The organism is [Clostridium] polysaccharolyticum (assembly GCF_900111595.1).
GTDB classification, from domain to species: Bacteria; Bacillota; Clostridia; order Lachnospirales; family Lachnospiraceae; genus Clostridium_AI; species Clostridium_AI polysaccharolyticum.
In genome coordinates this window covers 1-57,671 of sequence record NZ_FOHN01000017.1, presented here as the reverse complement: position 1 = coordinate 57,671, position 57,671 = coordinate 1, and the positions used below count along the sequence as shown (strand labels likewise).

At 36.3% G+C, this 57,671-nt stretch carries 54 protein-coding genes, 2 tRNA genes and 1 pseudogene (1 of these 57 running past the window's edge); 10 read left to right on the top strand and 47 right to left on the bottom strand.

The genetic code is table 11. From position 1 onward, the window contains the following. From BMY85_RS10970 to BMY85_RS10895, 21 genes are all read right to left on the bottom strand, one after another. Nucleotides 1–334, bottom strand: the 5' end (the start) of a protein-coding gene (locus tag BMY85_RS10970; protein WP_092478316.1) for an aminotransferase family protein. Its footprint begins 944 nt before the window's first position; 334 of the gene's 1,278 nt are visible here — the first part of the coding sequence; the start codon lies at nucleotides 332–334; its stop codon lies beyond the left edge, outside the window. Between the two features lie 142 nt (nucleotides 335–476). After that, a complete protein-coding gene (locus tag BMY85_RS10965) occupies nucleotides 477–2,717 on the bottom strand; it encodes a hypothetical protein (RefSeq protein ID WP_092478315.1) in 2,241 nt (746 codons plus the stop codon). 20 nt (nucleotides 2,718–2,737) lie between these two features. Beyond that, on the bottom strand, nucleotides 2,738–3,547 hold the full coding sequence (locus tag BMY85_RS10960; RefSeq protein WP_177180757.1) for a class I SAM-dependent DNA methyltransferase: 810 nt from the start codon (nucleotides 3,545–3,547) through the stop codon (nucleotides 2,738–2,740). A gap of 136 nt (nucleotides 3,548–3,683) precedes the next feature. Then, complete coding sequence (locus BMY85_RS16095; RefSeq protein WP_278280413.1) at nucleotides 3,684–3,812, bottom strand: hypothetical protein; 129 nt, start codon at nucleotides 3,810–3,812, stop codon at nucleotides 3,684–3,686. Nucleotides 3,813–3,927: 115 nt separating this feature from the next. Beyond that, nucleotides 3,928–4,062, bottom strand: coding sequence for a hypothetical protein (locus BMY85_RS16090; RefSeq protein ID WP_278280412.1), 135 nt, complete (start codon nucleotides 4,060–4,062; stop codon nucleotides 3,928–3,930). A 37-nt stretch (nucleotides 4,063–4,099) separates the two neighbouring features. Beyond that, on the bottom strand, nucleotides 4,100–4,228 hold the full coding sequence (locus BMY85_RS16085; protein WP_278280411.1) for a hypothetical protein: 129 nt from the start codon (nucleotides 4,226–4,228) through the stop codon (nucleotides 4,100–4,102). Nucleotides 4,229–5,161: 933 nt separating this feature from the next. Further along, complete coding sequence (locus tag BMY85_RS15690) at nucleotides 5,162–5,302, bottom strand: hypothetical protein (protein ID WP_177180756.1); 141 nt, start codon at nucleotides 5,300–5,302, stop codon at nucleotides 5,162–5,164. 53 nt (nucleotides 5,303–5,355) lie between these two features. Beyond that, nucleotides 5,356–5,523, bottom strand: coding sequence for a helix-turn-helix domain-containing protein (locus BMY85_RS16370; RefSeq protein WP_408643216.1), 168 nt, complete (start codon nucleotides 5,521–5,523; stop codon nucleotides 5,356–5,358). 143 nt (nucleotides 5,524–5,666) lie between these two features. Beyond that, the gene (gene carB / locus BMY85_RS10950) at nucleotides 5,667–8,867 is read right to left on the bottom strand and encodes a carbamoyl-phosphate synthase large subunit (protein ID WP_092478313.1); all 3,201 of its coding nucleotides are present in this window, start codon (nucleotides 8,865–8,867) and stop codon (nucleotides 5,667–5,669) included. Further along, nucleotides 8,860–9,966, bottom strand: a complete 1,107-nt coding sequence (locus tag BMY85_RS10945; RefSeq protein WP_092478335.1) for a carbamoyl phosphate synthase small subunit — start codon at nucleotides 9,964–9,966, stop codon at nucleotides 8,860–8,862. Before BMY85_RS10945 ends, carB begins: the two co-directional genes overlap by 8 nt. A gap of 701 nt (nucleotides 9,967–10,667) precedes the next feature. Continuing rightward, nucleotides 10,668–11,522: a carboxylating nicotinate-nucleotide diphosphorylase gene (gene nadC / locus BMY85_RS10940; RefSeq protein ID WP_092478312.1), complete on the bottom strand. Its 855-nt coding sequence runs from the start codon at nucleotides 11,520–11,522 to the stop codon at nucleotides 10,668–10,670. Further along, complete coding sequence (locus BMY85_RS10935) at nucleotides 11,485–12,810, bottom strand: L-aspartate oxidase (RefSeq protein ID WP_092478311.1); 1,326 nt, start codon at nucleotides 12,808–12,810, stop codon at nucleotides 11,485–11,487. Before BMY85_RS10935 ends, nadC begins: the two co-directional genes overlap by 38 nt. A gap of 13 nt (nucleotides 12,811–12,823) precedes the next feature. After that, nucleotides 12,824–13,732 carry a quinolinate synthase NadA gene (gene nadA / locus BMY85_RS10930; RefSeq protein ID WP_092478310.1) on the bottom strand — a complete coding sequence of 303 codons (909 nt, stop codon included), beginning with the start codon at nucleotides 13,730–13,732 and terminating at the stop codon, nucleotides 12,824–12,826. Nucleotides 13,733–13,962: 230 nt separating this feature from the next. Further along, a complete protein-coding gene (locus tag BMY85_RS15685) occupies nucleotides 13,963–14,127 on the bottom strand; it encodes a hypothetical protein (RefSeq protein WP_177180755.1) in 165 nt (54 codons plus the stop codon). Between the two features lie 28 nt (nucleotides 14,128–14,155). Continuing rightward, nucleotides 14,156–14,359 carry a hypothetical protein gene (locus BMY85_RS10925; RefSeq protein ID WP_092478309.1) on the bottom strand — a complete coding sequence of 68 codons (204 nt, stop codon included), beginning with the start codon at nucleotides 14,357–14,359 and terminating at the stop codon, nucleotides 14,156–14,158. A 93-nt stretch (nucleotides 14,360–14,452) separates the two neighbouring features. Next, nucleotides 14,453–15,499 carry a hypothetical protein gene (locus BMY85_RS10920; protein WP_143066368.1) on the bottom strand — a complete coding sequence of 349 codons (1,047 nt, stop codon included), beginning with the start codon at nucleotides 15,497–15,499 and terminating at the stop codon, nucleotides 14,453–14,455. 239 nt (nucleotides 15,500–15,738) lie between these two features. Continuing rightward, nucleotides 15,739–16,995, bottom strand: coding sequence for a peptidoglycan-binding protein (locus BMY85_RS16285; protein ID WP_242939730.1), 1,257 nt, complete (start codon nucleotides 16,993–16,995; stop codon nucleotides 15,739–15,741). Between the two features lie 858 nt (nucleotides 16,996–17,853). Continuing rightward, nucleotides 17,854–18,675, bottom strand: coding sequence for a polysaccharide deacetylase family protein (locus tag BMY85_RS10910; protein WP_092478307.1), 822 nt, complete (start codon nucleotides 18,673–18,675; stop codon nucleotides 17,854–17,856). Between the two features lie 79 nt (nucleotides 18,676–18,754). Beyond that, nucleotides 18,755–19,345, bottom strand: a complete 591-nt coding sequence (locus BMY85_RS10905; RefSeq protein WP_092478306.1) for a DUF1653 domain-containing protein — start codon at nucleotides 19,343–19,345, stop codon at nucleotides 18,755–18,757. A 65-nt stretch (nucleotides 19,346–19,410) separates the two neighbouring features. Continuing rightward, complete coding sequence (locus BMY85_RS10900; protein ID WP_092478333.1) at nucleotides 19,411–20,481, bottom strand: branched-chain amino acid aminotransferase; 1,071 nt, start codon at nucleotides 20,479–20,481, stop codon at nucleotides 19,411–19,413. A 160-nt stretch (nucleotides 20,482–20,641) separates the two neighbouring features. Next, nucleotides 20,642–21,148, bottom strand: coding sequence for a dihydrofolate reductase (locus tag BMY85_RS10895; RefSeq protein WP_092478305.1), 507 nt, complete (start codon nucleotides 21,146–21,148; stop codon nucleotides 20,642–20,644). A gap of 124 nt (nucleotides 21,149–21,272) precedes the next feature. Between BMY85_RS10895 and BMY85_RS10890 the strand changes: the two genes are divergently transcribed. Next, nucleotides 21,273–21,704: a putative ABC transporter permease gene (locus tag BMY85_RS10890; RefSeq protein ID WP_330387270.1), complete on the top strand. Its 432-nt coding sequence runs from the start codon at nucleotides 21,273–21,275 to the stop codon at nucleotides 21,702–21,704. A gap of 65 nt (nucleotides 21,705–21,769) precedes the next feature. After that, the gene (locus BMY85_RS10885) at nucleotides 21,770–22,723 is read left to right on the top strand and encodes a GNAT family N-acetyltransferase (protein WP_092478304.1); all 954 of its coding nucleotides are present in this window, start codon (nucleotides 21,770–21,772) and stop codon (nucleotides 22,721–22,723) included. 208 nt (nucleotides 22,724–22,931) lie between these two features. Here BMY85_RS10885 and BMY85_RS10880 read toward each other — a convergent pair whose 3' ends face one another. The 6 genes from BMY85_RS10880 to BMY85_RS10855 form a co-directional block, all read right to left on the bottom strand. Continuing rightward, nucleotides 22,932–23,303, bottom strand: a complete 372-nt coding sequence (locus BMY85_RS10880) for a hypothetical protein (RefSeq protein WP_092478303.1) — start codon at nucleotides 23,301–23,303, stop codon at nucleotides 22,932–22,934. Nucleotides 23,304–23,381: 78 nt separating this feature from the next. Next, a complete protein-coding gene (locus tag BMY85_RS10875; protein WP_092478302.1) occupies nucleotides 23,382–24,164 on the bottom strand; it encodes a TIGR03915 family putative DNA repair protein in 783 nt (260 codons plus the stop codon). Between the two features lie 9 nt (nucleotides 24,165–24,173). After that, the gene (locus BMY85_RS10870; protein ID WP_092478301.1) at nucleotides 24,174–25,622 is read right to left on the bottom strand and encodes a putative DNA modification/repair radical SAM protein; all 1,449 of its coding nucleotides are present in this window, start codon (nucleotides 25,620–25,622) and stop codon (nucleotides 24,174–24,176) included. Nucleotides 25,623–25,680: 58 nt separating this feature from the next. Next, complete coding sequence (locus BMY85_RS10865) at nucleotides 25,681–26,823, bottom strand: ABC transporter permease (protein WP_092478300.1); 1,143 nt, start codon at nucleotides 26,821–26,823, stop codon at nucleotides 25,681–25,683. Then, nucleotides 26,810–27,892 carry an ABC transporter permease gene (locus tag BMY85_RS10860; RefSeq protein WP_092478299.1) on the bottom strand — a complete coding sequence of 361 codons (1,083 nt, stop codon included), beginning with the start codon at nucleotides 27,890–27,892 and terminating at the stop codon, nucleotides 26,810–26,812. Before BMY85_RS10860 ends, BMY85_RS10865 begins: the two co-directional genes overlap by 14 nt. 16 nt (nucleotides 27,893–27,908) lie before the next feature. Then, entirely contained in the window at nucleotides 27,909–28,865 is a 957-nt protein-coding gene (locus tag BMY85_RS10855) for an ABC transporter ATP-binding protein (protein ID WP_177180754.1), read from the bottom strand. A 482-nt stretch (nucleotides 28,866–29,347) separates the two neighbouring features. On the opposite strand from BMY85_RS10855, the gene BMY85_RS10850 reads away from it, so the two are divergent. The 5 genes from BMY85_RS10850 to BMY85_RS10830 all read left to right on the top strand — a co-directional run bounded on the left by BMY85_RS10850 (nucleotide 29,348) and on the right by BMY85_RS10830 (nucleotide 33,392). After that, a complete protein-coding gene (locus BMY85_RS10850) occupies nucleotides 29,348–30,175 on the top strand; it encodes a sensor histidine kinase (RefSeq protein WP_177180753.1) in 828 nt (275 codons plus the stop codon). Next, entirely contained in the window at nucleotides 30,156–30,779 is a 624-nt protein-coding gene (locus BMY85_RS10845) for a response regulator (RefSeq protein ID WP_092478331.1), read from the top strand. The genes BMY85_RS10850 and BMY85_RS10845 overlap by 20 nt, the downstream gene beginning before the upstream one ends. Nucleotides 30,780–30,851: 72 nt before the next feature. After that, nucleotides 30,852–30,922 (top strand) — tRNA-Gly (locus tag BMY85_RS10840). A gap of 1,537 nt (nucleotides 30,923–32,459) precedes the next feature. Then, a complete protein-coding gene (locus tag BMY85_RS10835; protein WP_092478296.1) occupies nucleotides 32,460–33,167 on the top strand; it encodes a response regulator transcription factor in 708 nt (235 codons plus the stop codon). 152 nt (nucleotides 33,168–33,319) lie between these two features. Next, a tRNA-Thr gene (locus tag BMY85_RS10830) sits at nucleotides 33,320–33,392 on the top strand. A gap of 126 nt (nucleotides 33,393–33,518) precedes the next feature. Here the strand turns inward: BMY85_RS10830 and BMY85_RS10825 are convergent. From BMY85_RS10825 to BMY85_RS10760, 14 genes are all read right to left on the bottom strand, one after another. Next, entirely contained in the window at nucleotides 33,519–35,063 is a 1,545-nt protein-coding gene (locus BMY85_RS10825; protein WP_092478295.1) for a Na+/H+ antiporter NhaC family protein, read from the bottom strand. 185 nt (nucleotides 35,064–35,248) lie between these two features. Further along, on the bottom strand, nucleotides 35,249–36,088 hold the full coding sequence (locus tag BMY85_RS10820; protein WP_242939727.1) for an ABC transporter permease: 840 nt from the start codon (nucleotides 36,086–36,088) through the stop codon (nucleotides 35,249–35,251). Further along, nucleotides 36,072–36,851: an ABC transporter ATP-binding protein gene (locus BMY85_RS10815; RefSeq protein WP_092478294.1), complete on the bottom strand. Its 780-nt coding sequence runs from the start codon at nucleotides 36,849–36,851 to the stop codon at nucleotides 36,072–36,074. The genes BMY85_RS10820 and BMY85_RS10815 overlap by 17 nt, the downstream gene beginning before the upstream one ends. A 100-nt stretch (nucleotides 36,852–36,951) precedes the next feature. Continuing rightward, complete coding sequence (locus tag BMY85_RS10810; RefSeq protein ID WP_092478293.1) at nucleotides 36,952–37,785, bottom strand: DegV family protein; 834 nt, start codon at nucleotides 37,783–37,785, stop codon at nucleotides 36,952–36,954. Between the two features lie 218 nt (nucleotides 37,786–38,003). Further along, complete coding sequence (locus tag BMY85_RS10805; protein WP_092478292.1) at nucleotides 38,004–38,588, bottom strand: hypothetical protein; 585 nt, start codon at nucleotides 38,586–38,588, stop codon at nucleotides 38,004–38,006. Next, entirely contained in the window at nucleotides 38,588–39,949 is a 1,362-nt protein-coding gene (locus tag BMY85_RS10800) for an AAA family ATPase (RefSeq protein WP_143066367.1), read from the bottom strand. Before BMY85_RS10800 ends, BMY85_RS10805 begins: the two co-directional genes overlap by 1 nt. Before the next feature lie 103 nt (nucleotides 39,950–40,052). Next, nucleotides 40,053–40,337 carry a DUF1294 domain-containing protein gene (locus tag BMY85_RS10795; protein ID WP_278280410.1) on the bottom strand — a complete coding sequence of 95 codons (285 nt, stop codon included), beginning with the start codon at nucleotides 40,335–40,337 and terminating at the stop codon, nucleotides 40,053–40,055. 122 nt (nucleotides 40,338–40,459) lie between these two features. Beyond that, entirely contained in the window at nucleotides 40,460–41,707 is a 1,248-nt protein-coding gene (gene hisS, locus BMY85_RS10790; protein ID WP_092478290.1) for a histidine--tRNA ligase, read from the bottom strand. A gap of 11 nt (nucleotides 41,708–41,718) precedes the next feature. Then, nucleotides 41,719–42,351, bottom strand: coding sequence for an HD-GYP domain-containing protein (locus BMY85_RS10785; protein WP_242939726.1), 633 nt, complete (start codon nucleotides 42,349–42,351; stop codon nucleotides 41,719–41,721). After that, nucleotides 42,338–43,807: a coproporphyrinogen dehydrogenase HemZ gene (gene hemZ / locus BMY85_RS10780; RefSeq protein ID WP_092478289.1), complete on the bottom strand. Its 1,470-nt coding sequence runs from the start codon at nucleotides 43,805–43,807 to the stop codon at nucleotides 42,338–42,340. The genes BMY85_RS10785 and hemZ overlap by 14 nt, the downstream gene beginning before the upstream one ends. Before the next feature lie 36 nt (nucleotides 43,808–43,843). Then, nucleotides 43,844–44,500 (bottom strand): MBL fold metallo-hydrolase, encoded by a 657-nt coding sequence (locus tag BMY85_RS10775; protein ID WP_092478288.1) that lies wholly within the window; start codon nucleotides 44,498–44,500, stop codon nucleotides 43,844–43,846. Between the two features lie 29 nt (nucleotides 44,501–44,529). Then, nucleotides 44,530–46,809, bottom strand: coding sequence for a RelA/SpoT family protein (locus tag BMY85_RS10770; RefSeq protein ID WP_242939729.1), 2,280 nt, complete (start codon nucleotides 46,807–46,809; stop codon nucleotides 44,530–44,532). Between the two features lie 263 nt (nucleotides 46,810–47,072). Beyond that, the gene (locus tag BMY85_RS10765) at nucleotides 47,073–48,308 is read right to left on the bottom strand and encodes a DUF1015 domain-containing protein (RefSeq protein WP_092478286.1); all 1,236 of its coding nucleotides are present in this window, start codon (nucleotides 48,306–48,308) and stop codon (nucleotides 47,073–47,075) included. A gap of 91 nt (nucleotides 48,309–48,399) precedes the next feature. After that, the gene (locus BMY85_RS10760) at nucleotides 48,400–50,391 is read right to left on the bottom strand and encodes a glycoside hydrolase family 31 protein (RefSeq protein WP_092478285.1); all 1,992 of its coding nucleotides are present in this window, start codon (nucleotides 50,389–50,391) and stop codon (nucleotides 48,400–48,402) included. Between the two features lie 196 nt (nucleotides 50,392–50,587). Between BMY85_RS10760 and BMY85_RS10755 the strand changes: the two genes are divergently transcribed. The 3 genes from BMY85_RS10755 to BMY85_RS10745 are packed head-to-tail and all read left to right on the top strand — an operon-like array spanning nucleotide 50,588 to nucleotide 53,112. Continuing rightward, nucleotides 50,588–50,971 carry an ArsR/SmtB family transcription factor gene (locus BMY85_RS10755; protein WP_092478284.1) on the top strand — a complete coding sequence of 128 codons (384 nt, stop codon included), beginning with the start codon at nucleotides 50,588–50,590 and terminating at the stop codon, nucleotides 50,969–50,971. A 30-nt stretch (nucleotides 50,972–51,001) separates the two neighbouring features. Next, on the top strand, nucleotides 51,002–51,220 hold the full coding sequence (locus tag BMY85_RS10750; protein WP_092478283.1) for a cation transporter: 219 nt from the start codon (nucleotides 51,002–51,004) through the stop codon (nucleotides 51,218–51,220). A 41-nt stretch (nucleotides 51,221–51,261) separates the two neighbouring features. Then, nucleotides 51,262–53,112: a heavy metal translocating P-type ATPase gene (locus tag BMY85_RS10745; protein WP_092478282.1), complete on the top strand. Its 1,851-nt coding sequence runs from the start codon at nucleotides 51,262–51,264 to the stop codon at nucleotides 53,110–53,112. A 112-nt stretch (nucleotides 53,113–53,224) separates the two neighbouring features. Here the strand turns inward: BMY85_RS10745 and BMY85_RS10740 are convergent, their stop codons facing one another. The 6 genes and pseudogenes from BMY85_RS10740 to BMY85_RS15680 all read right to left on the bottom strand — a co-directional run. Beyond that, the gene (locus BMY85_RS10740; RefSeq protein ID WP_177180752.1) at nucleotides 53,225–54,736 is read right to left on the bottom strand and encodes a carboxylesterase/lipase family protein; all 1,512 of its coding nucleotides are present in this window, start codon (nucleotides 54,734–54,736) and stop codon (nucleotides 53,225–53,227) included. A 495-nt stretch (nucleotides 54,737–55,231) separates the two neighbouring features. Continuing rightward, on the bottom strand, nucleotides 55,232–55,675 hold the full coding sequence (locus BMY85_RS10735; protein ID WP_092478280.1) for a hypothetical protein: 444 nt from the start codon (nucleotides 55,673–55,675) through the stop codon (nucleotides 55,232–55,234). A 399-nt stretch (nucleotides 55,676–56,074) separates the two neighbouring features. Next, nucleotides 56,075–56,512 carry a hypothetical protein gene (locus BMY85_RS10730; RefSeq protein ID WP_092478279.1) on the bottom strand — a complete coding sequence of 146 codons (438 nt, stop codon included), beginning with the start codon at nucleotides 56,510–56,512 and terminating at the stop codon, nucleotides 56,075–56,077. Between the two features lie 11 nt (nucleotides 56,513–56,523). Continuing rightward, nucleotides 56,524–56,766, bottom strand: a pseudogene (locus BMY85_RS10725) (endonuclease toxin domain-containing protein); the annotation flags it as partial. An 18-nt stretch (nucleotides 56,767–56,784) separates the two neighbouring features. Continuing rightward, a complete protein-coding gene (locus BMY85_RS10720) occupies nucleotides 56,785–57,222 on the bottom strand; it encodes a hypothetical protein (protein ID WP_092478277.1) in 438 nt (145 codons plus the stop codon). Nucleotides 57,223–57,235: 13 nt separating this feature from the next. Then, the coding region (locus BMY85_RS15680) for an endonuclease toxin domain-containing protein (protein ID WP_092478276.1) at nucleotides 57,236–57,671 on the bottom strand (436 nt) is incomplete at its 5' end.

The following is a 57,671-nucleotide window of genomic DNA, read 5'->3' as shown; positions in this document are numbered from 1 at the left end:
TTACCGCTGCCTCTAAACTCTCTGAACCAGAACACGTATACAACACAGCTGATGTACCAAGCATTTTGCAAAGACTTTCTGCGTAAGTATATTGAACTTCTGCAACATTTGAAATCAAATTACAAAAGGGAATCTTGGTTGTCTGTTCTATTATTTTCTGGTTAATATATTCATTTGAATACCCAAATGGTGTATTCCAAATTCCACCACACAAATCAATATATTCTTTCCCATTACTATCCTTGATATAGCAATCCTCAGCAGATACGATTAAACTATCTTTGCTTTCTTCATCGAACTGCTGATTGATACGAACAACTAAATTAAACGACATAATTTCTGTTCCTCTCTGTATATTTTAAATGAAGAATCCAGATTACTCTTAATAGTGCCTTCTAGATTCTTCATTTAATATCATATTAACCATTCAATTGTAATCATAAAATGATATACTCCTTCTGTCACACCATTTGACGTTATTTTGTTTCAAATGGAATATCTCTGTACAAAACACCAACTTTCTTTAGCGTTGCAAATATTTTCTTGGTCATTTCATAACTTTCATCCTTACTAAGATTCAATATATCTGCTAGTAATTCTGGTACACTATCTGCTTCCACACGTTTTAGTAGAAGTTCAATAACAATTGCAAACTGCTTACTTACATTATAATATTTTGTTGAAACAGGAGTCCATAGCAAGTAGGAATCTCTGCAGATAAATAATGTAGTAAATTTAGGGAAATATGGCGCAACTTTGGATTCTATTGCAGAAGGAATTAAATTGAACATAAATTCATTTGAAACTACTATTTCATCTGGTAACAAGTCAGAAAACTTTGGATTCCTTTCATGCAATCCGCTATATATATAGGATGACGTTACATAATCTAAAATATATGCTTTCTTTTTAATAATATCGCAATACTGATCGCTTACAAAATACGGAAGTTCCATACATTTTGCACACCAGCCCGAAGATGGACAATTATAACAGCCTTTTGACTGCATACCGTTTTCCTTCTTCACCAGACAGTCGTGACTTATTTCAAATAAAGAAGTACCTTCTTTGCCAGAATCCTTAATATTTAAATCACAATAGTGAATTCCTTCATTGTTATCTAGTTTCAGTCTTGGCAGTTTTTCAACACAACATCTGTTTTGTGTTACAAATCGGCAACTATTTTCCATAAATGCATATATTAATGGTAAATTTCCAAATGTATGATGTTCACAATAATATTTTGCATCTTCAAGAAAAATTTCAAAATCTTCTTGATCATCTATTCGAATTAGATAGGTGATCTTATTATTTTGAATATATCCTTCCCTTATTTCTTTAATTTTTTGCTTAGCTTCTTTATAAGAATATGTTCTAAAGTCAGCATCAGCTACGTATGCATAGTTATTAACATAAATTCTGTTGTCACAACAAATAATAGCATTACTAGGATTAATACTTTCTTCTTTCATATATGTAATGTATTCGTTGTAACCCTCGTCTTCTACGTATGCAATGCCATTCTCATCAAAATACCATAATGGGGTTGTAATATTATTCTTTTCATTGCGCAGGTAAATTGAAGAATTGATCGACAATGCCTCATTCAGTAATTGTGCATTAGAAAGACTATCCTTATTACTTACTTCAAGGTGATGCACATATCCATCGACCTTAACGCCTGCATATAGTCCAGTCCTGCTTTTCAGATATCCATTATAGAATGTATAGTAGACTCTCATGGTGTTAATTAAAACAGCCTGTTTTATTTCTTCAGAAATCTTACTACTGTCCACTTCACCATAAGGTTTTATTTCGACAAGTCCTGTTGTATGTGCTTTTAACAGCAGTTCTATTAAAGGTGTCTGACTAGTTAGCCAATCAGCAGGAATTTTTATAGCACATACCTTATTTGATTCGATAAGTTCAGATAAAATTTTCAATTCATCAGAACTCATTTCGTATTCCAGCTGTATGTCCAAAGATACTTGATTCAGCTGCAATGAAGAATCCGCAATACAGCTTAGAACGTTTTGCCCAACTGGAATTTTTAAAACAATACCTGATATATCTGCATTTTCCAAATGCAATATTAATTCTTTAAAGTAATCAATGTCACAAATAAAACATCCCTTCATAGGGATTGTCTTCTTCTGTTCATTAGAAGTGCTGCTATGTAACTGAACTACCTCATTAATCTCTCTCTTTACAACATCAATATTTCTGAAACCTGATTTGCCAGAACCAAGCCAGATTCCATATTTCATATAATCTCTAGTCAGTAGTATGCCATCTTCATATGGGGACAGCTCCTGCACGGACACTTCATTTGCTTTACCCTCATCACCATACATACTCACTAGCTTCTCTTCAACATCTTCATAAATGACAACTACATCATCATCAAATCCTAATTGCTGGCTGTCACTTATTACACATACTTCTACATCTTCAATATCTAAAAGATAATTAACTGCAACTGTAGCTAATGCTTCACATTCTTTATGCACAACAAATATAATAATGTCGTCTGATAATGATAAGATATCCTCAGCCATATCATTAACGGACGGAACAGAATCCTCTATATAAACCGATGATTTCATATCACACTTCATTAAGTAATCTCTTAAATATGCTGTTTCAAGCGATTGCACAGCATTAATTAATCCGAACTCATTTCTTTCTAATTCTACAAAACAAACATTTCTTTTCACTTGTAATCCCCCACATTCCATTAGTTCTTTTTAATGAGTCTGCAAAAATATTCATCCGTTTCATATGTAGATTCCTTAATTATTTCACACTCTCCAAACAAACTCTCTTTTGCTGCTTTTTTGATATCTTCAATTCCAAAAATCCTATAATCTGTATAACTGAGAAGTACCTTTTTCTCTGGATCTGTTGACATACTAATAAAATTGACAAAAGCTCTCTTTTCTGTATAGCGAATCAGTCTCTGCATTGCGATAAGATTCATGTTATCTGTATCATCTTGCAAGTCTCCCATACTTAATGGCTCAAGTTTTTCTTCCTGATCTGTACATACTGGTATATTCTCAAAATTAAAGAGAAATACTCCGCCCTCATTCAATAATTCATACATATCATTAAAAAACTCTGCAAAATCCTTTTCCATTAACCGAATGCTTGTTGCTCCAATCATAATCAGATTATATTTTTCATTCAAATTTAAATTAAGCATGTCTTCGTTTACAATTGTTAAGTTATCCTTTAACCTTGCATATTTTTTCTTACTTTCAATTGTCCTTTTCATATTGCCTAACATATCCTCAGATAAATCCACCGCCGTAATCTTAAATCCTGTTTTTAATAAAGGCAATGTCAAACGTCCACTTCCACAACACAGCTCTAATATTGGACCATTAGTAAGCATGGCTTGTCTCAAAAACATCGGATAATCATTATAATTCACAGCAATTGCATCGTACAAATCAGCAGCTTTTTTATAGTAAAGTGGGCACTCAAATATTTTGTCGGGATATGTATTGCTAATTCGTTCAAATATTTGGAAATACTTCTTCACTGTAATCATCCCTCATTAAACAAACTTCAACATTTCCTTTTGTTATATAAACATAAGGAAATGTTGAATGTATCAATTAAACCAGTCTTTTTATTCCACTCTCATTGTCTGACTCAAAAGGCTTTGATTAAATAAATCAAGTAAATGCGATTGCAACTGCCGCAGTTAATCCCATTCCAATCCAAGGCTGTGCACCTGAGAAGAAATCACTAACATCGCCTAATGATTCAACATTTTCTAACTCTTCAAAAAATAATTCCTTCATTACAATCTGCTCCTTTCAAAATAACGCATTCCCTCAATTTTTCAAGTCCTAACAAGTTACGTGTATTTTGAAAAACCAAGGTCTATGTAGTCATATATAAATCCATATAGTAACATCAAGTAGCAGCCGCAATAGCAACATATGCAACTACTCCACAAGCAGCTCCTCCTACTCCAGCTAATGCATATTGCCACCATTCTGCTAAACATTCTTCGCTTTCTAATTCTTCAAAATATAATGTTTCCTGCATACCTTTCACCTTCTTTCGCATAAAATCAAATACCACATCAGGTTAATGCTGCATAACCAACATATGCAACTACTCCCACTAAAAAGCCCACTCCAAATACTGTTCCAACATCTTTTGCATCTAAGCTTTCTACTGATTCAAGTTCTTCAAAATATAAGTTTTCCATATGATTTCCTCCTCTCTAAGCTTTCTATTCAATACTATATCCGTATAACAGTTACACAAACACAGTAAATGAATCAATTCTCGAAAAGTTTTCATGCATACTAGTACCTTATGCCTTAAAGACTTCTAGCTTTTTTATTGTCTTTCTTCCTTCTCAGCTTTTTTTGTTCTTGCATCGAAATACACAACTGCCACTGCCACTGCTAATCCCATCCCAATCCAAGGAAAAGCTCCTGTAAAAAACTCTGCCATAAAATTACCTCCTAGCATAATAATGATGTAGTCAATCAAGACTACTTGGTTAATAAGTTTCTATAAATCAGGTAACAAAAGAAGGTGTTCTTCCTTCATGAGATGTTACCATAAAATTATATTGCCTGACAGTTCCTGATAGACACCAGATAAAACATACGGCATTATTTTCAGGGATAAGTGTGCCCTTTTCTAACCCCAAAACAAATGCGGTATTTTAACAATTACCAATTAACATTTATTCACTGGACTTTTATAGATTTTAGTACATAATTAAATAATATGAATAAATGAATCCTATATTAATTATACCTAGTGTCAAATAAATCATACCTTTCATTTACTATATATATTTTTTCTTCAATATCGTTTATTTGTATATTGACATCCTATCACAAGATTTGCATGACTGTCAAGCCCCACCAACAATATTCCTTACAAATTATAGAACTTCACTATAAAAAATAGCATCATTAAAACTAATAAAATAAAGCCACTTACTTATTAAATTCTATAATCATGACCACCTGTCAAGTAGACAGGTGAACTATCTAAAAATAAGTGCAGGTGAATGGGGCTGTCGCACTAAGTATGAACTGCTCCCCGTCAAGTAGACAATTGAAAAAATAAAATATTTCCTGCCATCAGTTGCAAATCTGATGGCAGTTTTTCTACGCTGCCATTAGATAGTTTCTGTAAGCCATTTCTGATTAGGAGCTTCTGCATGGAATTCACGATTTAGTATATTTTCTGCTACATATTGTAGATTGGCTGCCTGTCGTGTGCAGCCTTTGTTAGCATACTTAATGAATGATGCCTCCATTTCAGCATGCCTTTTCTGGGCTTTAAGAATCTTAACTTCAGCACGTAGTCTTTCTAATTCATTTCCGTGATATTTTTTCGTTTTCCACGATTATCGTTTAATGCCTGGACACCACCAGTCTCGTACTTTACAGTGTAGTTACGTGCTTGTTGATAGGATACCTGATATTTTTCAGCTGTTTCATTATAATTATGATTATGGGCGATACAATACTGAACGATTTCAACACGTTCATCAAAGTTTGCAATAATATATCTTATCAGCAGCTGAAATTTTCTTCATAAAAATGCTCCCTTCTAGACAGCAACAAGTTTTTATTATTTCACTTATCTACCTAGAAGGGAGCATATCAGTTTTTTCTCTGCTATTTAATCTTCGCAATATCAATAACTTCCAATGCCTTTTCCTTCTCAGACTCTAAACTAGTAAGCAGTGCATTGGCTGTATCCAGGGAAGTTAAACAGGTAACTCCCGTCTCAATGGACACACGGCGAATCAAAAATCCGTCCTTAGACTTCTCAAGTCCGTTACTTGGTGTATCGATAACCAAATCAATCTGATGCTCTAATAGCAGATCCATAAGTGTCGGAGCTTCCTGTTCAATCTTGTTAATTGGAATTGCAAGAACTCCATTCTGATTCAGTACTCTTGCTGTACTCTTGGTAGCGAAAATTTCATAACCAAGTGCTTTGAATCTTCTGCCAACTTCTACCGCATCCATTTTATCCGAATCCTTAACGGTAAGAATCATTTTCTTATGTTTTGGAAGCTGGATGCCAGCTCCAACAAAGGCCTTATAAAGTGCTGCGTTAAAGTCTTCTGCAATGCCAAGACACTCACCCGTGGATTTCATTTCAGGTCCAAGGCTGATATCTGCACCACGAATCTTCTCAAAGGAGAATACTGGCATCTTAATCGCAATATAGTTAGACTTAGGCTGTAAACCCGGTTCGTAACCCAGCTCACGAATTTTAGCACCAAGAATCACTTTTGAGGCAAGGTCAACGATTGGAATCCCCGTAACCTTACTAATATAAGGAACCGTCCTTGAGGAACGAGGGTTTACTTCGATTACATACACTTCCTCATTACATACAATAAACTGGATATTAATCAGGCCAATAACATGTAAGGATTTTGCTAGTTTCTTTGTGTAATCCACGATAACACGGATGGACTTATCACTGATATTCTGTGTTGGATATACGGAAATACTGTCTCCAGAGTGGATACCAGCCCTTTCCACATGCTCCATAATGCCAGGAATCAGAATGTCTTCGCCGTCGCATACTGCATCGACTTCGACTTCCTTACCAACTAAATATTTATCTACTAATACGGGATGTTCCTGCACCTGACGGTTGATGATATTCATATAAGCAGTAACATCTTCATCGTTAATCGCAATCTGCATGCCCTGACCGCCTAATACATAAGAAGGTCTTACTAATACGGGATACCCTAATTCGTTGGCTGCTTTTAAAGCTTCTTCTGCTGTAAATACGGTATGGCCTGCTGGTCTTGGAATACAGCATTCTTCTAAGATTTCATCGAATAATTCTCTATCTTCCGCTGCATCTACATTTTCAGCACTTGTACCAAGAATGGTAACCCCCATCTTCAAAAGGGCTTCTGTTAATTTAATGGCAGTCTGTCCACCAAACTGTACCACCGCACCATCTGGTTTTTCCAGACGAACGATATTTTCTACATCTTCTGGCGTTAATGGTTCAAAATACAATTTATCGGCAATATCAAAGTCTGTACTTACCGTCTCTGGATTGTTATTTACAATGATGGTTTCAAAACCGCTCTTGTGTAAAGACCATGTACTATGAACGGAACAGAAATCGAACTCGATACCCTGACCGATACGGATTGGACCAGAACCAAGTACAAGAACTTTCTTCTTTTCCCTCTTTTCTTCTACTTCATTGACACTTCCAAAACATCCATAATAATACGGAGTGGATGCCGCAAACTCAGCGGCACAAGTATCTACCATTTTAAATGCTTTGGTAATATTGTGGCTATAACGTATCTCCTTTACTTCTTCTTCGCTCTTGCCTGTATATCCAGCAATTAACTTATCGGTAAATTCAAGACGTTTTGCTTCTTGTAATAACTCGACCGTTAAATCTTCTGATTTTAAACGTTGTTCCATTTCTACTAAGATTGCAATTTTGTCAATGAACCACATATCAATCTTCGTGATTTCATGCATCTGCTCAAAGGAAATGCCACGGCGGATACCTTCGGCAAGCAGATAGATACGTTTGTCATCTACTTTGTGTAAATGCTCCATAATCTGATCCTTTGTCAGGCTTGTAAATTCTCCTGTATCCAAGCTGTCTACGTGCTGTTCCAGGGAACGGATAGCTTTCATCAAAGCACCTTCAAAGTTAGTACAGATACTCATAACCTCTCCAGTTGCTTTCATCTGTGTTGTAAGCGTTCTAGATGCCTGAATGAATTTATCAAATGGAAGCCTTGGAATTTTTACTACCACATAATCCAGTGCTGGCTCGAAGCTTGCATATGTTTTTCCTGTAATGGCATTTTTAATTTCATCCAAGGTGTAACCTAATGCGATTTTCGCAGCTACTTTCGCAATGGGATAGCCAGTTGCTTTGGATGCTAATGCAGAAGAACGGCTAACACGAGGATTTACTTCGATTACACAATATTCAAATGTATCTGGATGCAAGGCAAATTGTACGTTACATCCACCTGTGATTTTCAATTCGGAAATGATGTTTAAAGCAGAACTTCTTAACATCTGGTATTCTTTATCCGCTAATGTCTGTGATGGGGCAACTACGATACTGTCCCCTGTATGAACTCCAACTGGGTCTAAGTTTTCCATGTTACATACTGTGATGCAGTTACCAGCACTATCACGCATGACTTCGTATTCAATTTCTTTCCATCCTGCGATACAGCGTTCAATTAAACACTGGCCTACACGGCTAAGACGTAAACCATTTTCACAGATTTCTCTTAACTCTTCTTCAGAATGGGCAATACCACCACCGCTTCCGCCTAGTGTATACGCTGGACGGATAACCACTGGATAATTAATTTCATTAGCAAAATCAACGGCATCTTCTACTGTCGTAACCACAATACTTGGAGCGATTGGCTCGTTGATTTTTTCCATGGTATTTTTAAATTCCAGACGGTCTTCTGCTTTTTTAATAGTAAGAGAAGTTGTACCGATTAACTTTACCTTCTGTTCTCTTAGGAAACCAGATTCTTCAAGTTCCATAGCCAAGTTTAAAGCAGCCTGGCCACCAAGTGTTGGCAAAATACTGTCTGGTTTTTCTTTTTTGATTACCTGCTGTACAAATTCTATGGTTAATGGTTCTATGTAAACCATATCTGCGATATCTTTATCTGTCATAATAGTAGCAGGATTTGAATTGATTAAAACGACCTCAACGCCTTCTTCTTTCAAAGAACGGCAAGCTTGTGTTCCTGCGTAGTCAAATTCTGCTGCCTGTCCGATTACAATAGGACCGGAACCAATTACTAATACTTTTTGAATGTCTTTCCTCTTAGGCATGTTTCGCCACCTCCATCATGTTGATAAACTCATCAAATAAGAAATCAGAATCCACTGGACCGGCACACGCCTCTGGATGGAACTGCACCGTAAAAATGTTTTTATTCAAATAGTGAAGTCCTTCTACTGTACCATCGTTTACATTAAGAAAGGAAGTCTCTGCGATACGTTCCTCGATACTTCCATCTACCACTACATAACCGTGGTTCTGGGAAGAGATGTATACTTTTCCAGTTGCCAGATCTTTTACTGGATGATTGGCACCACGATGACCATATTTCATTTTTTCTGTTTTTGCACCATTCGCAAGTGCCATTAACTGATGTCCTAAGCAAATTGCAAAGATTGGTATATCGGATTGGTAAAGTTTCTTGATTTCTTCAATAATGCCTACACATTCAGATGGATCACCAGGACCGTTCGTCAGCATGATTCCATCCATATCTGCTGCTAAAATAGTCTCTGCCTTTGTATTTGCTGGATAAACGGTTACTTCACATCCACGTTTTACTAAAGAACGGATAATGTTATTCTTGCATCCAAAGTCCATCATGGCAACTTTCTTCTGAATCTCACCAGCTTCTGTTCCTAAATCACCTGGTTTGTACACTTTTACTTCTTTTGTTGTAACTTTTTCCACAACACCAGTTACTTTATATGTTTTTATCTGCTCTAATACGGTTTCTAAATCATAATTCTCGTTTGTGGTAATCATGCCATTCATGGTACCTTTTTCCCTAAGAATTTTAGTCAACGCACGAGTATCCACTCCTGATATTCCTGGAATGTCCTGAGCTCTTAAAAATGCCTCAATAGAATCTTCTGAACGGAAATTGCTTGGTCTTCTTGCAATCTCTCTAACGATATAACCATCTGGCCATGCCTTTGCCGATTCCATATCTTCATAACAAACTCCATAGTTACCGATAAGTGGGTATGTCATAACAACTGCCTGTCCTGCATAGCTTGGATCTGTTAATACTTCCAGATATCCTGTCATGGATGTATTAAAGACGATTTCACTTATCACATCATGAGTAGCCCCTACACTTTTACCTGTAAAAACTGTCCCGTCTTCGAGTATAAGAAAAGCTTTCATATGCTGCACCTCAATCCTTTCTACTTCATTAGAGCATCTGTATTTTATCTGTAATGTATATTTATTCACCAAAATGTATGTATATTCGTAATTTTGGACAAAAAAAAGGGAAAGGAAACTCCTCCTTTTTTTGAATAAATAAACGTCCAAGTACCTTTAGCCACCCATTTTCTCGGTTTCCGCTAAAGTACCCTAAATTGTTACAATGATATCACAAAGCACCAGATATGGCAAGTATTTTTTTTGAGATATGAATAATAAGTCGGTAAAGTTTATTTTTTGAATTTTGGCCTTAGATAGTATATCTGGGGACATGGGTAATAATTAAGATAATAAAGATACTTTTCTTAACTGTTTGTTGTGTTTTTCTAAATTCATGATATAATAGGATTGGATCTAATTAGAACGCAGGATGCATATTTTGATTGAGCCCTCTAGTACTAAAGGAGGGTGATGCTCTATGAGTACACTGGAAGTTTTAACACTCTTACTTGTTATCTTCGCAGGTTTGACTTACATAGACGATAGGAAAAAGAAATAAGCATCCCACCGTCCAAAGCAGATGCTTATTTGTAATAAAATATTCGATTTACTGAGGACTCATCGGAACTTTCATCCGATAAGCTTCTAATTAAATTATAACGTAGGACACTTGAGAGATCAAGTGTCCTTTTGTAATCACGTCACATATCGTAACTATTTTACTCCGCCCTCAAATTCTTAAGGGAAATATCCAGTATTGGAGCTGAATGTGTAAGTGCTCCAGCCGAAACAAAATCCAAGCCAATCTCTGCAATCTCTTTCAAACGTTCTTTTGTTACATTCCCAGAACATTCGGTCTTTGCCTTGTCTCCAATGCGTCTTACAGCCTCTTTCATTGTTTCATTGTCCATATTATCCAGCATAATAATATCAGCGCCAGCCTTAATGGCTTCCTCCACCATATCCAGCGTTTCTACCTCTACTTCAATTTTTCGGACAAATGGTGCATATTCCTTTGCCATCTCAATGGCTTTTGTTACGCTTCCTGCTGCCCCAATATGATTATCCTTTAATAAAATACCATCCGACAGATTATATCTATGATTGCAGCCACCTCCAACTTTTACTGCATATTTTTCAAAAATTCTCATATTCGGAGTTGTCTTTCTCGTATCCAAAAGCTTTGTCTTATACCCTTTCAATTCCTTCACAAACTGGCTGGTAAAGGTAGCTATTCCACTCATTCTCTGAAGGTAATTAAGAGCAGTACGTTCCCCTGATAATAAGGCTTTGATATCTCCTTTTACGACACCAATCAGATCCCCTTTTTTTACAAAATCTCCGTCTTTATACTCTGTTTCAAATACAGCCTTTTCATCTAGCAGCTCAAATACACGGCAAAAGACTTCCAAGCCACACATAATCCCATCTTCTTTGGCAATCAAATCTGCACGACCAGCTTTGTCTTCTCGCATAACTGCGTTGGTCGTTACATCTTCACTTGTAATATCCTCTTTCAAAGCAGATAGTATATATTTATCTGCATTTAACTTCATTGTTACACCATTTAGCATAAAACTTTTCATCCCTTCGTTTGATTTCGTCCATAACTAATTGTCTATTGTTCTGTTTCCATTTATTATAATCTTCGTATTGGCTTAAATCAGCCTCAGCCTGAATTTCTGTTATCTGGCCAAATGTTTCTTTGATCACATGGGCTGCACGTTTGGCAAATACCAGACTTTCTAATAAAGAGTTGCTGGCAAGCCGATTAGCCCCATGAACACCGTTACATGCAGTTTCCCCTACAGCATACAAATTCTTCATGGAAGTTTCGCCATTAACCGTTGTTTTGATTCCGCCCATTATATAATGCTGAGCTGGTGTTACAGGAACATAATCTTTGGATAAATCATATCCTTCTTCTAAACAGCGTTTGAAAATGTTAGGAAATCTTTTTTCTACCTGTTCCCTAGTCATATGAGGCATTGTCAAATATACATGATCTGTTCCCTGACGCTCCATTTCCAGCTTAATTTCATTCGTAACCGTATCCCTTGGCAAAAGTTCATTTACAAAACGGCGGTGATCCTCGTTAAGCAGTACTGCACCTTCCCCTCGTACCGATTCTGATATTAGAAACTTACGGCCTTCCTGTTTAGAATACAAGGTGGTTGGGTGAATCTGAATATAATTTAAATTTTCCATTTCAATGCCATGAGATAAGGCAATACCAAAACTGTCGCCACTTATATGGCGGAAATTGGTTGAATTCTGGAACAGGCCACCAATTCCACCTGTTGCAAGAATGACGGATTGGGCATGCACAGAATAAATCTTTCCTTCTGGATCACGTGCCACAATGCCATAGCAGACATTTTCTTTTTCAAGAAGATCCATCATAGTGGTAAATTTGCGGACTTCTATATTCTGACGCTTCTTTACATTTTCTATAAGCTTAATCATGATTTCTTTGCCTGTTAAGTCATCATGATGGAGAATACGGAAAGTAGAATGGGCGGCTTCTCTTGTATACGCAAGCGTTCCATCCTCTTCTTTATCAAATTCTACTCCAAATTGTATCAGCTCATTTATAATCTGTCTTGAAGATTCAATCATAATCCGGACGGAATCTGTATTATTTTCATAATGGCCAGCCCGCATCGTATCTTCAAAATAATCGTCAAAATCATCTGGTGCTTTTAAGGTGCTAATGCCACCTTGAGCCAGATAAGAATCACTATTTTCTACCTCATCTTTGGTTATCATTAGTACACGCAGGTTTTCTGGCAGACACAATCCGGCATACAAGCCAGCTACACCTGTACCTACAATCACAACATCGTATCTTTCTGGTTTCATTGGGTTAAGCCTCCTATTTTGCTAATTCCAGCATACGATTTAATGGGTATTCTGCTTTCTTGCTTACTTCCTGATCCATCTCAACCGAAGGCTCTAACTCCTGCAGGGATTTCAATACCTTCTCCAAAGTAATTCGTTTCATATTCGGGCAAAACTGCCTATGCCCGACGGAATAAAACTTTTTATCTGGATTCTTTTGATTTAATTCAAAGAAAACACCCATTTCTGTACAAATGATAAATTCTTTTGCATCGCTGGCAGTTGCATAATCAATGATTCCAGAAGTACTTCCAATGTAGTCTGCAAGAGCCAGTACTTCCATGGTACACTCTGGATGGGCAAGTACCAGTGCATCTGGTCTTGCTTGTCTGGCTGCCAGTACATTTTCTTTGGAAATGCTTTTATGTACATGACAGAAACCATCATTGAAGATAAAGTTCTTCTCTGGAAGCTGTGTTGCAAGATAACGGCCCAGATTCTCGTCTGGAATAAAGAAAATATTTTTATTCGGTAATGCAGATACAACTTTCTGAGCATTAGATGACGTTACACAGACATCTGCATACTGCTTAATATCAGCCTGGGAATTAATATAGCAGACTACTGCTACATCCTTAAACTGTTCTCTTACCTCTTTGATTCGATCTATATCTACCATATGTGCCATGGGACAGTCTGCATCTTTGTCTGGCATAACAACTGTCTTCTCTGGATTTAGAATTTTTGCACTTTCCCCCATAAAGGAAACACCACAAAAACATATTACACTTTGTGATACTTCTTTCGCTATCTTTGCCAGATAATAGGAATCTCCTACATAATCAGCTATCTGCTGTACCTCATCATTTACATAATAATGTGCCAATATAACAGCATCTTTTTCTTTTTTTAATGTTTCTATCTGGCTAATCATTTTTTCCATCGGGACCACCTCAAATTTTATTTGTGTTCTATTATGGCTATCATTTTTCATTTTGTCAAGTCAAGTAACAAGACAGTGCTCTTGACAGATACTTATAACCAAAAAGATAATCTTATTTTTCTCGGCAATTTGCTATTTCTTTATGCAAGCAATGTTTGACTCTATATAATTACTGTAATTATCCTCATAGTCAAAGAACTCTTCATAATTTGCATGGTATTTTTTTCCAATTAGGATATTTCAAGGATTGTCTGATTTTTCACCTGATCAGCAAGCAGTCCAGTTACTACGACAAAATGCCCTTCCACTAATGTCTTATAATTTTTAACTTCAAAATGAAATGGCTCACTGGCTGCTGGTCTCCAGTCGTAAAAGTGAACTGCGCCACTTTCCACAGTAAGTAAGCCACCTTTTGTATCTACTTTATCCGTTATGGTTACCTTTCCATAAACATTTCCACTTCCGTCCGCTCCATCTAGAATAATTCCATTTATTTACTGTGCCACCTGATGCATTTTTACCAGCCCCAATTGCAGACTTTCCAGTATCTCCATTGGCATCTATTACAAGTTCCTTACCATCTGTTCCTGTTCCATAGCCTGCATAGGAACCATTACTTAACAACATATTTTCAGAGGTCTTCACATCAAATTGTAAATAAATACTTACTTCTCACAGTTTACATATTTATTCTGTATTTTAATAGCATTTGTTTTCTTATCATTTACTTTCTCTTGACTTATATTTATCAATAACATCAAATCTAAAAGCAGTATTCTCAACATAATCACCTTCAACCAAACCTTTTTCCTTCATTTCTTTCCAGTCAAGTTTTCTACCATAATTCAGCAGCGCATTCGCCAAGTTTTTTAAGGCCTCACCAAGTGTGTCATATTTTCCTGTGTTTGAAATACCAACTATATTTTTTTGGCATGTCTTCAAATCATCTAAACACTCTTTATGCTCCGTTTCTATCACTTCAATTCGAGGAATTACTTTGAGAAGCAAATTAATAATAGCACTTAACCTTTCTTTCGTACTTTTATATACTTGTTTACTAGAACTTCTAAAGTGATCAATACATTTTTCATACAACATCTGTAACATTTTTGTCTTCATATGGTGCTCCTTAGTCTCTTCACTAATTAAAGCATTACTATCGGTTTTCTTAACGTCAAGAATCTGATGTTCAGGCTTCTTTGTAAACTCCTTTTTAATATCCTCTGCTTCTATATCTAAATAACTTCCAGGATCGTAAATTCTATCTGTATTTAAAGGTCCAAGAACTAAATTATCTTTAGCCCATTCATATTCGCCTATAGTCATCCCAGATGAGTTTGCGGGGTCATACTTTTCCTTACGCTCTTCAAGGGGCTGTATATGATGCAAGGTTTTGTCACCATATACAGCTTGCATATTTTCCTTGAAGTCCAAATATATTTCACTATTCTCTCTTCCTCCTGGTGTATTCCCCCCCTTTTTACCAGACCCTTTTTTGGCATTTATTATCCTGTAGCAAGCCTCGTCCACAAATGCGTGGTAGGAATAATATTTTCCTTCAGTCAAACCAGCAAATTCGCACTCCGCCTGATCAATGATTGCTTCTTTCGCATCATCTTCTGTAACACCCTTCTTTTCCTCATTTTTCCCTAACATAACTTGTACAATACGAATTAATAGAGTATTAGCTGTTAAATCATTTATAAGCATCCTCTTCAAATTCTGTATCTGATCTCCATTAAGCTCCGTATGATCTACTTTAATCACTTTACCGCCTTGTCCCTTATTCTTTTTCTGCAACTGAACAGGCGGATTCATTTGCAGATATTCAAATGTACTTTTTCCCCCACTGTTTTTTTTCACCTCATTGTCTTTAGAAGTTTCCTCTTGTTTGGGTTTCATCTGTACTTTCTTATCTAGTGTTCTTCTTGCATATCCTAACATAATTCACCCTTTTCTTTCCTCACAGAAAGGCAGCCAAGCCACCTTTCCATGCAATACTTATATTAATTAAGTTCCGCTATCCTGCTGACTCCAACATAAATTTCAGAGATTTTATACCATGTTGCAAAATCCACTACTCCAGTTTGTGGCAGACTAAATACCTGCTGGAACACGCGCACAGCTTCTGCTGTTTTTGGTCCATAGATACCATCCTGTGCAATTTTAGGAATCAGTGGATATCCTTGTGAAATCACATTAAGCTGTCTTTGCATCTGACGTACTTTATCTCCTCTAGAACCAATGGCCAGTTCTGTCCCAGGCCATGACGAAGGTACGCCAGATACTTCCTCTGCTGTTGCTATATACACATCATTTCCATAATAGTTACGAAGAATATCTATTGCTGTATAGCCCTGATCTCCTAGTGCTTTTGAGCCCCATTGGGACAGCCATCTAGGGCAGGATACTCTTCTTCCATCACAAAACTGCGTAAACAATGGCTGTTCTATATTCGGTCTTGAAATATAATTCGCAAATATCTGATCAACAATTTCGGAAATCGTATCAAATATATTTCTTCCAGCTATATATTTCTGGTCAAATGCTGTTGAATTGGTAATGGTAAACTGATACCCTTTGTTACGGTACCATTCCGTATACACCCTATTCAATACAAATGACTGAATACACAAAACATTGGCAATAATTGTTGCCTCAGGCCATGTAGCATATATTTCACTTGAAGCAACATTCTTTACATAGTCCCGGTATTTTACATAGTAATTGGCTGCGGAACGATCCGATGGCGGTCCATCATGAACCACTACATATTCTGGAATTACTACCTTTGACAGCACGATTTCTCCTGACTGCCCAACTGGTTTTATCTCAGCTTCTGCAATTTTGGGAGGATAATCCCCATATAATGTGTGTGGAGGAATCACAAATAGTTCTGCTGATTCTCCCTGCACATCCTCTAATGGTATCAGACTGATATTCTGGATTGCCAGCACATCTGGCAAAATCTCTATATTATTAATCTCTACACTTTCATAACCAGGAACCTCTATATACAGATCATAATTTGCATAAGGCTGCTCTGCCGATGGAGCAAGACTGTAATCAATATTGGGAGCTGGCAGTTCCATAACAGGAGTCCGGCCAATAACATCGGTTGTGACTTCTTGAAGAGGTGTCCCTGTCTGCCCACTGTTATACACACGGACTGTCACCCCAATAACAGGAGCTGCACGCAAAATACTTGTTATATCCACACGAAGCCTGCCTATCCCAGATGGCAGGTCTGGCTCTTGAAACAAAACATTTTCTGAACCATTACTGACAGCTGCATTATTGTTAATTTCATCATCACTTACTATGCTGTTATTGATTGCTTCGTTGATCGCATCATCCGAAACTGGGACAGCACCTACCGTAACTGGAGGAGCAGTTTCCATTGCCTTAACCTCTTCCTGACTATATAATGCAGGACTCAGATAAATATTTTCAGCAACAATCTCATTTGGTTCTATAACAATCTGGCTTAATTCTGCATCTTGATATCCCTCGGCACTCACTCGAATTTTATAAAATGCATTAGAATCAGGCACATTGGCTGCTGCCAGTTCCACAACTGGAGTTCGGCCGCTTTCATTGGTTTTCACCTCTCGAATCACTGTTTCGGCTTCTCCATTCTTATATATAGTGACACTTGCATCATCAATTGGCTGGAAATTCTCCATTTCTCTTACCTGCACTCGCATTTTTCCCGTGACGATTCGCTTAGGCTCAGATTGAATTATACTGGAACTGCTGGGTAAACTGCTGGTTTGTGAATTTTCACTTTGCTTTACTGAAACATTCAAGCTTCCTCCTTTTGCATTCTCCGAAGTTTTCTGCTCCTCAACACTGGACTGTCTAGCCCCATTTTGCCCAACAACTGTTTCCGAACTCTCCATTACTTGATTTTGTATTGGCTGATTGCCTGATTGCTGATTTTCTGTCTGGGGATTTCTAGACCTATTATTTCTCTTTCCACTAGCTGACGATCTTACAACAACTCTCCTGCTCATATATTCCTCTTTCCTAAAAAAGTCTATTGCTATACTATATGAAAATAAAAATAAAATTGCTACATATGGACAAGTAAGTTTTTCTTCTATTTTCTAATCTCTTTTCTAATCTCTTGGGTACTGATACGGAGTATCCATGTGATCTAGTGTATCGAATGTATAGCCAGCCTGTTTTAATTCCTCTATTACTTGTGGCAGTGTCTGTGCAGATAATTTATTAATGGACGAATCATGCATTAGAATTACTGGTTTATTATACTTTTTATAATCTCTTCGAATATTGTTCATAATAGTATAAGACGATGGCCTTCCCACAGAATCTTCGGCACTGACATTCCAGTCAAAGTATTCAAAACCTTCCGACTCAAGCTTTTGGATTACCTCTTCTTCAATATCTGCCAGAAACTTATTGGCACTTCCCCATGGAAAACGGAAAATCTTCGGTTCAATTTGAAGTTTTTCTTTGATGGTGTCATAAGCCTTTTTGAAGTCCTCTAAATACGCATCTGTACTACGATAAATCACTTTGCATTCATGGCAGTAAGTATGAATTCCGATACAGTTTCCATCTTTTATAGACTGTTTTACGATTGGAATAGTATCTTCTGTAATCTGATTTCCAATAAGAAAAAACGTAGCATTTACCCCTTTTTCTTCCAGAATTTTCAATACATCTTTTGTAATTTCTGATGGACCATCATCAAAAGTAAGATAAGCCACTTTTTTCTTTTGATTTACAATTAAATTTTCACTGGCCGCTTCCTTTTCTAAGACTTGTTCTGAACCAACTTCTGTAATTCCACCGTTTTGTGCATCAAGTTTCTTATAATAAGAATAAGTCTTTGTTTCATAAACCTTCTGTTCCACTCGATAGCAAATGAATAATGCCAAAACAAAAAATACTGCAACAACTAATTTTTTTGACATGAAGTCACCTTCGTACTCCTTCTATCAAATTCATTATATGCAGTATTTTCTTATTTTCATTCTTACTATCAATCAATCTTTAACGATTCACTTCAAAACGAGCCATAGTTCTAAGACAGTTCACTAAACTCAGGAACTTATCGTCAACGGTTCCGTCTTCCATTATCACATCCAAAACGGCTGCCATATCATGAAGCTGCTTATCTGTAATATCATTTCTTAGAGACATCAGAATATCCAGCTTTGCCTTGTATGTGTCTGCATCAAGAAATCTCTCCACTTCAAGATCCATCACTTGTTCCCGTTCCTTGCTTGTTCTCTCTTCTTTCACCTCTATGTCATCCATTTGGGCTGATGCCTTCTGTTCTGGCTCTTGACTGGCTGCTGGATGTTCTGGCTCCGTACGTTCAAGGGATTCTGCTGCAGCACACGGCTTATTTACCCTTTCAAACCGGTATTTTTGTGCCACATCTGGATATTTGTCATGATCGGTTTCGGAAAGGAACATGTCAAGTGGACGAACGTATATTCCAAAATCCTCATATAATGCCTGATATACCACCATTTGTTCCCTTGTCTCCGAATGTGTTGCTACTGCAATAATCTGGTAGTATTTCATTTTAAAATGTCTATAAAATTCACCTGGTTTTGGAATCTGTCTTGTTTCCATTGTTACACCTTCCTCTTTAGCAAAGGCTGCCTCAATCTGGGCAGCCCTGTTATTCTATGTTTAAATTATTTTACTTGTACAGTCCAGCCAAATTCGTCTTTGACTTTTCCTAACTGGATTCCTGTGATTGTATCATATAATTTCTGGCTTACCTCACCAATTCCGCCATCTTTGATCTGCATTACATTATCTTCAAATCTTAAGTGGCCTACTGGTGAAATTACTGCTGCTGTACCACTTCCCCAGCACTCTTCTAAAGCACCAGTTTTTGCAGCTTCTACTAATTCATCTACGGAAACTTTTCTTTCCTCTACTGGCAAGCCCCAATGTTTACATAATTCAATTACCGAATTTCTTGTTACACCTGGCAAAATACTTCCATTTAATTTAGGAGTAACCACAGTACCGTTAATCTTGAAGAAAATATTCATAGCTCCTACTTCTTCAATATATTTTCTTTCTACTCCATCAAGCCATAACACTTGTGAATATCCTTCGTCATGGGCTTTTACCTGTGCAGCTAGGGAAGCAACATAGTTACCACCTGTTTTAGCTTCACCAATTCCACCTTTTACAGCTCTGACATAATCGTCTTCAATCCAGATCTTAACAGGATTTAATCCCTCTGGATAATATGCACCTACTGGGCTGCAAATAACAATAAACTGATATGTGTCGGATGGACGAACCCCTAAGAAAGGATCTGTCGCAATTATAAATGGCCTGATGTATAAGGATGTCCCTGGTCTTGTAGGAATCCATGCGTTGTCTACTGCTACGAGCTCTTTTACTGCCTGAACAAAATCCTCTGCAGGAATTTCAGGGATACAGATACGGCGATTTGTATTCATTGCTCTCTCTGCATTTTTATCTGGGCGGAACAATAATACATTTCCTTCGTCTGTACGATAAGCTTTTAATCCTTCAAACATTTCCTGTCCATAATGGAATACCATCGCTGAAGGTTCCAGCACTATTGGCTGATATTCTACGATTCTAGGATCATGCCAACCCTTGCCTGTTTCATAGTTCATAATAAACATATGATCTGTAAAAATAGTACCAAATTTTAATGGATTATCTTCTCCTGGAATTGGCTTTGGGTTCTGTGTTTTTTCAATTCTGATATTTAACATTGATATCATCCTTTCTCTTTTTCCCACGGCTAATCCATCCAAGCTAACGTCACCTAACATTTTTCAATTGGGTTTATCACTAGTTTCGCTTAAAATGTAGTAGTCATTTTTTTATATGATAAACTCCATACATATTTTTTTCAAGTATTTTTGCCATAATTTATGATATCCTTAAGAATTTATGGTTTTTATATTTACAAAAATAATATTCTAAATCATAATAGGTTTCTTCTTCTGATATGCCAATCCTAGTCCAGCCTTTTTGCTGATCAAGATTTGGGCAGAACCGATCTGCATGATATGCATACTCTATTTTGGTTATATACGCTTCCTCACAGTATGGATGAAGCTGTTCATATACTGTTTGTCCCCCAATAACAAACACTTCTTTTTCTTGAAACTGCCTAAGCATTCCAAACAGTTCTTCTAAGGAATGGGCAGCCAGAAATCCTTTCGCCTGAAACTCCATAGCTTTTGTCAAAATAATATTTACACGGTTTTCAAGAGCTCTTTTTCCTGGCAGACTCTCATATGTTTTTCTTCCCATAACAACTACCTGATGTTCTGTCAATGCTTTAAAATATCTTTTATCTGATGGAATATTCACAAGCAGCTGATTATTCAAACCAATTCCCCAGTTACTATCTACTGCAGCGATTAATTTCATGTGCATCCTCCGTCACCACTTTTTTCATGTATTATACAATCTTAGCTGACCTATGTAAAGCTGTTTGCACTGGATATAATAGGTATTGCTTTAGAGGTATGAAAAACCATGCAGAACAAATACTATGTTCATGAAACACAAAATGTTTGTTAAATTCCTCTTTTGCGGTGTCATAGGATGGTGCTTGGAATGTCTCTGGACAGGTCTTGGAAGTCTAATTGGTAAAAATTTTGACCGGAAATTAACCTGCCATACCTCCCTTTGGATGTTCCCTATCTATGGAATGGCCGCTTTTATTTACCCAATCAGTAAAAAAATCAAATCTCAATGCACTCTTTTGCGAGGAGGTGTGTACTCTTTATTAATCCTTATCACTGAATTGGTAACAGGAGAACTTCTGAAAAAATTTGGAGCGTGTCCTTGGGATTACAGCAAATCTAAATTCGACTTTGATGGTGTGATTCGCTTTGATTATATACCCATCTGGTTTGTAGTAGGATTGCTTTATGAAAAAATACTGAACCGAAATAACACAAAAACAGACGTCCTTCCATAAGATGTCTGTTTTTCTTTTCTGCTCTCTTTTGTTATAATATATCTGACAATAATGTAGAAAGGTTTATGAGCATGGAACTAAAAACGATTCTATTTTTTTCAGAACAAACGGTAAATAATATTATCTGTCAGCTCCTTAATAATTTAGAGATGCTTGAAATACAATCACTATGGAATCCGGAATCTTTGCCGGAAACAGCATTTTCACCAGAATCCACTTTAATTGTTGCAGAAACCGCACAAGGCATTCAGTTTGCTATTAAGCAGCGTATTCCTTATATCGAAAAGTGGGAAAATACTCTTTCTGATTCTCAGTGGAAACCTGTATGCTATTATGACAGATTAGAAGCTTTAACTTGTGAATATCTGGAAAACCAGTGGAAACGTGCCCATCACCTTCCATTAACCATATGCACATCAAAACGTTTTTATTTACAAGAACTTTCCCTAGCCGACTTTCCTAAGCTTTATGCTATTCGCCAGAAAGAAGCAATAACCCGTTTTCTTCCTAAACTAAGTTCTTTAGAAGAAGAACTTAAGAAACATAAGCATTATATAACCTGTCAATACGAATTCTTTGATTACGGTCTTTGGGGAGTATTTAAAAAAGATGGCACGTTAATAGGACAGGCTGGAATACAGAATACCGATTATAATGGCCATACTTATCTGGAACTTGCTTATTTTATTTCCCCTGAATACCAGCAGAAAGGATATGCAACAGAAGCCATCTTAGCTATCTATCATTTTGTAGTAACTCATTTAGAAGAAAACCGAATCCTTGCTATTATTGCAAAAAATAACTTAGCCTCTATTCGGACAGCAATGAATTTAGGAATGAAACCTAAGGAAGAAGTCAAACATCTTGGCTTCGATTGTCATTATTATGTTTTAGATAACATAAAAGACTTTCTGTCCCTATACGAAAGTGAACAAAAACGTGTAAATGCTGCCAAATCTGCCTTACGAAATGCGATAAAGCGCCCTGTTCAGGAAGTCTATTCACGATATCGCCAGTAGATGTCAAATGTAGTGTAAAGAGATTTCTTTAAAATCAAAACCCATTCCAGTCGCGAAGGAACTCAGACTTTGCCGCACCAGATGGGTGTCGCTGTTTTTTAGCTGTCGCTGTCTTTTAGCTGTCGCTGTCTTTTAGCGACTATCTTCCTTACCTATCAAATAAAAAAAGCTGTCACTTTTCTATGGCAGCTTTTCTAGTATGGATCCATTATTTATTTGCTGGAGTTTCCGTTGCTGTAGCATTATCTGCTGCCGTTCCATCTGTTGTTCCAGCAGCATTATTTGTAGTTCCTGCAGCATTACCGTTTGCAGATCCATCACCTGTCACATCATTTACAGCATCATCTACTGCATCTCCTACATCATCAGCAGCATCTTCAATAGCATCACCTGCATCATCTACTGCATCTGTTACGCCATCGTTATCAGAATCTGTTGCTGCACCATCCTCTGTAGTGCCTGTTCCATTGTTATCTTCTGTCTTTGTGCCATCATCTGTACTATTATTGTTAGAACATGCTGTAACAGACATTAATCCTAAGCAACATACTGCAGCTGCTAAACATATTTTTTTTCTCATACAATACGCCTCCTATAATGCATAAATTCATTTTACGGGGTTAGTATGTCTCGAAAAAAAATTAATATACAAAATCTCTCATTTTTTATTTATTTTATATTCTGTCTCTGGCATAAACTCACGATATCGGTTCGGCAGCATATTTAACTGCAGCTTTTTGTTCGTTCTCTCTTTAATTGCAATGCTGTCTACAAAACATTTCCACAAACTAAGGAATTCATCCTCCTCTTCTAACTGATTCCCATCTTTATCCAAATCAAGTTCATACTGTTCTACAGCAAACCACTGGCCATGTGCCTGATGCACTGCGGCCTTCTTTCGCCCTTCATCATATATAATCCAGTTTTCCCCTTGCAGCCTGTCTGCAAAATGTTCTGCTACCGTAAATGCAATATCATTTTCAGGCCTAAAACGGCCAAATAAAATGTTGTTTCCCATTTTCACAAACCGCAGAAATCCCTCATAATGAAAATACTCATTTTTAACATTCAAATCCATCTTAAGAAGCTTGCTTACCATCGGATTAGTTATATGTTCCAGAACACCCTTTCCCATAGCAAATCCCAGTATTAGAAAACGGTAAATAACATCTGCCTTTTCCTTATCTTTTGAAATGCTTCCATTGTATACAGTCATATAAGCTTCTTTGGATATTTTCTGTATAATGGACCGTTTCACTTTCTCGGCTTTCTCTAAATCCGGCTGTACATATATGAATTTCGTAAAAAATTCATAATTCTCTGGCTCTTCTACTAAAATGCGGTTGTTTTCATGCCCGTACTTTGAAGCCCATGCATCATAAATCCCAGTAAATATACCTGTTGTAGAATTCTCACATATATATATGTGTTTTTCTTTCATAGCTTCAACCTACCCAATATTCTGATTTGCCTTTCGAAAATCCATGCTGTCAAACAAAGAAATCTGCTGATATAACCCGCTTCCTCCAATGCCTGGTGGAAGTTTTTCCGAAACATTCAGCATATGGCTCAGTATATAATCTTCTTCTATCTTAACTGGATACATCATTTTTCCTTTACAGGTAATAAAATACAAGGCTCTTTTTAAAACTACCCCTATCTTTTTCAGGTCTGCAAAATCAAGGGCAGCATGCTTTCTTGCCTGTACGATTCTCTGGGCCGACTTTACTCCTATGCCTGGAACCCGAAGCAGCTGAGAATACGATGCACGATTTACTTCTAAGGGAAACTCTTCTAAATGATTCATTGCCCAGTTGCATTTTGGATCCAGCAGCATATTAAAATTAGGTTTCTCTTTTGTAAGCAGTTCGCTAGCCTGAAAACCATAGAATCGTAACAGCCAGTCTGCCTGATATAGACGGTGTTCTCTTAGAAGCGGTGGTCCGTCCTGTAAAACCGGAAGATCGGAATCATAGGTGGTATTCACAAATGCTGAGTAGAATACTCGCTTTAATTCAAATTTTTTGTACAAACTATCCACAACATTTAAAATCTCATAATCCGTCTCTTTGGTAGCACCAATTATCATCTGTGTGCTTTGGCCTGCTGGCACAAACTTGGATTTCATGCTTCTTTTCCTAGATGGCAGGGTATTCTGTTTGGAGGTTCCCATTAATGAAAAACCCGTTTCATAAAGCTTTTCCTCTTTTAAAGATGAACTTTCCAGCAAAAGAGAATCCGTCTTTGCCGAAAGCGCCTTCCTATCATGGTACTGATACTTGTTGTCATGAATCCCCAATTGTATCTGCCGCATAGGAGTTAAGATGTTTTTTCTGTTTTTATGCGGTGCCAAAGCTCTCAGTCCATCTGCTGTAGGCAACTCCAGATTAATACTCATTCTATCTGCTAAGTGTCCAAGTTCCTCAATTAAATGTGCACTTGCGCCTGGTATGGCTTTCACATGAATATATCCATTAAAATGATGCTGGTTCCGCAAAAGGGAAATCGCTTGTATGATCTGCTCCATCGTATAGTCTGGACTTTTCATGATTCCAGAACTTAAGAATAACCCTTCAATATAATTCCTTCGATAAAACTCTATCGTCAGCTCTGCAATTTCTTCCGGAGTAAAACCAGTTCTGACCACATCCCTGCTCGAACGGTTCACACAATACTTGCAGTCAAAGATACACTCATTGGTAAATAGAATTTTTAATAAGGAAATACATCTTCCATCTGCTGAAAAACAGTGGCATATTCCCCGTGAAACGGTATTGCCTATGCTATCTGCCCTTCCTTTCCGGTTCACTCCACTAGATGTACAGGCCACATCGTATTTGGCTGCATCTGAAAGAATCTCCAGTTTATCTGTTAAACTCAAATCATTTTGAATAATCATATTACACCTCATTCGAATATATGTTCTATATTAACACAGAACATATATTCTTTCAAGGTTACAAATCCATTTTTACTTTCTTTTCCCCAATTGTTAATGCAATCAGAATAAAAGTTAATGATATGCAAAGACACATCCCTTCATCTGCTACAAAACTTCGAATGGCATGTAAATCAATCTCCTCTAACTTGCTCCATTCGTTATTAACTTTCACATAAAGAAATGTAGGGCAGTATTTCATAAATGTCTGCAGCTGTACTGGCAGCATATCCTGCCTGACAAAAACTCCACTTATAAAAGAGACTCCTAATACAAGCATTTGTGCCAAAACATCAATATATTTTATAGATTTTAAACTCAGTCCAATAAGAGCTGACAATGCTACACAGAAAATAACAAAGTTTATTACATTTATTACAATCATAATAAATGCAGGTTCGTCAAAAGAAATCTTTTTAATCAGACAGCCTACTCCTAACATAACAAGTGCCAGCCCCATTGCCATAACGATACACACCCCTATGGCCTTCCGGTAAATAGAGTCTGGATTATCTACAATCAGCTGATTATGTTTATGTATTCCATCTTTTTTTAAATTATCTAATACAAACACCGTCCAGACAAATATAATAAGCAAAATAGCATATAGCATATAATTTACATATACCACAAATTTTTCCCTGTCTGTGTTTTCCTTTTTTTCAAGGACTCTCTGCACATCCTGTTTCAGAGCACTATCAACTTTGGCAAGCCTATCCTGTAAATTTCCACCTTCTCTGCTGCTTTGACCAAGTAATTGCAAATATCTGCTAATTAGAGAATCCACAAGAACCGAATCTTCATTTTCATTTAGCTGGAGTCTTACGATATCTCCTGTCTTTCCCTTCATATAATTTGAAGTAAACTGTGGCGGTATCTGTATCTCACACGTTATTCCATCATAAAATAAAGCTTCCATCAGCTGGCTCTCGTCAGAAATAGACGTTTTGCAAAATTTCACATATTCCTCCATATAAGTTTTAAAATGCTTGGTAAGTGGCGTATCCTCATCACTATTAATTAAAAGAACAGGTATCTTATCTTCCTCTTTATATAGGTTTTTATCTACCAGCAATACAAGGACTAAAAAAACAGCACTTCCTATCATGATAATTTTCCTTTTCTGCATAATAAGCTTTAATGTCAATTTACAGACATTCATAGGAATCCCTCCTTGTCAGATGAAGTCCGATTAAATTTAAAATCACAGCTATTCCAAACAGAACCAGCAAATCCTCTGTATAATATCTTTTATCTTTTACGTAATACAGGTAAAATAGCGCATCTGACGCAATGCTGACTGGATTAATCCAGCTAAAAAATGGTGCAGCAGTTTCTATCGCATAACGCATTTTATAAAACATGATGCCACTTAAAAATCCTGACAAAAACGAAATTCCTTCTGCAATTCTCTGCTTATCATGCAAATCTCCCTTCAAAATACAGCACAAAATTCTTCCACCCCAGAACCCAGTCATGCTCGTTACCATTTGAATCAAGAAAAAATACGGAAGAACCGGAATAATTTTCATTCCTCTTCCTAAAATTAACATAGCATCTAACACAATTCCCTGAAAAAACTGTATCAGCATCACTGCATAAAAATTATATCTTCCAAGCCTGCGCTTAGACACTGGCATCACCAGCAAATGAGCGGCAAGACTGGATAAATTCCCCTCTAAATCATAGGTTGTCCGTATTCCCCAATGAATAGCTGTAAATGCCGCTAAAGCAAGTAATGTAAGAAAATAGGATTCATTTCTGTCAAATGTTCTCTCTACACAATCAGAACTTATGTATCTCATCTGCATATCCAAATCAGCATTCTGTTTCGTCTGTTTACACCACTCCACATAAACTTTTACACATATCCCCTTTGAATTATTCTTTGCACAAACTACTTTGGATTTTTCTATATAGGCATCTATTTCATGTTTATCAAGTTTTTCTTTCGCCATTACCTGTGAACAGTAACTGACATGAAACAACGCCTCTCCTGAACTTGTTTTTTCTAAACTAAGCACACGATACATATCTATATTTTCCCTTTTTCCTTCCTTTACAATAACAACCTGAATTGGCTGAAAATTCTGATAATGCGTCTTTGGAATCATAATACAGAATACCACTGCCAGAATAAACGGAAACATAAAAGTCCAAAAACAGCAGGTATAATCAGCCAATAGGCTTTTTAGCCTGTATCTAAGAAGATCTCTATCTAAGAAAAGCACTTTGTTCTCCTCCTTATTATTTAAATAAGTTCATTTTTTTCCGTAACGGTTTCTCAGAATCACTATTTTCTATAATCTGTTTTCCCGTCAATTCCCAGAATACATCATCCAATGTTGGCAATTCGGAAACAATCTCTCCAATTGCAATCTCGTTATCGTGAAAAAATTTCAAAATATGGAGCAGATTATTTCTTCCTCTCTTCGATTTAACCGTCATGATTTCATTTTCATATTCAACATAATATACTCCAGGTATAAGCCTTACCTGTTCCATCTGTTTTTCTGTAATATGATAAACATGAAACTGGCTTCTTTCCCCCAAAGATATACTCTTTTTCAGTTCTTCCTTTGTTCCATGGGCGATTATTCTCCCCCTGTCCATAATGGCTACCCTGTCACAGATTTCCTCTGCCTCTTCAATAAAGTGAGTAGTCAGAAAAATAGTTTTTCCCTCTTTTCTTAATTCCCTAAGTTTTTGGTATATTTTATATTTAATCTTGGGTTCGCAGCTAGCCACGCCTCCATCAACAAATATCAAATCCGGATTATGTACAATAGCACATGCAAAATTACATAATTTTTGACGGCTTTCATCTAACTTATAGTAATATATTTTCTTAAATTCTTTTAAATCCAAAGCTTCTAAAACTGCTTCCACAGCTTGTCTGCTTTTCCCTTTCTCCTTTAAATATAATTTTGCAAAATAATAGATATTGTCATAAACAGTAAGGGATTCAAACACCCCATTATCTTGAAAACAGATTCCAATTCTTGTCTTCATTGTATTTGTCAATTTGCAGACCTTTTCATCAAACAATTTTACAGTTCCTTTGTCAAAAGAAATCAACGACAAAAGACATTGTACCAAAACCGTTTTTCCTGCTCCTACTGGACCAAGCAAACCATATATTTCCCCTTCTCTCACTTCTAAGCTTAACTGATCAATAACCATATGTTCTCCATAACGTTTCATTATTTTGTTTCCTAAAATAACCATACCAGCTCCCCTTTCTATACACTATTACTATACACACATTTAGGAAAAAAGAAAATATTTTTAGTCATTCTTTTAAAAACTATTGAATTACACGTATTTTTCTATCATAATAACATAAAAAAGGTAGAAAGGCGGACGAAAAAGTGAAGCAGATAATAGATAAATTTGTCTTATACATATGTTCCATGATGTTATATTTAAATACCTACAAAGGAAATTATGTGGCAGTTCCTATTTTAATCGCACTTTTTTTTGCATCCCTGATTATCTATGCAGAAAAACCGACCCTTAAAATTTTTTCCTTTTTCACTGTTACATTTCTTTGCATACCACTGCCTCCCCTCACTTTCTTTCTCCCCATATTTGTATACGATTATTTTGCGGGAAAGTACTATTATTTCCTTATCTTCCAGATCTACATATTAAATTACAACAAAGATAAAATAGGTTCTCAGAACATGCTTTATCTTATCCTGTTCTTTCTTCTTAGTTTTTACCTGAAATACAAAACGTTTAAACACCAGAAACTCCAGGAACTCCATAATCAGTCTGTAAACCTTAGCCAGGAACTTATGCTGATTGAAGAAGAAAAAAACAGAAGCATACTGGAAAACCAGGATTATGAAATCAACATCGCAACACTGAACGAACGAAACAGGATTTCAAAGGAAATACATGACCACATTGGACACGTACTTTCCCGCTCACTTATTCAGATTGGTGCTTTGCTTACCTTAGAACAGAATCCTTTCATTAAAGATGAACTAAGTAATTTAAAGACTTCCCTGTCAGAAGGAATGGACAGCATCCGTGCGAGTATTCATAACATGCACGACGAATCTATAGATTTATACAGTACCGTCAAGAACTTAATAGATGATTTTCAGTTCTGCACAACCCAGTACCATTATGACATTGTAAATACACCCTTGTTAAAAGTAAAATACTGTTTTATTGCCATTGTAAAAGAAGCTCTCTCTAATATAATGAAACATTCCGATGCTAAAAACGTGATTATTGTTCTTGCTGAAGAACCTGCCCTTTACCGTCTCATTATTGATGACAATGGTACTGTAACAGAAAAAACCAAAGCATTGGCCAGAAAAATCCAGCTGACAATTGATTCCACTGATGGCTTAGGATTACATAACATGCACGAAAGAGTAAAAGGCCTAAACGGTACTTTTCAAATAATAGCAAACAACGGTTTTAAAATACTTGTCGCAATCCCAAAAGAAAAAACGGAGGTAATTCATAATGAGCCAAATTCGAATCGTTCTAGTTGACGATGACAAACTAGTATGCTCCTCATTAAATATTATATTAAGCAGCCAGCCGGACCTTAAAGTTATTGGCACTGGCTATAATGGTCTTGAGGCAATTTCCCTTTACGAGTCCTTAAATCCTGATATACTTCTTATGGATATCCGAATGGAGCAGATGTCTGGTTTACAGGCTGGCGAGGAAATCCTAAGCAAATTCCCCAGTGCCCGGATTTTGTACCTGACAACATTTTTAGATGATGAATATATTATCAAAGCATTAAACATTGGTGCCAAAGGTTATATGTTAAAGCAGGATTTTGACAGCATTGTCCCTGCCCTTCGAGCAGTCTTTATAGGACAGAACGTATATGGAAATGAAATCGTTTCCAAACTTCCCACACTGCTGTCACCATCTCCTGATATATCTATTTATCAGCGTCATGGCATAACAGATAAAGAATTTTGTATCATTGAATTAATTGCAGAGGGAAAATCCAATAAAGAAATGGCTGGGGAACTGTTTCTTTCAGATGGCACGATTCGTAATTACATCAGTATTATTTTGGAAAAATTAGAGCTTCGTGACCGGACTCAGATTGCTATTTTTTACTATAAACATAGATAATAACTTTTTTGCATTATTTTTCATTTTACTATTGACTTTCATTTCATAATGCGTATAATATATTTATGTCAAGCGGGTGTAGTTCAATGGTAGAACACTAGCCTTCCAAGCTAGATACGTGGGTTCGATTCCCATCACCCGCTTTTATTGCTTCATAGATGTTCTATGAAGCTTTTTTATAATGTTTTACATATTTTTCCAATGTAGTAATGGTTTATGTGTAACGTCATAGCGTCTTAATACATTTTTCTCTGGTACATTGTATTTCTTCATAAACAATTTCCATACGTAATCACCTTTGATCTTTCCCAAAACAAGTAAAACTCATCTTCCTATAACATATGAAAATGTATGAAAAATGTTCCTTTTTCTTTTCTTATTGACATTCTTTATTTTTCTTTTTATCATATGAAAATAAACACATTATAATTTATAGCTAAAGGTAAAGACAATCGTATGGACATAATTACAAAACACAGACATCACCTTATACTACCAATAAAAGCAGGATCAAAAATCATAAAAACTACCGCAGCTGTTATACTGGCTTACACTATTTATAACTTTAACCTTGTGCACACACTTTGGGTGGGGTGCAGCTTGTAGGATCTCCTGTTTTGCTTTCACTTAACTTGTTATACGGACAGATGCCTCAATTATTGATGGCTTTTATAGACTATTTGATACAGACATTGGTGTACTCATATCCCTTGTAGTTAATTTTCTAACACCAAACCACTTATATCACACTACATTAGCGAAATAGCTTGAACAGATTAAAAAAATTTAATTGCATACTTGCTTATGAATATGGAATACTACATTATTCTTATGAAAAATCAAATGAATTCTATAGACTATACAGAACTTTATGGTCTATCTTTATATTAACAGAGCAGATACAGCTTGATATTGTCAGCGGTCAAAAAGTTCATTCCAGCTTATATTCCATTTTTTCTGATTGTTATAGAAAGTTAAAAGAATTACAGGAACTCCTAGACAAATCCGAAGCAAAATCAGCACGATTGTATAAGAAACAAACACAAAGCCCATAAAGGGGGAGTGAGCCATAATAATGGCTCATGGGCTTTGTTCTACTTGGAGATTACCATGTTTTCTAAGAAAATTCAATAATTTTGGACTTTTCTTAACAACATCTTAACATTTTCTTTTACATAAGTTGTCGTTTATTCGCGAAAAATGCATTACACATTTTGATTAAATTACATAATTTTGTTTAACGCACAAAATTATGTAATTTAATCAAAAATATGTCATTAAAAATGTTTGGAAAATGTTTGGTTATGCCCCATCCTAGTATATTTGTTGGTATAATTATTTTGTTATTTTTCACTTATTACGCAAAATATGAATCCTATAGTAAAATAACTGCTTAAACTACACTGAAGATAAAAAAACGTACATCATCATCAAATTGTTGTACAGAAACAACCCGATTAATATAAGATACAAAAAGTGAAAAGGATACAAGATTATAACTGGGGTATTACAATTTACATCCTGACTGTTCTGGCTTTCTTTGCGTAGCTTCAACATAACATCGTTGTATTTTATGTTATCTATTTTGACATAATAAAGTATGCTTTGCAACAATTAATCAGAAAAATCGTTCACAAGGGTAATGTTTGTTGTTCTATCCCAACTTAGGAGGTTACCAAAATGAATAAACAAACAATACTTATTGTAGAAGATGAGCAAAACCAACGCAATATGATGGAAGAACTTCTCGCAGACAATCAGTATAAGACTCTTACAGCATCTACTGGAACTGAAGCACTAACTATCACTACAAGCCACTGTCCCGACTTGATTCTTTTAGACATTGGCTTACCCGACATAAATGGAATCGACGTCATTCAAGAAATCAGAACATGGTCCAACATTCCTATTCTTGTGGTTTCAAATCATACACTAGAACGTGATATCGTACAAGCACTTGACTCTGGAGCAGATGACTATATAACCAAACCCTTTGGCACCTCAGAATTACTAGCACGCATTCGTGCTGCTTACCGCCACTGTAATTTTAGTGAGGCCTATCCCAAAAACAAATTGTCCTACCCCATTCAAATACATGGACTGGAAATCGACTTTGAAAAACGACTAGTAAAAATGGATTCAAAACCAATCCATTTTACACAAATCGAATTTAAAATCCTCCGTCTCTTAGCACTCAATGCCGGACGGGTATTATCTTATGAGACAATTATGCAGTCCATCTGGGGTCCCTATGCGGACAAAAACAACCGGATACTCCGAGTGAATATGGCAAATATACGACGTAAATTAGAAGAAGATCCTTCACATCCAAAATACATTTTCACTGTGAACGGCTTGGGATACCGCCTCTTAGATGAACATGAATAAACTATTCTAAATACATATCAAGAAAAGCCAGTACTAACACATTTTCTTGTTTGCTGGTTTTTCTCTCCTATTTGGTTTTCCTGTTTTTTTATAAAAGGTATTGAATTTCTATTTTCATTGTGTTATCATAATTGAGCAGTCTAATTTAATATGCTGAAATAGCTCAGCTGGTAGAGCACTTCACTCGTAATGAAGGGGTCGAGGGTTCAAGTCCCTTTTTCAGCTTATGTTTTTTGCAGCTCTTATAATGGTTTATTCCGTTATAAGAGTTTTTTGCATTTTCTCATAAAGCAAACAAGACACATTACCATTAATACTTTAGTAACATGCCCTGTTTTATCCAGCTCTATTTTATTCTACATTAGAAAAATCAATTGGTTCTTTCCTGTTCTCATAACGAGCAATCCCATACAGAATTACACATAGCAGAACTATACTTACTGCTAAAGGAACGAAAGCCGTTTCCAGGATTCCCATTAGCACATATCCTAACAGACAGCAGAACGCAACTACACTGGCATAAACAAGCTGGGTAGATACATGATCCAAATGATTACATCCTGCTCCTGCTGAAGATAGAATAGTCGTATCTGATATTGGTGAAATATGATCTCCATACACTGCACCTGCAAGAATGGCTCCTAATACAGGATAGAGCATGCTCATTGTTCCATCAGTCTTGCAGATTGATACTCCAATCGGAATTAGAATCGCCATGGTTCCCCATGAAGTTCCCGTAGCAAATCCTAAAAATGCCGCTACTAGGAAAATGATGCATGGCAGAATAAATACTGGAAAATCCATCTCTTTTACTAAATAACCTACATAATTCCCAGTATCCAGATAAGCCTCACTGCAGATTCCTCCAATTGTCCAGGCAAGCACTAGAATAATAAATGCTGGAACCATGGATTTCACTCCTTCTGAAATGCTTTCCATAAACTCTTTAAAAGAAAGTATTTTTCTTGGAAGATACATAACAAACGTCACAACTAAAGCAAAGAAACTTCCTAATACAAGTGATAACGAAGAATCACATTTCCCAAAAGAAGCAAGAATGCTTCTTTCTCCTGTAAAACCGCCTCCTGTATACACCATAGCAATCACGGTTCCTATTATTAAGGAAGCAATCGGTATTACCAGATCCAGAACATGTCCACGATAAGAAATCTCCATTTCCGCCTCTGCCTGAACAGAATCTGCTGCTGCCAGATTGCCTTCCTCAATTGCCGCTTTTTCAAAACGTTTCATTGGACCGAAATTCAATCTAGTACTGCAGACAATTACAATCATGATAATAGTAAGAAGAGCATATAAGTTGTATGGAATAATCTGTATAAAAATATTCATTCCATTGCCTTCTCCCACTGCTTCCTGAATGTAAGTTGCAACAGATGCTCCCCAGCTTGATACAGGTGCAATAATGCAGATAGGTGCTGCAGTCGCATCCAGCAAATAAGCCAGCTTAGCACGAGAGATACGGTACTTGTCCGTTACAGGTTTCATTACAGTACCCACAGTCAGACAGTTAAAATAATCATCTATAAAAATAAGACATCCTAATGCAGTGGCAGCAAAAGACGCTCCCTTCCTTGTCTTGATATGCTTAATTGCCCATTCCCCATATGCTCTGGAGCCACCGCCTTTAGTTACAATTACAACAATAGCCCCTAAAAGACTTAAAAAGATTACTATATTTATGTTTTCCCCCATTCGGTCACCCATAACACCAAATGTTGTTGTTAGCATTCCAATTATACTTCCATTTGCATAAATAAACGCCCCTGCCAGAATGCCTAATAGCAGAGATGAAATTACTTCTTTTGTGATTAATGCAAGAATAATCGCAATCAATGGCGGGAGCAACGTCAGCCATCCAATACTTGCTAAATCCATGTTCTTCGTCCTTTCTGCACACATTTATATTTTGTATAATGAATATACTATATCATCATTTTTATATCGTTGCAATTACTTATTTACTTTTCTGATTATTTATGCAACAGTTCTTACAAACCAAAATAGAGAGAAATGCAAAACAGATTCTCTTTCTACTTTACATTTCCCTCTTTCCTTCTATCTTACACATGTTCTCCATATCTTGTTTCAAGCCAGCCTAACCCTTTATATAATACAGTTGCTAAAATACAAAGAAGTATAATGCTCATAATAACCCAGTCTAACTTAAACACTTGGCTTCCATAAATAATTAAATATCCTAATCCTGCTTTCGCTGCTAAAAACTCTCCAATAATGACACCAACTAAAGATAATCCGATATTTACTTTCATAAGGCTAATCATAGCTGGAATATTACTCGGAAGCACAACCTTCCACAATACCTCTCTCTTACTTCCTCCTAATGTCCGAATCAGTTTTATCTTATCTTCTTCTACTGATTTAAAATCAGAATATAAAGTAATAATGGTTCCAAATACAGAAACAGAGATAGCAGCAATAATTATCGTTTTCATATTGTTGCCTAACCACACGATGAATACAGGTGCTAAGGCTGATTTTGGCAAACTGTTTAAGACCACCAGATAAGGCTCTAGCACTTTTGAAACACTATGGTTCCACCACAAAAGAATAGCTATGGCTGTTCCAAACACATTTACAAACACAAAACTTAATAATGTTTCTGATAATGTAATTCCAAAATGATAGAACAGTGTACCTTCCTTTGACATGTTATAGATAGATTCTATTACTCTGGATGGACTGCTAAAAATAAATGCATCAATAAATCCTGCCCTTGCCCCTATTTCCCAAAGTGCAACGAATATAACGAATATGGCTGTCTGAATAATGGATATTTTCTTTTGCTTTTTTAAATATTCTCTTACATATTGCCTTTGAGACAAAGAAACATTTACATCCAATACCATTGCTTTCAGCTTTCTCCTAGACAAAGCTTGCATTCTGATTCAGCTCCTTCCAAATCCAGTTGAAATAATCACTAAATTCAGGTGCACTTCTTGCCCTGAAAGGAGTTTTCTCACCTTCCATAGTTAAGTGAATATCAAATTCTGCTTTCACTTTTGCTGGCCTGCGAGTCAGTATGACTACTCGGTCTGCCATACTGATTGCTTCTGAAATATCATGAGTAATTAAAATGGCTGTCTTCTGTTCTTTTTTGATAATACCATAAATGTCATCGGATACTTCCAGCCGAGTCTGATAATCTAATGCTGAAAATGGTTCATCTAATAGCAGAATATCCGGCTCTAATAATAAAGTACGTATCAGAGCTGCTCTTTGCCGCATACCTCCTGAAAGTTCTATAGGTTTTGAATCTTTAAATGTAATTAAACCGTACGTTTCAAGCATCTCATTTATCATAATATAACTGGATTCTGATAATTTATGCTGGATTTCCAAGCCTAGAGTTAAGTTTTTCAAAGTCGTTCTCCAATCTAACAAATGATCTTTTTGAAGCATATAGCCAATGTTAATCCCTGAATCTTTTGCCGCTTTCCCCTTAATCTGAATATTTCCACTACTTGGTGCAATTAAGCCTGCAATCAAAGATAAAAGAGTTGATTTGCCACAGCCACTAGGTCCGACTATGGCAAGAAATTCTCCTTCCTTTACTTGAAAATTAATATCTTCTAGAACCTCTGTTTCCTGTGCTAAATTATGATAGGAATAGCATAAATGATTGACTGATAGTAATTCACTCATTTAACTCCTCCCTTATATAAAAATGAGGCATAACCTCATTATTGGTTATACCTCATTATATGACAGAATCTACCATGGGTGAACATATACCATCACATTCTTAATAGCAGACCACTACACCGCCATCTCCAGCATATACGGTACTGATACCTGCTGCTTCCACAATGACAATCCGCTTGAATTTGACATGTTTTTCAAGTTCTTCTTTAATATGCATTGCACGTTCCAGACAATTGCAGTGTGTAATTCCAAGAACTTTAAGTTCCGGGTTTTTCACATCTTTTACAATGCTTGCAATCAGAAGATCTAATGCCTTTTTCATTCCTCGTGCCTGATCATACTTTTGAATCTCACCGTGGCCATTGGAACACATAATTGGTTTTATATTTAACGTATTCGCAAGAAACGCCTTTACGGTTGAAAGTCTTCCTGCTTTTCTCAAATTTTCCAGGGATTCTAATAAGAATTTGGTAGCCATATTATCACGGTATCTCTCCGCTTCTTCTACCACTTTTTCAAATGGCAGTCCTTGATCTGCTAATTCTTTGATTTTTAACATTACTAATGTCTGTCCAACTGCAGCACTAAGAGAATCAATAACTGCGATATTTTTTTCCTTATGCTCTTCCAGATACATGTTTTTCGCCACGTATGCACTATTATATGATCCACTTAATTTAGATGATAATGTTACTACATATACATCTTCTTCTCCTTCGTACAACTTCAGATACGCTTCTGGTGCAGGGCATGCAGTGGATGGAGATTTCGTACTTTTTTTCATCTTCTGTATTAGTTGACTTTGTTCTAATGAACTATCGTCTACCATAATATCTTCATCTATCTGAATCGTAAGAGGCACTAAATTTATGTTTGTTTCTTTTATTAATTCATCTGTTACATCCGTACAGCTATCACCAATTAACTTGTACATTGCTAATATACCCTCCATTTTAAATTCTGCATAATCTAGTTTTTAATACTACATAATATAACATATTAATTTTATAACGTCAATATGCATGTGATATAATTTCGTATTGGATGAAAGATTGTATTGAGATTAGTATTAGTAGAAATGGAGATTTTAAACAAAAAACCTTGACTTTAAATCAAAATCAAGGTTTTACTAAACTATATTCAATTATTCTTCTACTCTATAATAAAACTGGAAACCACTTGCCCATTATCATCCTCAACTGCTTTGATTTTTTCCATATCCAAACACAACGGATCAAAACAATCCAAGTTCACTCTTCCACGAATCCATTCTTTTATTAAGGAATTCGCATCATTTAGAACACCTCTAACCATACTTGGATCTTCAGTAATCTTATCCTTTTGAAAACATGTATATAGTTTCGTTTCTTTAATATAAGATTCAATCCCTAGATATCCTGCAATTGCTAATGCATTGTAATATGCTCCTCTAAACTGCTCACGAATTTTTCCCCATTCTTTGCTTTTCACAGTTGCCTTCATTTCAAATATATGTAATGCCCAAGTTTTACTATCTTTCTGCTCAAACATAATACAATCTGCAGTCTTTTTCGATTTAAAATACTTTAGGCAATTTTCATCTACATCCCTGAACAAAATACACGGATAACTAAGTTTTAAAACAAACTCCATCTTACCATCTTTTTGTTTTTCGCGGAAACTTAATTCTTTATCAGAATAACTAACTAAGTGTTCATCTAGTTCTTTGATTCTTTTTTCTAAAGCATCTTCAAACATTAAGATTCCTCCGTTTCAAACTCCATACCTTGCCCTAATAACTCACTTAATGCTTTTTGAAAAGATGGAATCCGGAAACCATCCTCATCAGCCTCTACAAGTGTTACTTTTGTGTATCCATTTTCCTGTACATCAAATTGATATACTCTAACATCTTCCACGTCAATAAGATCGTTTTCTTCATAATGATACTTCTGCATTAAGCTATCCTTTTGTGGATTGTTACCTAATTTAATCATGTTGTTGACTTGTGCCATAAATATATCGCTATGTGTTGCCATAAGAATCGGAAGTCCAGCATGATGCATCTTTATAAATGCTCTGGCATACTGCCATTGAAGACGAGGGTGAAGACTCATCTCTGGTTCTTCGATGGTGATACTGGAAAGTCCTAGATGTTTTAGGAACATAACCATTAATACTACTTCTGTCACAACACCTGAACAAAGTTTTATTGGTAATTCTTCTGTATTTCCATCACTGGAGGAATAACGAAATTCTTTTGAATATTGCTTCGCCAAAGAAACTTTTCCTGTAATAATGTTTTTTTCAACAAAAGAAATGATATCATAATAATCTTCATTTATCCAGCTATCGTCAATCCAATTAATAGATTGAAAAAAATCTACAATCGGCAATGTATAATTTTCATATCCACTTTCATGATGCTGATTTTGAATGGACTGACGCAAAATATAATCCACCAACATTTTATAATTTAACACAATACCTGTTCTTGACGTTGGAAAAAAAGCATGAACTGAATTCTGATCATAAACTTCTTTTCCGCCAAATAAATTATCGCAGATAAATTTTAGCAGATAAAGATAAACGGATATATTCCTCCACTTTTTATCAGTCTCCATATTTTTTTTCCAAATCATAGTGTCTACAAAATTAAGCAAATTCTTTTTAGATGGCCATTTTCTATATTTTCTACCATCAAGGAATGTCATCTCCACAGAAACACTTTTTACATGAACTCGTTCACTGAAAAACAAATATTTACAAACATCATTTTTATATAATCCTAACAAATCATTAAACAATTCCATTAATATTTCCACTTGTTCACTTGATAACTCAATATAATCCGACTTAACAGAATCATCCATAAATTGTTTTAAAATAGGTATGCTCTTTTTAAATGAACTCATATTACTGATTTTTTCTAAAGCCTCTATATTCCTTTCAAAAATCCAGCTATCACTAACCACATTCGTTCTAATTCCCCAAATCAATGTCATCAGATAACTTTTTCCACTATTGTTATCTCCAACAAACATAGTAAACGGTGATACTTCAACATCCGCCTTTTCCATTTTCCCCAGATTTTCAACATGCAGTTTCCACCGATTCATTCTAATACCTCTGCTTTCTTCTAAAAAATAAGCCTGTATAATCTTATATATCACCTATATTTTTCCACGTATACAACATTATAAACCAAACTCAAGACTCTTTTCAACAGCAAAAAAACTTTATACCGCTCCAGGCCAGCACCACCTGCACCACCAATATCACCGGTATCCCCACATAAAACTTCAGATGCTTCGTCTTATGCCTGAACTTTTTCATCCCCATTAACGAGCCTAGACTCCCTCCTAACACCGCAATCATAATCAGCGTACTCTCTGGCGTCCTCCAAGCCCCTTTCTTAGCCTTTCTCTTATCACTCCACATAGAATAATACCCTATCAGATTTATAAGTAACACATATCCTGCAATAAAATACTTTACATTTTCCACGTTCTCTCCTCCTTTTCTAAACCTGCATAAAATAAAAGATACCCCAACAAATCTTACAAATCCGAATTCATTGGGATATCTTTCATTTTATATTACATAAGCACCATAAGTTTTATGACTTCTTACTTGGAAAAATATGCACTAATAGCATCTAACGCAACCTCTGTCTGCTCATGTGTCTCCATATTCTTAATCACAGCTTTATTGTTGTCTAGCTCATCCTGTCCGATAATTACTGTATTTTTCGCACCAATTTTATTGGCATATTTCATCTGTGCTTTTACACTGCGGTCAAGATAATCTGTTTCTACTACAATACCATTTAAACGCATGTCATTTACAATCTTATAAGCTCTTGCCTTTGCTTCTTTGCCAAGAATGCCTACATATAAAGAGATTTCAGGAGCTGGTTCAACTTCTGTTCCTTCTTTCTCAAGGAAATAGATAATTCTTTCGATACCCATACCGAAACCAACAGAAGGAATATTCTGCTTTTCATCAATTTCATGTACTAAGTTATCGTAACGGCCACCACCACAAAGAGTAAAACCTTCCTCATTTACAAACTCAAATACCGTCTTTGTATAATAATCCAATCCACGGACAATACCTGTGTCAATTTCGTAAGGGATATTTAATTCTGTTAATAATGCCTGTAATTCTTCAAAATGTTCCCTGCACTCATCATCTAAATAATCAATGGTACGAGGTGCATTGGCAACGATTTCTTTACAGCTTGGCACTTTACAGTCAATAACACGTAGAGGATTTTTCTTCATACGTTCTCTACAAGTTGGACAAAGATCCTTTTCATATTTTGATAAATATGCAAGCAATGCATCATTGTAAGTTTTTCTGCATTCTTTACATCCAATACTGTTGATATGAAGTTTCGCATCTCTCAAACCAATTCTCTTAATAAATGTTGTAATCAGAGTAATCAGCTCCACCTCTGCAAGTGGGCTTTTGGAACCAACAAATTCCACACCAAACTGATGATGCTGTCTTAAACGTCCACTTTGTGGCTGTTCATAACGAAATGCTGGTGTTACATAGAACATTTTGATTGGCTGGCTCTCTGCATACAGATTATTTTCAAGATAAGCACGAATAGCACCTGCCGTACCTTCCGGCTTTAAAGTAATGCTTCTGCTGCCCTTATCTTCAAATGTATACATTTCTTTTTGTACCACGTCTGTTGTTTCACCAACACCCCGCTGGAAAAGTACCGTATGTTCAAAAACTGGCGTAATCACTTCCTTTATGTTGTATGTTCTGCAAAGCTCTCTTGCAAGCTTTTCGATTACCGTACGTTTGTGCATATTGTCACCAAACCAGTCCTGAGTTCCTTTTGGTCTTTGTGTAATCATGTTGTTCCTCCTTAATCTATTATTGCGCTTATCTCATTTTCTTTCTCACAGATCAGTTCCTTAACCGGCTTAAACTGCTCCGAGTTAATAAACCGCTGAAATGCTAAAAATACTTTCATATCAAAATTTTTATATTCATCTATCATTAATTCAATTGCGGTATCAATATCGAACGCTTCCCGGTATGGCCTGTTTGAAACCAAAGCTGCAAATACATCACAAGTCCGTAAAATTCTGGCACTAAGTGGGATTGCTTTTTCTTTCAGGTTATCCGGATAGCCTGTACCATCATAATTTTCATGATGATAGTACACAGCTTCTAGAATTTCCTTTTGAAATCCCATTTCTTTGAGAATTTTATAACTAAAGGTCGAGTGCATCCTGACATACTTGATTTCCTCAATCTTTAGCGTATCTTTCTTTCTGCCATATAAATATTTGCTAAGCTTCAGCTTTCCTATATCATGAAGCATTCCTGCCATTGCAATGTTACTGCAGAAACTGTCATCTTTCCCAAGTTCCTTTGCCACGTAATATGCCAGATTGCTCACGATAATCCCATGGTTAATGGCATATTCCAAATCCTCTTTTACGGCGAGTCTCATTGCATCTTCTGGTTCCTTGTTTTGTTCAGTCAGACACATTATATTCCCCTTCTATAAACGATTTCTTTCTTAAAATCATTTCTTCAATACGTTCCACATACTCATTTACATTCTTTACATTTTCAATTCTTTGAATACGTCCTGTCACAGGATACACAAACTTAGAAGAAGCCCCTGCTCCTAACGCTAAGATCGTGTGTTTTTCTTCCATAATCAGAATATTGTAAATGCCCTCTTTTCCTTCCAGTGCATAACCAATATTCTCTCTGCTGCTGTTCCTGCTTCCATTGGCATTTTTCTGTCTGTACATATAATAAGGTTTCATTCCTGCTTCTTTCGCAAAATCAGCTCCTAACTTTATCATCTTATCCACGTCACCAAAGGTAAACTCTTTATAAGAATCCCGTTGCATATTTAAAACTGCTGCTCTCTTTAACACAAGCGAATGGACTGTAATGCTGTCTGGCTCTAAAGCCATAACCGCTTCTAATGTCTTTTGTACATCTTCTTCTGTTTCATTTGGCAGCCCAACAATTAAGTCCATGTTAATATTCTCATGTCCAGCTTCTCTTGCCTGTAAAAATGTTCGTTTCACATCCTCAACGGAATGATTTCTTCCGATAATATGCAAAGTCTCATCTTTCATAGTCTGAGGATTAATGGAAATTCTAGTTACACCATACTGCTTTAACAGCTCAAGCTTTTCTTTTGTAATGCTATCAGGCCTTCCTGCTTCTACTGTAAATTCTGCTACATGTGTAAAGTCAAAAGATTCCTTCACCTTTTTTAGCAGCGCCTCAAGCTGTCCCACATTTAAAGTCGTAGGCGTTCCTCCACCTATATAAACCGTTGCCAGTTTTTTGTCTGGCAAACAGTCAGATACAAACTCAATTTCCTGAAATAATGCTTCCAGATAATTCTCTACATAGGAAGAATACTGTTTCAATGCATAAGAGGTAAAAGAACAGTACAGACATGTAGTTGGACAGAATGGAATTCCAATATATATACTGTAACTGTTTTTATAGTCAATCTTATGAAGCAGTTCCTGTTCCGTCTTTACTATCTGGCAGCCCAATTCTGTTTTTTCTTCCGTCACCAGATATCTGTTTTGCATAAAAGCTTTGATTTCTTCTTTTGTCATTCCCTGTTCAATCAGCTCCATAAAGAGCTTTGTCGGACGTACCCCCGTAAGAGTTCCCCAAGGCAAAGTAACAGGACTGCTTTCATGCAAAATACGGTAAACAGCCTTCTTTACACTGTCTTTACACAACCTTCTGTCTGTTCGTGTAATTTCTTCCTTCTGTTCGGATAGGCAATGTCCGCTTCGCCTTCCCATGACGCAGACTTCCTTGTCTGTAAACTTAAGAAAAAGAAAATCCTCTTCGCCTTCTGGCTCTGTCATTTTTAGAACATGTGATTCTTCTGGATAAAATGCTTTCACTAATGCAAGTATCTCATAGGAAAACATGTCTTCTGTCATATATATATACATGTTACTTCTTCCTTGTTTCCAATATTACGTTTTCTTCTATTCCCATCCATGCAGAAATGGATTATTGGCACTTTCATATTTAATGGTAGTCGCTTCACCATGTCCTGTAAAAACAATGGTATCCGCTGGAAGATTCATTAGTGATCGAACAGATTCCACAATCCTTTGCCCATTCCCTGTTGGAAGATCTGTTCTTCCAACAGATTCCATGAACAAAGTATCTCCACTGAATAAACATCCATTTTTTTCAAAGTAAAAACAGCAAGAACCCTTTGTATGTCCTGGGGTTCCAATTAACTTCACTGGAAAACCAGCTGCTTCAAATGTGTCATTGGCCTTTTTATAAAACGCACCCATTACTGTTGCCATTCGTCCCATCTGAACAGAACAATTGAGTCTTGCATCTTCTAATAAATCCTGTTCTTCTTCAAAAGCATAAACAGGCACATGATAATTTTCCAGTATGTCTTTCACTGCCATAATATGATCAAAATGTCCATGAGTCAAAAGGATTCCTTCTAATTCCAATCCTTCTTCTCTTAAATAACTTAAGATTCTTTTGCCCTGATCCCCCGGATCTACAACTACCGCTTTCTTAGAATGTACATTGGATAACACATAGCAGTTGGTCTGTACCATTCCTACTATTAAAACTTTTACCTTTAACCCATTTAATTCAAAATTATCCTGCATACTTAAACTCCAATCTGTCACGCTGATAGTCAGCCCGACGTTCTCTCTATATCTAATACACCATCTATATTTCGAAGTTTACCACAAATTACGCTAAGCTGCTGTACTCCCTGAATTTCAAAAGCAACACTGATGGTAGCCGTTCCCTGTTTGCTTGTCCGGACCGTCATAGAAGTTACATCAATCTTATCTTCCGTAAATGCTTTCGATACATCTACAAGTACACCTGTACGGTTTTTCGCATAAATTTTAATCTCCGCTGTATACAGCTCGTTGCTGGCTTTAGAAGATGCCGTACTCCACTCAGCTTCAATTAAGCGGACTCTGTCTTCTTCTGGAAGCTGTAAAATATTAATACAGTCTGTTCTATGAATCGAAACGCCTCTTCCTCTTGTTACAAATCCAATAATTTCATCTCCTGGCACTGGACTGCAGCATTTGGAGAAACGAACTGCAACGTCATGAATTCCTTCTACTACAATGCCGCCTTTTGATTTCCCTATAGAGGCTGGCTTGTTATCCTTCACTTCCTGAATGGTTTCCATAACACGTTCATCCGTAATCTCTTTACGGTGCTTCTTTACATAGCCTTCTTGTAATTTATTAATGACCTGTCCCTCTTTTAAGCCGCCATGGCCCAATGCCGCATATACCGAATCCCAGTCACGGAACCCGTACTTGTGCATGCATTCATGCATAAACTCAGGCTTTAGAAGGTCACTTAACACAATAGACTTCGTCTTGCAATAAGCAGTCAGCATTTCTTTTCCACGTATAATATTGTCTTCTTTTAACTGTGCCTTAAACCACTGATTAATCTTATTCTTTGCCTGTGTGCTTTTCACCTGGGAAAGCCAGTCACGGCTTGGTCCTTTAGAGTTCTGTGAGGTCAGAATTTCAATCCGGTCACCATTCTGTATCTGGTAATTGATATTTACCAGTTTTCCATTGACTCTGGCACCAACCATTTTATTGCCAACAGCACTGTGTATACTATAGGCAAAATCTACAGGGGTAGATCCTGTTGGCAGGTTTTTTACATCCCCTGACGGAGTAAAGCAGTATACGCTCTCTGAAAATAAATCCAAATCACTCTTTAACAGGCTTAAAAATTCCTTGTTATCGGACATTTCCCTTTGCCATTCCAGAATCTGCCTAAGCCATGTCAATTTTGCTTCTTCATTATCTTTTGTATTTTTTCCGTCACTGCCTTCTTTGTATTTCCAGTGGGCAGCAATACCATATTCGGCAATACGATGCATTTCATAAGTACGAATCTGGATTTCAAATGGCTGTCCATTTGGTCCAATTAACGTCGTATGCAGAGACTGGTACATATTTGGCTTTGGCATAGCAATATAATCCTTGAAACGTCCTGGAATTGGTTTATACATCTCATGGATAATACCCAGTGCTGCATAACAGTCTTTTACAGATTCCACAATAATACGAACTGCAAATAAATCGTAAATCTGTTCCAATGTTTTATTCTGGTTTAGCATCTTTCTGTAAATACTAAACAGATGCTTCACACGGCCATCAATATCTGCATCAATATTGGCATTTTTTATATGATAAGTAACCTCTTCCACAATTCCATTAATGAATGCTTCCCTGTCACTCTTTTTCGTCTCTATTTTTTCTAAAAGTTCTTTATAAACGTCTGCCTCTAAATATTTTAAAGATAAATCATCCAGTTCGATCTTTATCTTGGAAATACCCAGCCTCTGGGCAATAGGAGCATAGATATCCATTGTTTCCCTGGCTTTTTCCTTTTGCTTTTCCGGTTTCATATACTGCAAGGTACGCATATTATGAAGACGGTCTGCTAATTTTATCAGAATAACACGAATATCCTTTGCCATCGCCAGAAACATCTTTCTTAAATTCTCTGCCTGCAGTTCCACTTTATCGGCCTGATAATTCAAATTTGTAAGCTTCGTCACTCCATCTACCAGCAAAGCTATTTCGTCACTAAACTCAATAGACAGTTCTTCTACTGTACAAATTGTATCTTCCACCACATCGTGCAAAATTCCAGCAACTATTGTCTCTTTGTCTAACTCAAGTTCTGCTAAAATAATAGCCACACACAAAGGATGTATAATGTAAGGTTCTCCTGACTTTCTATACTGGTCCTTGTGGGCATTATATGCTATTTTGTATGCCTTCTCAATCATGGAAAGATCAGCCGAAGGATGATAATTTCTTATTATCTCTATTAATTTGTCATATAAAATCTCAGGTTCTGTAAAATCAGCTGGTGTTGACAGACTAGCATGATCCTTTTTTGCTATTTTCTTCGCCATTTCAAGTCCGTTGCCAATAAAGTCCATGATATCACCCCCAGTTTAGAATTTCTCTATAATAATAATTACTTATTATAATAAGAAATGTGTAAAAAATCAACCTTTCACATTTTATGGGTGGTTCTGAAAAAATATGGTTCAGTTTCGTTTTCCCTTCGTATGCCTCCCCCTGTTTCTTGGGTAATTATTTATATCACAAAAGAAAATACCCTGTTTTTATGCATTCCTATCTCCCTCTTACTATAACCGTTCCCTATTGCTCCCTAAATTTCATGAATAAAAATACCGCTTCGCAGTTTCGGCTCAAACCATGTTGATTTCGGTGGCATTAATTTCTTGGCATCTGCTACATCAAATAATTCTGTTATGGATGTAGGATACATCGCAAATGATACTTTCATATCGCTGTCTGCACGACGTTCTAATTCTTCCAGGCCTCGAATTCCACCAATAAAATCAATCCGTTTATCCGTTCTTGGATCTTGAATTCCAAGAACAGGTCCCAGTAAATAATCCTGTAATAAGGAAACATCAAGACTCGCCACTGCATCTGTAATATCCTGCAATTCTTTTTTGGCTGTTAAACGATACCATCTGCCTTCTAAATACATAGTAAATTCCGCTTTTTTGGCAGGAGATGCTTTTCCTTCTATTTCTTCCAGTTCAAAGTGTTCTCTGATTTTTTCAAAAAATTCGTCTTTAGAATATCCATTCAAATCTTTTACTGTACGATTGTAATCCATAATCATAAGCTGATCATGTGGAAACAGGACAGATAAGAAATAATTAAATTCCTCTTCTCCTGTGTAACCTGGATTTTCTTCCCTGCGTTTTAATCCCACTTTCACTGCTGATGCTGCTCTATGATGGCCATCTGCAATATAAATCTCCTGAATCTTTGCAAATGCTTCTTTTATTGCCTGCACTTCATTGCTGTCACTTATTTTCCAGACATTGTGTGTTACGCCATCTTCTGTGGTAAACCCATATAAAGCTTCTGTTTTTGTCACCTTATCTACTACTGCATTAATCTCTTCTTTTGAACGGTACGCAAGAAAAATAGGTCCTGTCTGGGCACTGCAGATATCTACATGATTAATCCGGTCTATTTCCTTATCTGCACGTGTGTTTTCATGTTTCTTAATCACATTATTGGCATAATCGTCAATAGAAGAACATGCCACAATGCCAGTCTGGGAACGTCCATCCATAATCAGTTCGTACACATAATAGCTTTCTGTTTCATCCTTAATAAATGTCCCATTATCCATCCAGCTATGTAACAGTTCACTGGCTTTCTGATACACACGGGCATCATAAGTATCTACACTGTCATCAAATTGTGTTTCCGCACGATCAATATTCAAAAAAGACAGCGGTTCCTCTTTTACCACTCTCTTTGCTTCTTCTCGGTTGTAAACATCATATGGAAGTGCTGCCACACGATCCACTACTTTCTTGTCTGGCCTAACACATTGAAAAGGTCTTACTGTTGCCATTCTTTATCCTCCTATTTCATTCTTATTACATATAATAAAAAGGGAAGTACATTCCCTTTTTATATATTTTTGCAAATTTACTTTAAAATCTTTATAAAGTATAGCACTTCTTTTTAGGTTTACGCAACCCATTTTTCACCACATAGCCGTTCCACAGCTCATACACTGCTTCTTCTGCTTCAAACCCGATTACCTGATAAGCTTCTTCCTTAAGTTCAGTAGTTCGGTTTGCTTCATTTCCAAGAACCAGCAGACGATTTGGACGAATAAAGAAGATACATTCCTCTAAACCAGCTTTTATATAATGATGTCCTTTTTCATATACAGTCTGCTCCATATCCGTAAGACTGCGGTATTTGATACATAACATTTTCTCTGGCAAATACACATAACGGCCTCTGGCATTCTGCTCATATACGGGAGCTAAAAGCAGGCTCTCTCCTAATAATAGTTCATCCTCCACCTGTTCGCAATGTGCATCCTCTGGATATGCAAATGCCAATGGACGAAACAGCATGGTATTCTGAAAGGCTGCTTTTAAATATTCACTATATAGATACGGTATAAGACTATAACGCAGCTTCAGGATATTACGCATCACATCTTGATTTTTAAAACGATACAATTCCTGTTCTCTTGTTCCCAAAGCACTATGATTTCGGAACAATGGAGTAAATACCCCAAACTGAATCCAGCGTATCATCAGTTCTTCTGATATATTACAGCCAAATCCCCCAATATCTGCACCAGTATACAAATATCCACACATATTAAGAGAAGGCATCATTTTGATATTCAAAAGCAAATGTGACCACCAGGAACAGTTATCACCAGTCCAGATTCCTCCATAACGGTGAGAACCAATACACGAAGCACGAGAAAATAACAAAATTTCCCTATCTGGATAAAGCAAGTCAAAAGCCTCTCTGGCGGCACGAGTCATAAAATATCCATACAGGTTATGGACTTGGTCGTGGCAAATCATTTTCCCATTGAGCTTATGGTAAAAACTGCGATAGTCCTCTTCATTATTGGACAAATGCTCCATTTTATCACGAAGTGCAAACACCTTGTCAATATCTAGATTTTCTCCTCGTAATGTATCTGCAAATTCAAAAAATTCTTTCACGCCTTTATCTGTATAAAACAGAGCAGGTTCATTCATATCATTCCAGAAACCATCAATTCCTTTGTCTATTAAAAAGCTATACTTGCTTCCAAACCATATTCTTGCATCTTTATCCATAAAATCAGGAAAGTGGCATTTTCCAGGCCATACTCCTGCTGTGAAATATTCACCATCTTCTGTTTTGCAAAAATACCCTTTTTCTACACCTTCCTCGTAAACCTCATATCCTTTCTCTATTTTTACACCTGCATCTATGATAGGAACCAGATGAATCCCTTTCTCTTTCATATCTGATACAAGCTGTTCAAATTGTGGAAATGTTTCTGTATTTATTGTAAAATCTTTGTATCGTTCCATGTAATCGATATCAAGATAAATGGCTTCTAATGGCATGTCCGCCTGTTCATACTGACTTGCTACATTACGGATATCTTCCTCTGACTTATATCCCCATCTGCTTTGCTGATAGCCAAATGCCCATTTGGGAGCAATATAGCTTTGCCCAATGAGGCCACGAAATTCTGCCACTATCTCATCTAGACTTTCCCCTTCTACAAGATATAAATCAAATCCACCGTTTTCTACTCTAATAAGCAGCTGATCCATATCTGTATAGCCTATATCAAACGTCACACGTTGTGAAGTATCTACAAATAATCCAAAGTTTCTTTTTCCCTTTACAAAAAGAACATTGTGGGCACCATATAAAGACTGTTTCTCTTCTGTGTGGGAACATTCATCACTACAGTTAGAGGAATATATATATCCTCTTTTATTTATGCCACGTGTAGCCTCCCCTAAACCGTACACAATATCTTGTCTCTTCATATGATATATAATATGTTTTTCTTCTTTCACTACTGTTAAGTACTCTGGCATCTTTGTACTTACAGGAATATCCATTACAACGGAATCTGTTGGTATAGAATTTTCAAATGAATACTTTTGAATCATAGCTTCTCCTTTGCCTTACTATATATTTTTACTCTTTTTTATCATTTACCCTATTGAAAGTCAAGCAAGGTTTTTTGGATCTTATATCAATTTTCTGTTGACAAATCTTTTACATTGGTATAACATTAACATATGAACAATGATTCACATGTTAATATGTTTTTGCATAATCTGAATCAGAAGGAGGATTGCAATTATGAGTAAAAACGATACGGAACATGCCCACAATTTTCACGTTGAAACCTGTGACATACAGTGCGTTCATCCGGAAGTAGTGCAGCAGGCTTTTAACAATATGCCAGCTGAAGAATATCTATATGATTTAGCCGAATTATTTAAAGTTTTTGGGGACACTACTAGAATTAAGATACTATATGTATTATTTGAAAGCGAAATGTGCGTTTGTGACATTGCTGAAATTCTCAATATGACTCAAAGTGCTATTTCCCATCAGCTTCGTGTCTTAAAACAAAACCGGCTTGTACGGTTCCGTCGAGAAGGAAAGAACATTATTTACTCCTTAGCTGATGAACATGTACGCTCTATCATCAATCAAGGCATGGAACATATTAACGAATAAATAAAACCAATATAGAAAGGCGGTATTTTTATGAAAAAAGTATTTAAATTAGAAGATCTGGATTGTGCAAACTGTGCAGCAAAAATGGAAGAGGCCATTAGTAAAATGGAAAACGTAAATTCTGTCCGTGTAAATTTTATGACACAGAAACTTACGATTGACATTCAGGATGACAAATTTGATACAACAATGGATGCGGTTCAAAAAACAATTAACAAAGTGGAACCTGACTGCCATATTATTCGATAGAACATCCCTTACCTGATAGCAGAATGAAAGGAGGCTGAAATATGACAAAAAAGCAGAAAAAGACTTTGTATAAAATTATAATCAGTTTTGTGCTCTTCCTGCTTGGCGAACTGCTTCCTGTTTCTGGGCCAGTTACGTTTTTGTTTTTCCTAGCATCTTATTTACTAGTAGGATATCCAGTTCTTATGAAAGCGGGCAGGAATATTCTTAAAGGGCAAGTATTTGACGAAAATTTTTTAATGTCCCTTGCAACCATCGGTGCCTTCCTAATTGGAGAATATCCAGAAGGTGTTGCCGTTATGATTTTTTACCAGATTGGCGAATTATTTGAAAAAACTGCAGTTGGAAAGTCCAGACAATCCATCTCTGATTTGATGGATATCTGTCCTGACATTGCACATATAGAACACAATGGACAACTCGAAGATGTTGACCCTGAAGAAGTCTTGATTGATGATATTATTTTCATCAAACCAGGTGAAAAAGTACCTCTGGATGGTATTGTCATAGAAGGGAATTCTTCTTTAGATACTTCTGCATTAACTGGGGAATCCATTCCAAGGACTATCCAAAAAGGAGACACCATCCTTAGCGGTACGATTAATTTATCTGGCATAGTGCGCATGAAAGTTACAAAAGAATTTGGAGAATCTACCGTATCCAGGATTTTAGACCTTGTTGAAAATGCAAGCAATAAAAAAGCACCTGCAGAACAGTTTATAACAAAATTTTCAAGATATTACACTCCTGTTGTAGTTATTGTTGCATTCCTTTTAGCATTTCTTCCACCAGTTATTTTACAGGAAAGCTTTGCAGGATGGATTCACAGGGGCCTAATTTTCCTTGTAATTTCCTGCCCATGTGCATTAGTCATTTCTGTGCCTCTTAGTTTCTTCGGTGGAATTGGCGGTGCTTCCAAAGCTGGAATCTTAGTAAAAGGAAGCAATTACCTTGAAATTCTTGCTAAAACAGATACCATTTTAATGGATAAAACAGGCACCTTAACAAAAGGCAGTTTCCAAGTTACAAAGATTGAAAGCAATAGCCTTACAAAAGATACTCTATTAGAATACTGTGCCTATGCGGAGCATTATAGCAATCATCCTATTTCTCTATCCATTAAGCAGGCTTATGGAAAAGAAATTGACGCTGCCCGTCTTAAAGATGTAGAAGAAATTGCAGGTCATGGTGTGAAAGCCTATGTAGATGACTTAATCATCTATGCTGGAAATGCAAAATTAATGAAACAGCAAAACATCTCCATTCCTCAAGTAGATTTTATTGGAACTATCATTTATGTTGCTGTGGGAAATAACTATGCTGGATATATAATCATTTCCGATGAAATTAAGCCAGATGCCAAAAAGGCGATCTCTGATATGAAGGCTATGGGAGTTTCTAAAACCGTTTTGCTTACGGGAGATCATAAATCTACTGGAGAAGCTGTTGGCAAAGAATTAGGAATCGGTGAAATCCATACAGAACTCTTGCCTAGTGACAAAGTTGACATTGTAGAGCAATATTTAGACCCTGCCAGAAAAAAAGGCTATGTTGCTTTTGCAGGTGATGGAATCAATGATGCTCCTGTCTTAACAAGAGCTGATGTAGGAATTGCTATGGGTGGACTTGGATCAGATGCTGCTATTGAAGCTGCTGATGTAGTAATTATGAATGATGAGCCAAGTAAAATTGCAACAGCTATTGGCATTAGCCGTAAAACCCTTAGAATCGTATACCAGAATATCTCTTTTGCACTGGCAGTAAAATTTACGATCCTAATTCTAGGTGCATTTGGTCTTGCAAATATGTGGATGGCAGTATTTGCTGATGTTGGCGTATCTGTCATTGCTATATTAAATGCCACAAGAGCATTATACTGGAAGAATAACTAGCTGCAAGCAACTTCCGATTTTCTTATCATAATAAAAGACCTGTTCCCATATAAACTCTGAGAACAGGTCTTTTATATTCATTATGCACAATCCGTTCTATATTTCATCAATTTTACGAAATTTCTTCATACCCTTTCAATCCTTTGAATGCTTCCATCATTTCCATGTATGGATTATTCAGTACCTTACATTCTGTATTTAATTCATACACCTTCCGTGTATCGGTATTATACTTTGGCCAAGGCATATCTCCAGTTCCATTAGGATTGCCCAGCTTAATAAAATTGGTCCAAGCCTGATACAGACAATCCGCCATCTTTTTCAATGCTTCAGCATCTGATGCTTCATATAAATACTTCATCTCTGAAATATCTTCTGTTCCCATTGCAAGTGGAATTTCCATTCCATGAAAACAGCCAATTCCCATCTGTGTTGCTGGTTCTGGTTCAAATGAGAAATAATACATATATGTATCTGCTGATTGGCTTTGTATATCTGCTGCCATTACACTCTGATTAGTAAACGTATAATCTCTGTCAAAATTCTTAATATCCTGATCCGTTTCAAAATTGTTATAATACTTACGAAGCTTGTTTCTTACTTCTTCCGGCGTATGGCATTTTTCAAAAAACTTCTCAATCTCCTCTTTCGTATACATCATATTGCTGGAATCACCATGAATAAATAATGTTGCCTCATCTTTATTAGTGCCAATCAGAAGGCGAATTCCCTTTCCACGACCTTTTTTCATAGCTTCTAAAGGCGGCTCAGGCAAAAATCCTCCGCCATATACATTTCCAGGAAGAAAAATACCTGGATTTTCCCTTGTATAATTATTTAAAAGCCAGAGAGAGGCTTCCTGCAGAACTTCTGTATTTGTATCTTTCATTTTACTAATTTCTGCTTCCGTCAAATGCAAATGCTCCAAAAGCAGATGCATGTTCCTCTTGGCAACTTCTGGTTTTGCTGCTCCTCCAATTACTCCACTTTGTACAATTGCCTGATGAAAGAGTCCATCTGTTGCTGGTGATGCAATCAGGTTAATTACGGAGCTTCCACCAGCTGATTCTCCCATAATGGTTACTTTATCTTTATCTCCTCCAAAAGCTTCTATATTTTCGTGTATCCAGCGAAGAGCCTGAATCTGGTCGCTTATCATAATATCCGAATCATAATCTCTTTCTCCTTCTGGATAATGTGCCAGATCATACCCGCCAAATACTCCAACTCTATGATTAAATGTCACTAATACAATCCCATCCTGTGCATATCTAGTTCCGACATACGTCTTCATAGAAGCTTCTCCTATAATATATGCACTGCCATAAATAAAAACCACTACTGGTTTCTTTTCTCCTGTCCCACTAGACCAGATATTTAAATACAAACAGTCTTCACTTTCTTCTACATCTGGATTTGACGTCAAAAATGGTGGCTGCAACGGTTTCATGCTCCACTTTACTGTTTCCAGTATCCCTTCCCAGTTGTCTGCTGGCTGTGCTCTTCGAAACCTATACTCACCTAAAGGTTTCTTTGCATAAGGAATTCCTAGCCACTGGTATACTCCATCTTCCAATTTGCCTTCCACTGTTCCGTTTTTTGTTTGTACTTTACAATTGTTCATTCTCATACTCCTTTTAAATTGAGATGAATTTTTCTCTTATCGCATATTTTTCCATTCCATCTCATTGATACTATTCCATTTCAATGGTGTCAACAAGTTTCTTATGGGTTCGCCTAGGTGTAAATATACGCCCTTTATTCTTTTCCTTACTGATCCATGTGCATCCAGTGTCCTGCCCTTTAGGGCGCATTCTTATGTTACAGGTTCACAAACTGTATCTTTAGAAAAATAAAATATAGAAGTTAGATACTTTACTATTTTACCATAAATACAGCAACAATGAAAAATCAATTTTTGTCAATCCTTATACGAAAACCTATATGCTTCCAATTTATTTTCTTGTTCATTAATTGCACTTACTTCTAAAGCTTCTATAATTTTTCACCTAGCTTTTTCTCATCATACTCTTCCTCTAATCAAAATGAATACTTGCTCTTGACATCTCCATCTACCTCCTAACTTTTACATGCTTTGTAATTGACAGTTCTTACACTCTTATTTTATTTTTAACATCTCTAATACAATATGTCCTAACTGTTGGACTGTTAATGGCTCGGTATATTCCCGACTGTACTTTTCCTCATCTCCTTTTTCCAAACCGAAGGAACCATCTTTCAGTTTTCGGTATTTCGCCAGATTCCATTTCTTATTTTCAAATAGGTCCACTTTTACTGTTTCATAATTTTTTTGAAACTTTTTCCATGTATTTAAGTTAGATGCTTCCTTCCACGCATTCTGCTTCGTATCTTCATACTCATTGATCCGGCTTGTTTCTAACACATCTAGTATTTCTTTTCCCAACTCTGTTTCATTATATCCGAAATTCAGTTTTACAAATTTCATAGATTGTCTTGGAATTCCATCTTCATCTCGCCAAATCGGAAAAATAATTACATTTTTCTTTTTATCAAAATAAATACTTACACTTTGTATAAACATATTTTTTTATTCCTCCTATTTTTTTGTTATCACTGAAATAATAATCTTAATCCCTCGTTCTTTAGCATAAACCTTAATCGCATCCAAAGCAGTCTGTTGCTCTCCCTTCATTGTAACATCTGGAATGGCAAGCCATAATGCTTTTTTATCCTATCCACTTTACTGTACAATTACATCATTCGTTCTTTTAGTTGTAAAGATAACATTCTTACCTAAATAATCTTAAAAAGGTACTATCCTTTTAAACCAGATAGCACCTCCTATGAATATTTTAAGTTCTGCTTTATATTTGCTTTCTTTCCAACACCGTAATTCTTATCTTGCCTAAAATGCCTCTGTCTCACACATTCCTAGCTGTTACAAGCTTGCCTGCTGGAATATTGAAACAGAGGTACACTCTTATTTTATTTCTAACATCTCTAATACGATATGTCCTAACTGTTGGGCTGTTAATGGCTCGGTATATTCCCGACTGTACTTTTCCTCATCTCCTTTTTCCAAACCGAAGGAACCATCTTTCAGTTTTCGGTATTTATCAATATACCAGATTCCTTTTTCATCAATGTCTACTATAACACTTTCATATTTCTTCCAAAATGCCTTCCATGTTTTTAGATTGCTTGCTTCTTTCCATGGATTTTGTTTTTTATCTTCATATTCATTGATTCTGCTTGTTTCTAATACATCTAGTATTTCTTTTCCCAACTCTGTTTCACTATATCCGAAATTCAGTTTTGCAAATTTCATAGATTGCCTTGAAATACCATCTTCAGCCCTCCAATATGGAACAATAATTACATTCCCTTTCTTATCAAAATAAATACTTGATCTACCCATTTCTACCCCTCCTATTTGGAAGTTATCACCAAAATACTAATTTTAATTCCTCGTTCTTTAGCATAAACCTTAATCGCATCCAAAGCAATCTGTTGTTCCCCTTTCATTGTAACATCTGGAATGGCAAGCCATAATACTTTTTTATTATAATCAGATACTTTTATTTCAATAGTTGTCCATGTTTTTCCTGTAAACCCACTTAAGTCTCTCACATACTTTGCTAATCTATGATACAGCCCATTTCGAGTCTGATAGGATTTTGAGGTACACTCTTATTTTATTTCTAACATCTCTAATACGATATGTCCTAACTGTTGAGCTGTTAATGGTTCAGTGTATTCACGACTGTATTTTTCTTCATCACCTTTTTCTAATCCGTAAGAACCATCTTTCAGTTTTCTATATTTAGCAATATACCAGATACCTTCGTCATTCACATCAATCATTACACATTCATACTTTTTTTGAAATGCCTTCCAACTTTGTAATTTAGTTGCTTGCTTCCAAGTATTTTGCAATTTATTTTCTTGTTCATTAATTGCACTTACTTCTAAAGCTTCTATAATTTTTTCACCTAGCTTTTTCTCATCATACTCTTCCTCTAATTTTATATATTTTATAGACTTTCTTGAAAGACCATTCTCATCTCTCCATGACGGAAAAATTAAAACATTTTTCTTCTTGTCAAAGTGAATACTTGCTCTTGACATCTTCATCTACCTCCTATTTATTTGTTACAACTGTAACAATTATTTTTATTCCTTTTTCTTTGGCATACAGCTTTACAGCATCAAAAGCAAGTTTCTGCTCTCCCGTGATAATTGCCTTTGAAATAGCAATTTGTAAAACTTTTGCGTCATAATCTTTAAGCAATACCTCTTGTTCAGACCACACCTTTCCCGAAAAACCTTCCAACTGCCTTACATTCCTTGCAAGCTGTCCATATAGCTTATTTTTATCCTGATAAGATTTTAATGTCAAATCAATACTCTTAAAACTTGTAATAGTTCTATTTTCAATTTTGTCTATTACAGGAAAATTGTGTCCAAGATTATTTCCTAACAATTCATCTATTTCATTTCCTCTTACAACTGCTGGCTTCTCCCACACATTTTCTTTTGAATATACTATATCGTTGGCATATTTAACAGCATTGCAG

Coding starts and splice junctions, on each gene's coding strand:
- BMY85_RS16095 (WP_278280413.1), bottom strand. CDS start 3,812: ATGAAGGAATTATTTTTTGAAGAGTTAGAAAATGTTGAATCATTAGGC.
- BMY85_RS16090 (WP_278280412.1), bottom strand. CDS start 4,062: ATGCAGGAAACATTATATTTTGAAGAATTAGAAAGCGAAGAATGTTTA.
- BMY85_RS16085 (WP_278280411.1), bottom strand. CDS start 4,228: ATGGAAAACTTATATTTTGAAGAACTTGAATCAGTAGAAAGCTTAGAT.
- BMY85_RS15690 (WP_177180756.1), bottom strand. CDS start 5,302: ATGGAGGCATCATTCATTAAGTATGCTAACAAAGGCTGCACACGACAG.
- carB (WP_092478313.1), bottom strand. CDS start 8,867: ATGCCTAAGAGGAAAGACATTCAAAAAGTATTAGTAATTGGTTCCGGT.
- BMY85_RS10945 (WP_092478335.1), bottom strand. CDS start 9,966: ATGAAAGCTTTTCTTATACTCGAAGACGGGACAGTTTTTACAGGTAAA.
- nadC (WP_092478312.1), bottom strand. CDS start 11,522: ATGCTAAATGGTGTAACAATGAAGTTAAATGCAGATAAATATATACTA.
- BMY85_RS10935 (WP_092478311.1), bottom strand. CDS start 12,810: ATGAAACCAGAAAGATACGATGTTGTGATTGTAGGTACAGGTGTAGCT.
- nadA (WP_092478310.1), bottom strand. CDS start 13,732: ATGGAAAAAATGATTAGCCAGATAGAAACATTAAAAAAAGAAAAAGAT.
- BMY85_RS10925 (WP_092478309.1), bottom strand. CDS start 14,359: ATGTTGTTAAGTAATGGTTCCTATGCAGGCTATGGAACAGGAACAGAT.
- BMY85_RS10910 (WP_092478307.1), bottom strand. CDS start 18,675: ATGTCAAAAAAATTAGTTGTTGCAGTATTTTTTGTTTTGGCATTATTC.
- BMY85_RS10905 (WP_092478306.1), bottom strand. CDS start 19,345: ATGGAAACAAGACAGATTCCAAAACCAGGTGAATTTTATAGACATTTT.
- BMY85_RS10900 (WP_092478333.1), bottom strand. CDS start 20,481: ATGTTAAATATCAGAATTGAAAAAACACAGAACCCAAAGCCAATTCCA.
- BMY85_RS10895 (WP_092478305.1), bottom strand. CDS start 21,148: ATGAAATTAATCGCTGCAGTAGATAGTAACTGGGGAATTGGTTTGAAT.
- BMY85_RS10890 (WP_330387270.1), top strand. CDS start 21,273: ATGTTCATGAAACACAAAATGTTTGTTAAATTCCTCTTTTGCGGTGTC.
- BMY85_RS10885 (WP_092478304.1), top strand. CDS start 21,770: ATGAGCATGGAACTAAAAACGATTCTATTTTTTTCAGAACAAACGGTA.
- BMY85_RS10880 (WP_092478303.1), bottom strand. CDS start 23,303: ATGAGAAAAAAAATATGTTTAGCAGCTGCAGTATGTTGCTTAGGATTA.
- BMY85_RS10875 (WP_092478302.1), bottom strand. CDS start 24,164: ATGAAAGAAAAACACATATATATATGTGAGAATTCTACAACAGGTATA.
- BMY85_RS10870 (WP_092478301.1), bottom strand. CDS start 25,622: ATGATTATTCAAAATGATTTGAGTTTAACAGATAAACTGGAGATTCTT.
- BMY85_RS10865 (WP_092478300.1), bottom strand. CDS start 26,823: ATGAATGTCTGTAAATTGACATTAAAGCTTATTATGCAGAAAAGGAAA.
- BMY85_RS10855 (WP_177180754.1), bottom strand. CDS start 28,865: ATGAAACGTTATGGAGAACATATGGTTATTGATCAGTTAAGCTTAGAA.
- BMY85_RS10850 (WP_177180753.1), top strand. CDS start 29,348: ATGCTTTATCTTATCCTGTTCTTTCTTCTTAGTTTTTACCTGAAATAC.
- BMY85_RS10835 (WP_092478296.1), top strand. CDS start 32,460: ATGAATAAACAAACAATACTTATTGTAGAAGATGAGCAAAACCAACGC.
- BMY85_RS10825 (WP_092478295.1), bottom strand. CDS start 35,063: ATGGATTTAGCAAGTATTGGATGGCTGACGTTGCTCCCGCCATTGATT.
- BMY85_RS10820 (WP_242939727.1), bottom strand. CDS start 36,088: ATGCAAGCTTTGTCTAGGAGAAAGCTGAAAGCAATGGTATTGGATGTA.
- BMY85_RS10815 (WP_092478294.1), bottom strand. CDS start 36,851: ATGAGTGAATTACTATCAGTCAATCATTTATGCTATTCCTATCATAAT.
- BMY85_RS10810 (WP_092478293.1), bottom strand. CDS start 37,785: ATGTACAAGTTAATTGGTGATAGCTGTACGGATGTAACAGATGAATTA.
- BMY85_RS10805 (WP_092478292.1), bottom strand. CDS start 38,588: ATGTTTGAAGATGCTTTAGAAAAAAGAATCAAAGAACTAGATGAACAC.
- BMY85_RS10800 (WP_143066367.1), bottom strand. CDS start 39,949: ATGAATCGGTGGAAACTGCATGTTGAAAATCTGGGGAAAATGGAAAAG.
- hisS (WP_092478290.1), bottom strand. CDS start 41,707: ATGATTACACAAAGACCAAAAGGAACTCAGGACTGGTTTGGTGACAAT.
- BMY85_RS10785 (WP_242939726.1), bottom strand. CDS start 42,351: ATGTGTCTGACTGAACAAAACAAGGAACCAGAAGATGCAATGAGACTC.
- hemZ (WP_092478289.1), bottom strand. CDS start 43,807: ATGTATATATATATGACAGAAGACATGTTTTCCTATGAGATACTTGCA.
- BMY85_RS10775 (WP_092478288.1), bottom strand. CDS start 44,500: ATGCAGGATAATTTTGAATTAAATGGGTTAAAGGTAAAAGTTTTAATA.
- BMY85_RS10770 (WP_242939729.1), bottom strand. CDS start 46,809: ATGGCGAAGAAAATAGCAAAAAAGGATCATGCTAGTCTGTCAACACCA.
- BMY85_RS10765 (WP_092478286.1), bottom strand. CDS start 48,308: ATGGCAACAGTAAGACCTTTTCAATGTGTTAGGCCAGACAAGAAAGTA.
- BMY85_RS10760 (WP_092478285.1), bottom strand. CDS start 50,391: ATGATTCAAAAGTATTCATTTGAAAATTCTATACCAACAGATTCCGTT.
- BMY85_RS10755 (WP_092478284.1), top strand. CDS start 50,588: ATGAGTAAAAACGATACGGAACATGCCCACAATTTTCACGTTGAAACC.
- BMY85_RS10750 (WP_092478283.1), top strand. CDS start 51,002: ATGAAAAAAGTATTTAAATTAGAAGATCTGGATTGTGCAAACTGTGCA.
- BMY85_RS10745 (WP_092478282.1), top strand. CDS start 51,262: ATGACAAAAAAGCAGAAAAAGACTTTGTATAAAATTATAATCAGTTTT.
- BMY85_RS10740 (WP_177180752.1), bottom strand. CDS start 54,736: ATGAACAATTGTAAAGTACAAACAAAAAACGGAACAGTGGAAGGCAAA.
- BMY85_RS10735 (WP_092478280.1), bottom strand. CDS start 55,675: ATGTTTATACAAAGTGTAAGTATTTATTTTGATAAAAAGAAAAATGTA.
- BMY85_RS10730 (WP_092478279.1), bottom strand. CDS start 56,512: ATGGGTAGATCAAGTATTTATTTTGATAAGAAAGGGAATGTAATTATT.
- BMY85_RS10720 (WP_092478277.1), bottom strand. CDS start 57,222: ATGTCAAGAGCAAGTATTCACTTTGACAAGAAGAAAAATGTTTTAATT.